A 57,671-nucleotide genomic window follows, 5' to 3' on the forward strand; every position below is an offset into this window, starting at 1 on the left:
GATCACCTACGTGCTGTGGGCGGTGGGAATCATGGTGGAGGCCGCGGCGCCGTTCGCCGCGACCCACTGGGGACCGGATGTTCCGCTGCACCTCGAGCATCTGCCGGAGAGGTTCGGGCTCTTCGTCATTCTCGTTCTCGGTGAGTCGATCTCGGCTGTGGTGCTCGGGATGCACGACACCCACTGGATGTTCTCGTCCGTCGCCGTCGCGGCACTCGGATTCACGATCGCTGCAGCCGTGTGGTGGATGTACTTCGACATCGGCGGCGCGGAGGCCAAGACGGAGATCCAGGACGACGAGCGGGTGGTGGGCAGTGGCCGTGCCGACGGGTACGTCTACGGGCACCTCCCTCTCACCCTGGGTGTCGCTCTCCTCGGCGTCGGGATCCAGCAGTACGTCCTGCATCCCGTCGGCGAACTGACCGATGCCGGGCGCTGGTCCCTGTCCGGTGGGGTGGCGCTGTTCGTCGTCGGGATCTGCGCCGTTCTCGGCTGGAGTTCCGGCGACTGGAGAACGGTGTTCCCGTGGCCGGCGCTGGCCATTCCCGTCGTCGTCGTGCTGGGTCTCGTCGACACCAGGCTCCCGTTCGCCTCGGCCATCGTCCTCGCTGTCGGCGCGATCACGGCCGTCGTCACCGGGGTGATCCGTCGGCGCCGCAGTTCGGTCGACACGACCGAGACCTGACGCCGGGGCTATCGGTCCCGGCCGGCGTGGTCGAGCAGCACGTCCGCCGCGTCTCCCGGGTGACTCCAGGGCCACCAGTGCTTCGCGTCGACCTCCAGGACGGTCAGGTCGGGGACCCAGCGGTCGACGTCCTGGACCAGATCGGGGGAGAGGAAGCGATCCTTCAGCGGAACCACGACGAGTGTGGGTACGTCGCACCGCGGTGGTGGCCCGGACAGCATGCGCCGAATGATGTTGGCGCGATAAAGCTCGACACCGCGCTGCATGTTCAGCGGATCCGCGGCGGGAGCGGGGTCCGCGGGACCGGACTGGACGAACAGAGTCGGAACGTACTTTCCCAGGACCGGCACGTGGAAGCCCCAGATGTACCACGACCGGGCGAGCTGACCGAGCACCGACGGCCACTGGGTGGGCCGCAGTCCGCGCCGACGCGACGTCTCGCGGAGGTGGTCGATGCTGGGACCGGAGACGGAGGTGAACGATCCGAACACCTCGGCGGCGCGGGGATCGCGCATCGGCTCCCACATCTGCACCGAACCCCAGTCGTGGGCGAAGGCGTGGACCGCTCCGCGGAGATCGGGGATCGACTCGACCACCGCATAGGTGTCGTCGGCCAGGCGTTCGATGGCGAACGACTCGGACCGTTCCGGGTGCTCGACGACGGTGCGGCCACCACCGCGCGTGTCGTAGGCGATGACGCGGGCGCGATCACCGATGGCGTCGATCATCGGGTGAAACATGGTGTGGTCGTCCGGATACCCGTGCACGAGCAGCACCGTCGTGTCCGACTCCGGATCGCCGTACTCGAACACGGCCAGTGCGGCACCCGTCGAGTGAGCGGTCCACCTGCTGTGCGGCTCGGTCATCCTGCCTCGCTCCTTCTGTACAGCGACTCTCCTCGGAGCAGTCGCGCGACGAGGTGCAGCCGCACCTCGTCCTGCTCGGGCTGCGGATGCACCACGGCGGAGAGGGCTTCCCCGTCGAGGAGGTGTACCACCGTGAAGAGCACCGTATCGAGTTCCGCCGCGGGAATCGTGCCCGCGATCGGCAGCGAGCGTCCGAGGTCGGTGATCTCCTGGTGGTAGCGCACGGTGAACGGAACGAGACGCTCCCGCAGTGCATCGTCACTCCGGGCGGCGATGAGCAGCTCGTACCAGGCACCGTTGATCGGCGCCCGGCACGCGGCGCGCAGCAACGTCAGGCAGTGCTCGACGGACGCCGAGCCGAAGCCGGACAGCCCGGCGCGGAACTCCTCGAACTGGCGCCTCCGGACCTCGTCCGCCGCGGCCACGACGAGATCGAGACGGGTGGCGAAGTGCCGGAAGAGCGCACCCGACGACACTCCCGCGCGGGTCACCACCTCGTTGACCGTCGTGGCGGCGTAACCCTTCTCGCACAGCGACGCGATGGTCGCGTCGAGGAGTCGCGCGATGGTGTCGGTGCGGCGCTCTTCCTGCGTTCGTCTCACACGGACACGGTAGTGGCCGCAGGTGTCCTCACCCCCGCTCGCAGGAATCGGCCCGCCCGCTCGGACACCCCGAACCAGGAGGCGAATCGGCCCTCGCGATACGCGACTCGTCCGCCGACGAGCGTCGCGGTGACCGCGGTGTCGTTACGGTTGACCATGCGGCTGAGACCCCCGAATTCCGGCATCGTCTCCTCGTTGTACGCGTCGACCTCGTCCGTCAGGCCGGCGGGATTCACCACGACGATGTCGGCGCGATCGCCGAGACGCAGGTGGCCGGCGTCGACGCCGTAGAAGTCGGCGAGCTCGCCGCTGAGCTTGTGAGCCGCCTGGCCGACCGTCAGGAACGACTCGCGGGCGTCGTTCACGCGCCGCAGCAGGCGGATGCCGAAGTTGTAGAACGCCATGTTGCGCAGGTGCGCCCCGGCATCGGAGAACCCCACCGTCACACCGGGCTTCGTGATCAGCTTGTCCATCTGCTTCTGGCGATGATTGGCGATGGTGGTGTGCCAGCGTAGTTTCCGGCCGTGCTGGACCACCAGGTCGAGGAAGGCGTCGACGACGTGGATCCCCTGCTCCCGTGCCAACTCTGCGATGTTCTTGCCGATGACGGACGAGTCGGGGCATTCGGTGATGATGACGTCGCCGAAGTCTCGGTGCCACACACGGGAGGAGAACTTCTTCTCGAAGTCGGCGCGGAACCAGCGTCGATACGCCTCGTCCTTCAGCAGTTCGTTACGGCCGAGCTCCTCACGAAGGTGCAGAGCTGCTCTGCCGGAACCGAATTCCTCGAAGACGACCAGGTCGATTCCGTCGGAGTAGACGTCGAACGTCGTGGGCAGGTGCTGCCAGCGGAACTGCCCCTTGCCCGGTCCGTTCACCGCAGCGGCCAGCGGACCGAAGATGTGGTGGATCCACGGCGAGGCCTTGGCGTCGGCGGCGGCCAGCAGCGAGACCTTCAGTGCGCGTCGGCCGATGCCCGTCGCGGCGCCGAGGAAGAACACCATGTCGTACTTGGTGTTCAGGTTCGGAATGCTCTGCAGCAGACGGCCGCGGCGACGCAGGATCTTGTGCAGACGCCGGAACTCCGACCACGACGCGTAGGACGACGGCAGCGAGCGCGAGCGGTATCGATCCCCGTCCAGCTTGTCCCAGGGATTGGTCATCGTGGACATGCCGAGCATGCCCGCGTCGAGTGCCTTCTCGAGAGCGTCCGCCATCTGCGCCGTCTCCTCGCGCGTCGGTCGCTGGGAGCGGTCGGTCGACCGGTCGAGTCCCATGACGTGGGCGCGCAGGTCCGAGTGCCCCACCAGCGCAGCGATGTTCGGTCCGAGCGGGAGGCGCTCGAGCGCGGCGATGTACTCCTCCGGGCCCGACCAGGTCTTGTGCGTGTCGACGGCCTTGAGCACGTGATCGCGGGGGAGGGCCTCGACGCGGCTGAACAGGTCGGCGATGTCGACGGGAGTGGAGTACAGGGTGGAGAGCGAACAGTTGCCGAGTAGCACCGTCGTCACGCCGTGGCGCACCGACTCGCTCAGGCCCGGCCCCACCAGGACCTCCGCGTCGTAATGAGTGTGCACGTCGACGAATCCCGGCATGACCCACTGGCCGGTGGCGTCGATGACCTCGGTGTCCGGTCCGATGTCGAGCGCGTCCGAGGACACGGCACGGACCACGCCGTCGACGATGCCGACATCGCGGCGAACTCCCGGCCCACCATCTCCGTCGAAGACGGTCCCGCCGCTGATCACCACATCGAAGTGCGACTCGTTCATGTGACCTCCATCACTGTGCGATGGGCTCACCGTAACTTAGAGAGTGATCACTCGCAATAGTGGGACTTCGTCCCCCGTGCGCCTTTTGCGCATCTCCGGATACGCAAAGGGCGCACGGGGCCGAAGGCCACTCAGAACGCGAGTGGACGGTGCGACTCGCGAACATAGGTCCAGGTCGAAGACGGACGCACCAGCCCCGCCGACTCGAGGTCCACACCGTCGTCGGTGATCGTCGAGGTCAGGAAGGTGCGGTCGGACTCCTCGAGGGCACGGGACTGCACCTCGGCGAACGCCTCGATCGCGATGCGGTGGTACTCGTCGAGCGGGTTCTGTCGGCCGAGTGCCCGGAGATGAATGCTCTCGCGGACATCGCCGAGGTGCGCCAGGTAGTCGGACCACGCGCGGTCGAGATGGTGGAGAACGATGCGCCGGGCGGCGCGTACGCGGGCGTCGGAGTCGACGGCCTCCAGTTCCGCGGCACGCTCGGGATTACGGGTGGCCAGCAGGTCCCACGCTTCGTCGGTGCCGAGCAGCGCGGCCCGACGCGTGTCGAGAATGTCGCGGTGCTGGGCGGTCAGCTGGTTGTACCGCCAGGTGGACGCGTGGGTGTCGAGCATCGCGCCCTCCGCGACGCGCTGCGCGTGGTCGATGCGCTTGGCCGCGACCTCCGTCTCGAGGAAACCCGTGTCGTCGGGGTGGCCGGGTCGGTCGCTCTTCTCGAGATAGCGCGTCACCAGCGAGTCGTCCCAACTGGCGAAGAACACGGAGCGGCCCGGATCACCCTGTCGCCCCGCGCGTCCCCGTAGTTGGTTGTCGAGGCGCTCGGTGACGTACCGCGCGGTGCCGATCACGAGTAGGCCGCCGAGGTCGGTCACGCCGTCCCCGAGCCTGATGTCGGTGCCGCGGCCGGCGATCTGCGTCGAGACGGTCACCGCATCGCGCAGTCCGGCCCGCGCGATGATCTCGGCCTCCTCCGCGTCGTTCTTCGCGTTGAGGGCGACCACCGGCACTCCGGCGTCCTCGAGCCGGGCGGCCAGCGATTCGGACTCCTCGACGTCGTGCGTCCCCACGAGCACGGGCTGCCCCGTGGCGTGGGCTTCCAACACCGCGGCGACGACGGCCGCGTTCTTCTCGGGAGCGGTGGCGTACACGCGGTCGACCTCGTCGACGCGGACAAGCGGCTCGTTCGGCTCGACCACCGACACCCCGAGGCCGTAGAACGTCCGAAGCTGTTCTCCTGCTGCGAGAGCCGTTCCGGTCATTCCGCACACGCGACGGTACCGACCCATGAGGGCCTGCACGGTGATGGTGTCCAGGACCTGCCCGGTCTCCGTGCGCGCCAGGCCTTCCTTCGCTTCGACCGCGGCCTGGAGACCGTCCGGCCAACGCTGCAGCTCCGCGACACGGCCGCGGGAGGCGTTGACCAGCTGTACCCGACCGTCCCGCACGATGTAGTCGACATCCCTGCGTACCAACACCTCTGCGTGCAGGGTGAGATTGACGCGCACCAACGTGGTGCCGACGTGCTCCTCGCTGTACAGATCGATCCCGCCCAGTGCGTCCTCGAGCTTCTCGGCCCCGGCATCGGTCAGGAACACGTTGCGACGCTCGGCGTCGACCTCCCAGTCGGTGTCCGCGTCGAGGGATCGCACGGCGTCGAGCACGTCGTCGGCCGACACGTCCTGATCGATCGAACCGGCGAGAACCAAGGGCACCAGAGCTTCGTCGACGAGCACCGAGTCGGCCTCGTCGACGACGGCGACGTCCGCGGTCGGGGAGACGAGCAATTCGACATCGTCCACCAGATGATCGCGCAGCACGTCGAAGCCCACCTCGTTGACCGAGGCGTAAGTGACATCGCACCCGTAGGCAGCGCGCCGCTCGTCCGCCGTCGACTCCGCCGTGATCCACCCGACCGTGACTCCGAGAGCGTCGTAGAACGGGCCCATCCACTCGGCGTCGCGTCGAGCGAGGAAGTCGTTGACCGACACCACGTGCACGTCCCTGCCCTGCAGCACGTAGGCGGCGGCCGCGACGGCGCCGGAGAGCGTCTTCCCCTCACCCGTCGCCATCTCGATCACGTCGCCCTCCAGCAGCCGTACGGCTCCGTAGAGCTGAGTGTCGAAGGGGCGCAGGGACAACGCGCGATCGGACGCCTCGCGGGCGAGCGCGAGGAACGCGGGCACGTCGAAGGAGCCGGCTCCGCGCAGACCGTCGGCCGCGGCACGCAGACCGTCCGCGTCGAGGTCGCGGTGGCGGTCCTCGAGCGCCCGGGCGGCATCCACGGCACCTCGCGACCGCGCATGCCCCTTCGCGACCGAACGACCGAGCAGGGACCAGAACCGTGACGCCATGTTCGCCAGGCTACCGACGGGCCCGTAGGTGCGGCCGCAAGCCGTGTGCACACCCCCAGCGGTGAGCGCACACGGTCTGCGGCCGGTGGATATGGGTGTGCGGTCACCGGAAGGGGTGCGCACACCCATTGTCGCCGCGCGTCCGACGCGGGAACCGCCTCACCTGAGACGGACGGCTTCGAGAGGACGACGTTCACCATGGTCACAGTGGGCATCGCATGGCTGCGCGACGTGCGTTGATCGAAGGTCCAGGCCACCGACGGGCCGTCATGCAGGAGTGATGCGCCGACTGGGGAGTGGGCTCGAGTACACGACGTTGGTGGTGATGGAGCCGAGGGTGGCGAGCCGGCCGGTGACGCGTTCGAGATCCCGCATCGAGCGGGCGAGGACCTTGATGATGAAGCAGTCGTCACCCGTGACGTGATGCGCCTCGATGATCTCCGGAGTGGATGCCACCAGCGCGTCGAACGGACCGTAGTTGCCCGACGGGTACGCCAGGCGCACGAACGCAGAGACCGTGTAGCCGAGCGCCTCGGTATCGACAGTGACGGAGTAGCCGGTGATCACGCCGATGTCGGTCAGGCGGCGGACGCGGTCGGCCGTCGCGCTCGACGACAGGTTCACCACTCGGGCCAGATGTGCAACGGTCGCGCGCCCGTCACTCTGCAGCTCGTCCAGCAGTCGCCGGTCGATCTCGTCGACTTCGGGGTGTGGATCACGCGGCACAATGGAAACGATACCGGCCGATCGATGCCGTTTAGTGCGATCAGCCGGTGATCGCCACTTCTCCCAGTCGCCCGAACAGGATTGGCTGAGGTCATGGAAAAGACACCGTCCGCCGCCGACTTCTTCGCCGCGAAACTGAGGTTCGAGACAGATCCCGCCGATCTTGCCGCCGAGCGATCCCGTGGTGCGGGGCCGCTGATCATCGACGTTCGTTCGGACGCGTCCTGGAGTGCGGGACGCATTCCCGGAACGGTGCACATCGTCGGGGCCGATCTGGGCACGCGCATCGCCGAGGTGGAGCCGGATCGCGACGCCGACATCGTCGTCTACTGCTGGGGACCGGGATGCAACGGCAGCACCCGAGCGGCCCTGGCGCTCAGTCGCCTCGGCTACTCCCGCGTGCGGGAACTGATCGGAGGATTCGAGTACTGGGCACGGGAAGGTTTCGCCGTCGTGTCCGACACCGGACGTACACGGCGAGCACCCGATCCGCTCACCGCTCCGACGACGTGACCTCACTCAGCCACCTGGACACGAGCTCGACGGCCTCCGGCGCGGCCACGGCCGTCGCGTGGTCGTACCCGCGGAGCTCCTCGTACTCGGCGCCGGCGATCAGCGATGCGGTGCGACGGGTGTCGTCGATACGCTGGACGTCGCGGGAGCCGACGTAGAACAGAGTCGGCGCCGTGGTGGCGCGGACGGCGTCGTCGGCGATACCGGGATCGTCGTCCGATGCCCGGAAGTAGGCGGCCAACGCTTCGGAGTCGTTGCGCAGGAACGCGGCTCGAGTGCCGGAGTCGACCGGGAAGCCGCGGCGGTTCGCCCACTCGTCGACGAACCCGTCCATTCCCCGTTCGGCGAGGACGTCGGCGCTGCCGTCGAAGAACAGGCTGTCCAGCGCGCCCTTCTGCGGCCCCGATCCGGCTCCGCCCACGACGAGTGATGCGACACGCTGGGGAGTGCGGGTGACCAGATTGAGGCCGGACCGCCCGCCGAACGAGTAGCCGACGTAGTGCGCGGCGGCCACGTCCGCCGCGTCCAGGACGGCGACCAGATCCTCGCTGACACGGTCCATCGAGTAGGCCTCGACGTCGCGAGGAGCCTCGCTCCGGCCATGTCCACGCTGGTCCACGAGGATCAGGCGGTACCGGTCGCGCAGCGCACGGACGTAGCCGAAGGTGCGCCAGATCTGGTGCGACAACAGGCTGCCGTGCACCAGCATCACCGGCGGGCCGGTGGGGTCACCCGTCACCGACCAGGCGATGCGGGTGCCGTCCACCGGGTTCGTCGCGAAGTCCACGGTGCCATGGTCGCAGGTGGGCGATCTCAGGTGGACGTCGAGGTGAGCCCGTCGGCGGTCAGATCGACCCGCCGCGTGATGCCCAGCGCATCGAGGAACGCCTCGTCGTGGCTGACCACGATCAGGGCTCCCTGATACGACGACAGCGCCGTGCTGAGGTGCGTCCTGGACGCGACGTCGAGATTGTTCGTGGGTTCGTCGAGAATCAGCAACTGCGGTGCCGGATCGGCCAGCAGCAGCATCGCGAGGGCCGCGCGCACCCGTTCCCCGCCCGACAGGGTGTGCACCACCGCGTCGGCCCGCCGACCGCGGAAGAGGAAGCGAGCGAGTCGAGTTCGGACGTCGGTGATCGACGTGTCCGGTGCCGCGAGGCGGACGTTCTCCACCACGGACGCGTCGTTGTCGAACACGTCGAGGGATTGCGGCAGCACCGCGGTCGGCACCGACGGCGCCAGAGATCGCAGGAGAGTCGTCTTGCCGACTCCGTTGTCCCCGACGAGCGCGATGCGTTCCGGGCCCATGATCGTGAGTTCGACCGTCCTGTCCGGGTACCGACCGTCCAGATCGAGCAGCATCTCGCCCGTCGACGCCACCGACTTCGACGCGTGCACCGCCGTCTCGGGCAGATCCACCACGATCTCGGTGTCGTCACGAATCATCTCGTGCGCCTCGTCGGCGCGGGCGCGGGCATCCGCCACGCGGTCCTCGTGTCCGATGCGGTACTTGGCAGCCGACTCCTGTGCGGCGCTGCGCCGGTTGTGGGCGACGATCTTCGGTACCCGCTTCTCGCGAGATGCCTTCTCTCCCATCCGTCGCCGGTGGGCCACGGTGGTCTGCGCCTCGACCAGATCCCGCTTCTGCCGGCGCAGATCCTGATCGGCCGACCGCGCCGCGGCCCGCGCCGCCTCCTGCTCGCCCTCCACGACGCTCCGGTAGTGCGTCCAGTTGCCGCCGAACATCCGGAGCGACGCGGGCGACGACCGTACCGAGTGGAGTTCGGCGATGTCGTCCATGGTGTCGAGCAGGCCCTGGTCGTGACTCGCGACGACGACGGCGCCGGAGAACTCGTCGAGTACTCGTCCCAGAGCGGAGCGAGCTCGTCGGTCCAGGTTGTTCGTCGGTTCGTCGAGAAGCAGGACGGAGGGCCGCCGGATCACCTGACCGACGAGTGTGACGAGCGTCGACTCGCCCCCCGACAGGGTTCTCATCGGTCGATCGAGATCTGCTGCCGTGCCCAGACTCTCGCCGAGGCCGGCCGAGTCGAGCAACGCGAGAGTGCGCTCCTCGACGTCCCAGTCCGTACCGACGACGGTGAAGTCGTCGGGATCGGTGCTGCCGTGCTCGATGCGTGCCAGGGCCCGTCGGACGTCTCCGATGCCGAGGAGATCGGCGACGGTGTCCGAGACGTTCGTGACCACCTGCTGGGGAAGATGGCCGACGGTGCCGGTGACGCGTACGGACCCGCGCTGCGGTCGATACCGCCCGGTGATCAGGTGCAGCAGAGTGGATTTGCCCGCTCCGTTGGTGCCGACGAGGCCGGTCCGGCGCGGCATGAACGATGCGTCCAGGCCGTCGAGGACAGGCCGGCCGTCGGGCCAGGAGAAGGTGAGATCGGAGAGAACGACGGAGGGTGATACTGACATGGAGCACCTCGAGAGGAGTGTCGTGCCACCGCGACGTGCGCGTCGGTGGGATCCGCACTACTTACGAGAGGAGCAACTGCCTGTCCGTTCGTCGGGGACGATGAGCTACCAACTCTAGGTCGGCAGCGCAGAACGGTCAACAGAGATGTCGAATACGGCTGTGAATCAGTCGGTCTCGTCGTCCTGAGGGTGAGTGTTCCGGACGTCGGGTCCCTGGGCCCGCAGGTCGTCCACCTTCGCCATGGCCTCGCGCAGTTCTGCGAGCCACGGGTCGATGTGGTCTCCGGTCAGGCGTACGGCCCAGGCGAGCGCGTCGGCGCGCGAGCGTGCGACGCCGGCGTCGACGAGGGTGTCGAGCACCTTGCGCTCCGGCTGACGCAGTCGAGTCATGACCGGCACCGCGAGGTGGGTGAAGAGGGTGGTGTCGCCGTCGATGGTGACACCCCAGGCGACTTTGCGGCCGTAGCGTGCCTCGGCCTCGTCGGCGATACGCATGCGATCGTCGCGGGTGGACTCACGGAATCGAGCGATGCGGCCCTCGACGCCGGCATCGGACTCGGGGGCGTTCAGCTCGCCGATCACGACGATCTCCTCGCGGTCGACCTCGACCGTGGCGGTGCCGTCGAACCAGTCGTCGGGCAAGCGGCCGAGGAACCACTGTTCCGCATCGCCTGCGTCGGGTACGTCTTTCTGCTGCCATCCGCCGGGCCGGCCGACGCGTTCGCCGCGCTTTGCGCCGCGACCGCGGCCGTGTCCGTGGGGTCCACCGCGCCGGGGTGCGTCACCTCGACCGAAGGGACTGGAGGGTCGTTCTCCGAAGGGGAAGGTGTCATGGGGATTCATGATGTTCTACTTTCGTCAGTGACGCGATTACTTGATTACAACGCCAGTGATTACAAGATTACATACGTCGCGCCGAGCGTCAAGAGTTCGTCGCGTCGTGTGACCGACGGATCGGTGGGGCACTATCAGTGCGTGCCTTCGCTGATGTCTCGACCGTCCCGCCGATTCGGCCCCTCCACCAGCAGCGGACTCCGTCTCGCCGCCGCGACCATCGCGGTCGCGCTCGCCGCCACCGCGTGCAGTGCCGACGAGCCCCCGGCGTCCCGTGTGACGGCCGATCGGTTCGCCGAAGCGCTGAGCACACAGAACGTGGGCGCCGCGGCAGAGTTGACCTCGGATCCGGCGGCAGCGACCGCGGTGCTCACCCAGATGTACGACGGACTCGGCGGTGGCGGAACAGTCACGGCGGCACCGCGGTTCACGGTGAGTCAGGCAGACGACGAGCAGCAGACGTTCACACTGTCCGCCTCCTGGTCCTTTGCACCGCCCGAGGATGCGGAGGCACCCGCGACCGGCACCGCATCCGCGACGGCGACCACCACGGCAGCTCCCACCACGTCGGCCCCGGCGGACGCGGAACGCGTCTGGACCTACACGACGACCGGATCCGTCGCCGACGGCGGACAGGGGCTGAAGGTCACCTGGAACCCGGGTGTCGTCGTACCGGGCCTGACTCCGGAGACGACGGTTCGGTACACGCCCGTCACCGCGTCGACCGCGCCTCGCGTCGTCGACACCTCGGGAGCGCCACTCATGTCGCAGCAGGTGGTGACGCTGGTGAATCTCGACCAGACCGCCGATCCCGGCGCCGTCGCGGCACTGGTGTCGCCGTTCGCGCCGACGGTCACGGCGGAATCCCTTCGTGACGCGCAGTCGAGCGCTCCGTCGGTGACGGCCGTGAGCCTGCGGCAGGAGGATCTCGCCCCCATCGAGTCTCTGCTCTCCGCCTTGCCCGGCGTCACTCTGGCGCCGCAGACGCGGCTCCTGACCGAGAATCGCGCACTCTCCTCTCCCGCGCTGAACGACGTGGCGCAGCTGTGGCAGGAGCAGCAGGACGCCACCGCCGGGTGGGCCGTGCAGTTGGTGGCCGCCGACGGTTCCGTCGCCCAGCGGGTGACCGGCGTCGAGGCGACCGTCGGCCCGGACATCCAGGTCACGCTCGACACACTGTTGCAGCTCAAGGCGGAGAACGCTCTCGCGTCGACAGCGAACGCCGCGGCCGTCGTGGCGATCCGGCCCTCCACCGGAGACGTCGTGGCCGTCGCGCAGAACTCGGCCGCGGACGCGCAGGGCCCGATCGCCCTCACGGGCCTGTACCCGCCGGGCTCCACCTTCAAGACCGTCACCACCTCGGCGGCACTGCAGGCGGGCACCGTCACCCCCACGACCGTGGTGCCGTGCCCCGGATCCGCGAACATCGAGGGCCGGACCATCCCCAACGACGACAACTTCGACCTCGGATCGGTTCCGCTCCAGACGGCGTTCGCGCGTTCGTGCAACACCACCATGGGTCAGCTGGCCGTCGATCTGCCCGACGACGCGCTGCAGCAGGCGGCCCTGCAGTTCGGGCTCGGCGTCGACTACCTGACACCCGGGCTCACCACCGTGACCGGCAGCGTTCCGCCCGCGACGACGTCGGCCGAGCGCGTCGAGAGCGCGATCGGGCAGGGCACCGTCACCGCGTCCCCGTTCGGCATGGCCCTGGTCGCGGCGTCCATCGCGGACGGATCCACCCCGTCGCCGACCATGATCACCGGACGACCCGGTACCGCGGATCGCACCGTCGCAGCCCCGCCGGCGGAGGTGACCGACCAGCTGCGCGCCATGATGCGGGAGACGGTCACCGCGGGTACGGCGACGCAGTTGCAGGACATCGACGGACTGCTCGGTAAGACCGGCACCGCCGAGGTGGCGAGCGGCCCGGCGCACGGCTGGTTCGTCGGCATCCGCGGTGACCTGGCGTTCGCCGTGTTCGTCGAGGGCGGCGACTCCTCCGCGCCGGCGCTGACGGTGGCGGGGTCCTTCCTGCGCTGAGTGGCCTTCGGCCCTGTGCGCCTTTTGCGCACCCCTGGATACGCACAAGGCGCACGGGGTGACCGGATCGTGACCGGTCCGAGTGCTCACCGTGCTGTGTTACTGGTGTGACTCATGTGATTATTGGGGCATGGTTCTGCGTTCCGGGTACGTCGTCGCGCTGCTCGCAGTGTTCGTGTCGCTCGCGACTGTCGCCTCGTTCGTGGTGAACAAGCCTCGCAGTGAGGCGGCGGTGCTGGTGGACCGGTTCGTCGCCGCCCTCGATCAACGTGACGTGGCCGCGGCCGCCGCGCTGACCTCCTACCCCAATGCCGCGGCCCAAACGATCGGCGCCATGTTCGACTCGATGGGGCCCGGAGTCTCGACGAGCCGCATGTCGCAGTACATCGGCCTGGACGACGAGTCCGGCTTCTTCACCGTCGACTCCACCTGGTCGTTCGGCGAACCCCGCGGCCAGGACTCGCGCGAGTGGCGCGTCACCACCCAGGGGTCGACGCGCAAGCTCGGCGTCGGCTGGCGCATCTCGTGGGATCCGTCGATCCTCGCCCCGGAACTGCGTGCCGGTGGGTCCGTCCGCTACGCCCGCACCGATGCACCCGCACCGCGCGTGCTCGACGCCTCGGGCGCCGTGATGATGGCGGAACAGAACGTCGCCTCCGTGCGGCTCGATCCCTCCGCGACCTCCGACCTGGCCGACACGACGTCCCGCCTCGCCGACGTCATCGACGTCGTGGCGCCGCTGATCACGTCCGAGTCGCTCCAGGCCGATGTCGCGGCGGACCCCGGTGCCGTGATCACCGCCGTGAACCTGCGTGCCGACGACTACGCCGTGCTGGAGGACGACCTGCGTGCGATCCCCGGTGTGGTCCTCTACGCGGAACCCAAGCTCATCGCCGGTGACCGGCGGCTGACGTCGCCGGTGCTGGACTCGCTGCGGACCGTGTGGCAGGACTCCCGCGACGCCACCGCGGGCTGGGCTGTCGAGGTCGCGGACACCGACGGCGAGACCACCCGCCTGGCAGGTTTCCAGGGTCCGGGATCACCCGACATCACGTCCACTCTCGACCCGGCCGTGCAGCTCGCTGCGGAGACCGCCGCCGTCAGCGTCGGGACCCCGGCCTCGATCGTGGTCATGAAGCCCTCCACCGGCGCCGTCGTCGCCACCGCGCAGAACAGTTACGCCAACGACGAGGGCACGCCGGCGTTCACGGGCCTCTACCCCGCCGGGACGCTCGTGGACGTGATCCAGGCGTCGGCCGATCGCCAGAAGATCGGATTCTCCGACGCCGCACGCCAGTTCGGCTTGGGCACCTCCTTCGACATCCCCGGTCTCGACGCCGTCACCGCCTCGCTCCCCGACGGCCAGTCGGCGGTGGACCAGTTCCGCGGTGTCAGCCGGACGTCGTCCGTGTCCGGCATGACGGTGACACCCTTCGGCCTCGCCGAGATGGCGGCGGCCGTCGCTCGCGGATCGGCACCGGCTCCGATGATCGTCGGCGGCGCACCGGCGACGGTGTCCGGTGCGGGCTCGCCCGTCGCCCCGGCCGTGCTGACCTCGCTGCGGAACACACTGCGTGACAACGCCCGCAGCGAAGGTGTCAGCGATCCGTCGGTCACCGGGCTCGCCGGGGACAACGGAGACGATCGCTGGTTCCTCGGCACCAAGGGCGATCTGGCCTTCGCGGTCTACATCGAGGACGCCGACGGAACCGATGCCGCGGCGCGCATGACGAACATGCTGATGCGCGAGATGGCCTCGCCGTCGGAGTGATCACCGGCTTGCTACGTTTCACCCCGTGACCGTCACCGAGTTCGTCCTGCTGATCGCGGCGGGCTTCGGTGCCGGAGTCATCGGCTACATCACCGGCCTGGCGTCGCTCGTGTCGTACCCCGCGCTGCTGGCGGTGGGGCTGCCACCGGTCGCGGCCAACGTGACCAACACCGTGGCGCTCGTCGGGGCCGGTGTGGGTGCCACCGCGTCGTCGGTCAAAGAGCTTGCCAAGAGCGGTCGTTCGCTGCTCTGGCTCACCCTGTGGGCCGCGCTGGGCGGCATCGCGGGAGCCGTCGTCCTGCTGCGCGCGCCGGGGGAGACGTTCGAGGCGGTCGTGCCGATCCTGGTCGTTCTCGCATCCGTCGCCATGCTGCTGCAGCCGCGGATCCGCGTCCTCGCCGGTGACCGGACGTTCCCGGTGCTGTATCCGAGCGCGATCTTCCTCGTCGCGATCTACGGCGGCTACTTCGGCGCGGGTGCGGGCGTCATCTTCATGGCCCTGACGCTGATCTGCACGGCCGAACCCGTCTGGCGCGCAACGCTCCTCAAGAGCTACCTGCTGGGTGTGGCCAACCTGGTCGCCGCGGTGATATTCGCGTTCTCCGGCCAGGTGAACTGGCTCGCCGCACTGGCGATGGGAATCGGCACCATCGCCGGGGGAACGCTCGGCCCGCGCATCGTGAGACACCTTCCGCCGAATCCGCTCCGGATCGCCGTGGTGCTGTGCGGGTTCGGCCTCGCAGCGTGGCTGTGGCTGGGCTGAGGAACTGTGTGGGTCAGGCGCGACGACGCTGCGCGAGGCGGGCGACGAGACGCCACCCGAGCAGGAACACCGCCAGCGTCACCGTCGCGACCACGATGAAGCTGAAGGCCGTTCCCTCGCCGGACACCTGCCGCAGCACCATGCCCACGACCACGGCGCCGATCCACGCGAGCACCCCGGTGGGGACCAGGGACACCGCGACGAACTTCTCGCGGTACAGCGCGTAGGTCACCGCCCATCCCACGGCGAGGCCGACGAGGAACGGCCAGGCCGTCGACAGAGTGCCCCCGACGGTCACGCCCTCCTCGTGGCTGCCTCGGCCGATGGCGCTGAAGACGAGGACGAGAACGACGTCGATCACCGCCGGCACTGCGAGGGCCGACAGGGAGGGAGTGCGGGTGCGCGCGGGCATGCCACCAGACTACGAGGCGCCGAGACGCGGAAAGACCCGCACCGGCGCCGGCTGTGCGTGCGTCGAGCGGGTCTTTCCGGGAGGAGGTCAGGCCTGGTGGCCGGCCTCGATCTCGAGCAGCAGGCCGATCTTGTCGCCGACGACGGCGCCGCCACCCTCGAGGGGCATGTCGATGCTGATGCCGAAGTCCTTGCGGTTGATCGTGGTGGTGGCCTCGAAGCCGGCGACCGGTCCGTTGCCCATGCCGGCGTTGACTCCGTTGAACTCGACGTTCAGATCGATGGACTTGGTCACGCCGTGCAGCGTGAAGTCACCGGTGAGCACGAAGTCGTCGCCCTTGGCCTTGACCGAGGTGGACCGGAAGGTGGCAGTGGGGAACTTCTCGACCTCGAAGAAGTCGGCGGTCTTGAGGTGGCCGTCGCGCTGCGCGTTGTCGGTGGTGATGGAGGCGACGTCGATCTCGGCGTCGATGGTGGGCGCGCCGTTCTCGTCGACCGCGATGGTGCCGGTGAAGGTCTGGAAACGGCCACGGACCTTGCTCACCATCAGGTGGCGGACGGTGAACCCGACGGTCGAGTGGGTGGCATCGATGGCCCACGTGCCGGCGGTGAGCTGGGGGACGGACACTGCTGCAGTCATGACGAACTCCTGTGTGGTTGAAGGTTCAAGCCTCACAGTACACAACCGGACCGCGGTCCGCATCTATTCCCGCGGAGGAGAATCCTTGCCGAGCGGGTGGGTGGCCGACGGCTGTTCCGTCCGCTCCCGAAGTTCCGTCCGCTCGCGCTGCTCGACGGCGAGATCGAAGTGCAGGTCCTCGTGCTGGTGCTTGCGGAACAGGATCAGGAAGACGACCCAGCCGACGAGCGCCACCAGGATGAAGCTGACCAGGCGATACACCAGTGCGGACGCGACCGCTTGTGACGCGCTGATGCTGGCCGCGGTGGTGAGGGTCGCGATGAGAGTGGCGTCCACGATGACCAGACCACCGGGCGCACCGGGGATGGATCCCACCGTCTTGCTGGCCGAGAAGGCGATGAGGAGCCCGTAGATCTTCGGATCCGCGCCGATGGCGTAGCAGGCGAACCCGAGGCACGCGACGTCCGCGAGGCGGTGCACCGCGGAGAAGCCGAGCGACACCGTGCCGTCGCGGGCACCGAGGCGTACCGACTTCACCTGCTCGACGATCTCGTCCAGCCGAGCCATGCCCGTGTCGGGATCGTTGTTGCGCAGCGAGTTGTACTTCGACAGCCCCCACCGGCCGATGCCCACGATCGACTGGGGGTGGGAGCGGACGTAGCGCACGCCGGCGATGAGGGCGATCACGCCGGCGACGGGGACGATCAGTGCGAGGGTGTTGGCGCTGCCGCCGACGAGGAAGGCTCCCGTCACGCCCAGGACCGCCAGCCCGAGCGCGGCGATGACGCCGGAGATGGCGAGCTGCCACGACGCGACCACCGGGCTCGCGCCCCAGCGGCGTGTCTCGCGGTACGTGAACGCTGTGGAGAAGACCTGGCCGGCCGGCAGTGTCAGCGCCATGGCGGTGCTGCCGTAGATGACTGAGAGCGAGCGTCGCTGCGATACGCGGACACCGCCCGCGCGCAGCAACTGCTTCTGGACACGCGCGAACGCGGACAGCGAGATCGCTTGCATCACGACGCAGGCCGCGGCCCATCCCCAGTGGATCTCGGTGAGGGCGCGCCACGACTCGTGCAGGCGCGGCCACAGGTAGACACCCTCACCGACCAGCAACGCCACGAGGGCGACCGCGGCCACCCAGCGCAGCCATCGCCATCTGCCACCGGCGCGGGGCGACCCAGCGGATCGGCCCTGCTCCGGAACTACCACGGCACCGAGAGTAACGAACGGTGCCGACGATCAGCGCGGATAGTCGACCGGGGAGGCCAGGTGCGTCGCGCGACGCCGTCCGCGCAGCTGCACCTTCTCGCCCAGTTCCCACTCGGACTGCTCGTCCTCGTCGGCGAAGTACAGTGCCGACGTCGACGCGAGAACCCGACTGGGAGTGAACTTCGCGAGTTCCGTCAGGCGCGACGCCTCGTTCACGGGATCACCGATGACGGTGTACTCGAAGCGTTCCTTGGCGCCGATGTTTCCCGCCACCGCCAGTCCGGCCGACACGCCGATGCCGATGTCGAGTCCGGCGATCTCGGTGAGCTCGCTGCGCAGTTCCCGCGCTGCGGACAGTGCCGCGGTGGGTGCGTCCGGGCGATCCAGGGGCGCGCCGAAGATGGCCAGCGCCGCGTCGCCCACGAACTTGTTGACGAAGCCGTGGTGCCGGTCGACCACGTCGACGACGACGCGGAAGAAGTCGTTGAGCAGGTCGACGACCTCGCCGGGCGGACGTTCGGAGGCGGCGGCCGTCGAGCCGACCATGTCGACGAACAGCACCGCGACGAATCGGGTCTCGCCGCCGAGCTCGGTGCCGAACTTGAGGGCGCGCCGCGCGACGTCCTCACCGACGTGCTGCCCGAACAGCTCGCGCAGGACTGCACGCTCCGACGCGTCGGCCATCATCCGGTTGAAGCCGACCTGCAGACGGCCGATCTCACTGCCGTCGAACACCTCGACCTGGACCTCGGTGTGGCCCTCCTGCACCTTCTCGATGGCGCGGCGCAGCTGACGGATGGGATCGGAGATCTGGCTGGCGGTGAGCATCGACAGACAGAACGCCTGAATGATCGCCAGCACGCAGAGCAGGCTGATGGCGATGGCCAGCGAGTCGGGGGAGAAGACCAGGTCGGTGGTCAGCTGGGTCGCGCACAGCAGCAGGATTCCGACGACGGGGATCAGTGTGCCCAGTCCCCACGTCATCGCCATGCGTGTACCCACACCGGGCGTCATCGTGCGGTCGAAACTGCCCTCGCTGAGCGCCTGCGCGGCGACGGGCCGGAGGATGCGTTCGCCCAGCATGTAGGTGAAGCCGAAGGTGATCGCCGCGGACATGGCGACCGTCACCGCGACGGCCACCGCGAGCGACGGCATCTCCGACGCGGTGAGCAGCATGAAGATGACGCCGCCCACGATCCAGAGCACCAGGTGCACGATGGCCTGGCGCAGCGGTGCGTGCAGGGCGGCCATCTGCTCGGATCGGCTGGGCGGTCCACCGCGGATCTGCCACCGCATGACACTGCGCAGCATGACGGCGGCGGTCGCGAGGCTGACGACGGCCGCGAAGAGCAGGTACGCCCCGAAGATGAAGACATTGCGCACCCGATCGACGACGATCGACTCGTTCTCGGGAATGGGCAGCCCGTACCGGACGAAGGCGAACACCAGGATCGCGCCGAGCAGATTGGCCAGGAGCATCGACGCGAGGTACAGCGGCCAGCGACTTCTCAGGGTCAACGAGACCGCACGTAGAAGCGTCAGCACGAGGTCAACTTACCGGGTGCTCGGTTAGGCTTCCTCGGTGACGGACGATCCGGCGGAGTCGGTACACCCTGTGGTACGTGTCGGAGCTGCGTGGACGTGGCGTCTGTTGGTGTTGTTCGCCGGTCTCGTGGTGATCGGCATGATCGTGCACCGGCTCGAGAGCGTCGTCGTCCCGGTGGCACTCGCCCTGCTGGCGTCGGCGCTGCTCTCCCCGCTCGTCGACTGGATGCAGCGGCGCGGCATCCCGCGCGTCGTCGCGGTCATCGTCTCGATCCTCAGCAGTCTCGGGCTGCTGGTGGGCATCCTGACGTTCGTCGTCGAGCAGTTCATCGAGGGCGTACCCGCCCTCACGGATCAGTTCACCGGCAGCGTCACCCAGATCCAGGACTGGCTGACGCAGGGGCCCCTGCACTTCAGCGAGGACCAGATCCGCAGTGCCGGCGACTCGGTGGTCCGGTCGGTGCAGTCGAATCAGGAAGCTCTCACCAGTGGCGCGTTGACCACCGCGGCGGTGATCGGCGAGATGCTCACCGGGGCTCTGCTCGTGCTCTTCACCCTCATCTTCTTCCTCTACGGCGGACAGCAGATCTGGGACTTCGTGTCCCGGATCGTCCCGACGCGGGCGCGCCGCCGGGTCCGGTTGGCAGGCAGCCAGGCGTTCGGCTCGCTGGTGGGGTACGTGCGCGCCACCGTCGCGGTCGCCGCCGTGGACGCCATCGGTATCGGCACAGGACTGGCGATCCTCGGTGTCCCGCTGGCTCTTCCGCTGGCGTCACTGGTGTTCATCGGAGCGTTCATTCCCATCGTGGGTGCGGTGCTCACCGGCTTCGTCGCGGTGCTCGTCGCCCTGGTGACCAAGGGATTCATCACGGCGCTCATCGCACTCGCGATCGTCATCGCCGTGATGCAGGTCGAAGGCCATGTGCTGCAACCACTCCTGCTCGGTCGCGCAGTCCGTGTGCATCCCCTGGCCGTGGTGCTCGCCATCGCCACCGGCATCGTCATGGCGGGCATCATCGGTGGCCTGCTCTCGGTGCCGCTCGTCGCGATGGCCAATACCGCTATCCGCTCACTGCTCGCCGACGATCCCGAGGAGGCGTACGAGGAGATCGCCGACACGGATCCGTCGGAACCGATGTTCCCGGCCGCGCCGAACAGTCCGCACCCCGAGAACCAGAAGCTGAGCCGTGGCGAGGTCGACGGTCCCGCGAGCTGACGCCACCGGTGTCGCGGAGGCACCGCTGTGGCGCGCCGCGGCAGCGTTCCGACTGGTCACCGTCCTGTACGTGGTCGGGTTCCAGTTGGTCGTCCAGGACCGGTACGACGCACCGCGCCTGAGCTGGCTGTTCGTCGTCGTCACCGTCATCTGGTCCGGAATCGCGGCCGTCTCGACCCTGACGACGCCCGCGCGGCGCCCCGTCGTCGTCGCCGACCAGATGATGACGCCGGCATTGATCTGCAGCACGCTGCTGGTGGCGAGTCCGGCATGGCGCCAGGACCACCAGGTGCTCCCGACGACGATCTGGGTGGCCAACGCCGTGATCGGTGCCGCCGTCCTGGGAGGCCCCCGAGCGGGGCTCGCCTCGGCGGCAGTGATGACCGCCGCCATCGCCGTGGTGCGCGGCACCGTCGACGGCGAGTTGTGGCGCGACTCGACCGGGCCCGTGCTGTTGTCCGTCGGTCTGGCACTGGGGCTCGCGGCGCGGACGGCGCGCCTCGCACGCAGCCGCCTGGACGAGGCGGTGGCCCTGGCCGCGGCGACCGCGGAACGCGAGCGCCTGGCCCGCGAGGTGCACGACGGTGTGCTGCAGGTGCTGGCCATGGTCAGTCGTCGCGGCCACGAGATCGGAGGCGCAGCAGCAGAACTGGCAGATCTCGCCGGCAGCCAGGAGGCTGCGCTCCGCGCCCTGCTGTCCGGGTCGGCCACCGGGCGTACCGACGGCACTGCCGACCTGGCCGCGCTGGTGCGCGCTGCGGTGGGCACGCGCGCCGTGGTCTCGGCGCCGTCCGAGGCCGTCGTTCTCCGGGCGTCGGCCGCGTCGGAGCTCGCGGCCGCGACGCTCGCCGCCGTCGACAACGCGCATCGACACGGCGGGTCCGACGTCCACGTGTTCGTGCTGGTGGAGGACTTGGGGGACGAGGTGATGGTGACGGTGCGCGACGACGGAGCAGGAATGGCACCCGGCCGTCTCGACGAGGCGCGTGCGGAGGGACGGCTCGGCGTCTCCGGCTCGATCGTGGGCCGGACGGCAGCCATCGGTGGGCGTGCGAGGGTGGACAGCAGGCCAGGAGAGGGAACGGAATGGGAACTGACGCTGCCACGGACAGCGCCGACGCCTCGGTGACGGTGATGGTCGTCGACGACCACCCGATGTGGCGTGACGGAGTGGCGCGGGACCTCGACGCGCGGGGCTTCCGTGTGGTGGCCACCGCCGACGGAGTCCGCTCGGCCACCGCGCGTGCGCGGGCGACGTCGCCGCAGGTGGTCGTCATGGACATGGACCTCGGAGACGGAACCGGAGCCGAGGGCACCGCGTCGGTGCTGGCGGTCTCGCCCGACAGTCGGGTACTGGTGCTCTCCGCGTCCGCCGAACGGGACGACGTGCTCGGCGCGGTCAAGGCTGGGGCGACCGGCTACCTCGTGAAGAGCGCCTCCATCGACGATCTGGTGTCCGCCGTACAGGCGACGAGTCGCGGCGATGCGGTGTTCACGCCCGGACTGGCCGGGCTGGTGCTCGGGGAGTACCGGCGCATGGCAGCCGCCCCCACGGCTGCGGAACCGCCTCCCGTGCTGACCGAGCGCGAGACGGAGGTGTTGCGCATGGTCGCGAAAGGGTTGAGCGCCAAGCAGATCGGCGTTCGGCTCGGTATCAGTCACCGCACAGTCGAGAACCACGTGCAGGCGACCCTGCGCAAGCTGCACCTCGCGAATCGTGTCGAACTCACCCGGTGGGCGCTCGAGCAGGGGCTGCAGTGACGGCGTCGTGTTCACTACTCTGGTCGCCATGACCGGAGACGGCACCGACCCCAGGAACATGCGCGTGAGCGACGCCGAACGAGAGCACGTGGGCGGCCTGCTCCAACGCGCCGTCGGACAGGGGATGCTGTCGCTCGGCGAGTTCACCGAGCGGATGGACTCGGTACTGGCGGCCAAGACGCGCGGTGAGCTCAACGCGGTGCTGGTCGACCTGCCGGGCATGACACTGCAGGGCGGCCCACCCCAGCAGGCCGGACCGCTCGCCGTGGTCCCGAGCGACGCGCTGACGTCGGCACCCGGTCACCCGGCCACCGACGGTGCACCCGTGGACATCCGAGCCACGATGTCGACGGTCACCCGTTCCGGTACCTGGACCGCGCCGTCGGCCATCCGGGTCGCGTCGAAGATGGCCACGGTGACCCTCGACTTCAGTTCCGCGGTTCTGACCTCGCGCGAGGTGCGGATCGACGTGGACGACTACTGCAGCACCATCACCGTCGTGGTGCCCGAGGGTGCGTCGGTGGATCTCGACGGCGTCGACACCATGGGCGGCAGTGCGACCAACAAGGTGCGCAGCCGGCCTGTCGAAGGGGGACTGCACGTCGTCGTGCGAGGACGCATCCGCTTCGGATCCGTCACGGCCAAGCACCCGTTCGGGACGTCCATCAAGCGCATGTTCGGGTAGGAACTGCACCCTCGGCTGAGTAGAACGGCGTCGGACTCGAGTAGTTTCCCGTGTTCCCCCGGTCCGCCCCGGCCAGCACGATCGAGGTATGACCACTCCCTCGATAGATCCGCGACTCGTGCACGTGCTGTCCGGTGAGGTCGCCTCCCTGCAGCAGCATCTCGCCCGCGTCGGCCACGACCTGGGTCTCCTCCGACAGCAGCTCGACGGTCCGCCGATGCAGGCCCCGCTGCAGGTGCCCCCGCAGCAGCACCCCGTCTCGAGGCCACAGGTGCAGAGTCCTCCGGTGTCGACTCCCCCGGTACGGCCGATCCCGCGCCCGATGCCCACGCCTCCCCGTGACACCACCCCGTGGTGGCAACGCGACGGTGTCGTCAGTCGTGTGCTCGCCGCCGCGGGCGCTGCGGTGACCGTCATCGGTGTCGTGATGCTGGTGGTGCTCGCGGCGCAGTCGGGCTGGTTCGGGCCCGGTCCTCGTGTCGCCGCGGGTGCGCTGCTGTCCGGAGCGCTCGTCGCCGCCGCGCACCGTGTGGTCGCCCGACCCGGTGGCCGCGTCGGCGCCGTCGCACTCGCCGCGACGGGATTCGCCGGGCTGTATCTCGACCTCGCCGCCGTCACCGCGCTGTACGGGTGGGTGCATCCCGTCGTCGGGCTCGTGGTGGGACTCGGTGTCGCCGCGCTCGGCGTCGCGGTCGCACTGCGCTGGTCGTCGCAGTCACTCGCGGTGATGGTCGTGGCCGGCATCGCGACACTGGCACCCGTCGTCACGGGCGGCATCACGCCGGCACTCCTCGCATTCCTGGTGGTCGTGCAGATCGCCGCCTCGCCGGTCGACGTCCGCGAACAGTGGGTCTGGTTGCGCGTCGTCCGCACCGTCCCGGTCGTCGGAGCGGTGCTGCTCGCCGGGCTGCTCGCCCACGTGGAGACGGTCCCGACCGCCGATCTGCTGCCGCTGCTCGTCGTCGCGGGACTGTCCTTCGGCACTTCTGTCGTCGCCTGGTGGACCACCCTCGCCCACCGCGCCGTGGACCCGGCGTCGCTCGCCTCGATCGCGGCCACCGCCGCCGCGGTCCTCGTCACCGCGACGCTGTTCTCTCGCCCCGTCGCCGGCGGCATCGACGCTGCGGTCGCGCTCGCCCTGGTGGCGATCCTGGTCGCTCGACGCGAGCTGGTCACCACGGTTCGTCTGGTGCTCACAGCGACGGCTTCGGTGGCGGTGGCGTCGGCGCTGGTGACGGGCACGGCCGATCAGGTCCGCATTCTCGCCCTGCTGCTGGTCGCCACCACGGCGCTTCTCGTCGGCGCCCGGACCCGCTCGGGTGTGTCGGCCGCAGCCGGCGCGTTCTTCGCCCTCCTCGGAACCAGCGCACACTCGCAGATCACCTCGGTCGACTCGCTGAGCAGCCCCGTTCGCGCGCTCGACTCCGGCTGGGCCTCGGTGCCCGCGTCGGTCGCCATGATCGCGATGGCTGTGGCGGGAGTGCTCGCGGCACTGCGCACCATCGGGGACGCGACTCTCCGAACCCTCGCCGCCGGCCTGGCGGGAGTCGCCGGCCTCTTCGGTGCGACGGCGGTGTGCGTCATCACCGGCATCGAGATCGGCGGCCGCACCGGGTTCCTCGTCGGCCACGGCGCAGCGACCATCGTGTGGATGACCGTCGCCGTCGCACTGCTGATGCGTGGTCTGTCCGACGCCACCGGTACCCGCGCGGTCCTCGCCGCTGGTCTGACCGTGGCGGCCTCGGCCATCGCCAAGCTGTTCCTGTTCGACCTCAGCGCACTCGGTGGACTGCCCCGCGCCGCAGCGTTCCTGGTGGTGGGAGTGATGCTGCTCGGTATCGGCACCCGCTACGCGAGGTCGTTCGCGGACCGCGCCGTCACTGCCGACGCTGGCGGGCCAGCAACTCGCTCACACTGATGGCACCGGACTGACCGTGGTGACGACCGCCCGACTCGTCGTCCCCGTCCCGAGCCCGCCGGCGACCCGATGTGGTCGTCGGCGGTGTCTCGTCGGGCTCGGGGACCTCGGGCGTGGAGGGGTTGTGGGTCTCGGGCTCGGGTGCCGGCCGATCCTCGCGCTCGGGCATGCGCAGACCGGCGATCCAGGAATCGACCTCGGCGCTGGTGCGCGAGCCGTTCCCGTGGGGCCCTCCGTTCCCGTTGCTGTGACCGTTCCCGTTCCCGTTCCCGGTGCCGTTCCCGTTGCCGTTGGAGTGGCCGTTCCCGTTGCTGTCGCCGTTGCGGGGCCGATCGACATCGATGCCGTCGCCCGAGACCGAGCCGTACCGGAACGACGTGGTCTCGTGCCCGTTCGAGCCGTTCGAGCCGTTCGAGCCGTTCGAACGCTGAGCGACCGACGGCGCGCGGAGTTCGGCGAGCCAGCTCTCGATGGGGCGCGGGGCGGGTGCGCCGTTCCGCGGTGCCGGCTCGGCCGACGTCGGCTCGGGACCGGCCGTCGGACGACTCTGCTGATCGTCGGAGGCCCGGGCGGGTCGGGTCTCTGCCGGGCGGGCGACCCGAATCTCCTCCGCGGGCGCGGGTGCGACGGGAGGTGCCGTGGGTTCGACGGCGCGCGGTGCGACGGGCTCCGGCGCGGCGGGCTGCTGCACCGGGGGTTCCTGCACAGCGGGCTTCTGCACGCGCTCGGGAGCCGGACGCGGGGCGACCGGCCGGGGACGATCGGGTGCGACGCGCTCGGGCATTGCACGAGCGGCCGACGGGCCGCTCTGCATGACCCGCGGAATCGGCTGGGTGAGCGGTTCCCGCGTCCGCGCCGGGAGCGGTGCAGACCCGATCGCGACGAGCTCGGGGACATCGGTGGGCATCATCTCGGCGTCGAGGATCGGCTCGCCGAGCCCCAGCTTCTGCTGGATGCGCTTCATCCACTGCGGCGCCCACCAGCAGTCGTCGCCGAGCAGCTTCATCGTCGCCGGGACCAGGAACATGCGGATCAACGTCGCGTCGATGATGAGCGCGGCGATCATGCCGTAGGCGATGTACTTCATCATCACCAGCTCGGAGAAGGCGAAGGCGCCCGTGACGACGATGAGGATCAGTGCGGCCGCGGTGATGATGCGACCGGTGTGCGAGGTACCGACGCGAATGGCCTCGGTCGTACTGGCTCCGCGGGCTCGTGCCTCCACCATGCGGGAGAGCAGGAACACCTCGTAGTCCGTCGACAACCCGAAGATGATCGCGATGATCAGCACCAGGACCGGGGCCATGATCGGCCCGGGAGTGAAGTTCAGCAGACCCGCGCCGTTGCCGTCGACGAAGATGAACGTGAGGATGCCGAGCGTCGCGCCGAGGCCCAGCGTGGTCATCAGGATTGCCTTGAGAGGGAGCACCAGCGACCCGAACGTGAGGAACATCAGCAGCGTCGTGACCAGCACGACGAGCGTCGCCATGAGGGGTAGTCGGTCCACGAGCGCCGCGATCGAGTCCTGCTCGATGGCGGGCGTGCCGCCGACCGACAGGGTCACCCCGTCGGGAACGTCGATGGAGCGGATGTAGTCGATGGCCGGCGACGACACGTTGCGGTCGACCAGGCCCGCCTTGAGCACGGCGACACCGTTCTCGTTGCGCTCGATGGAGAACCGTTCGACGAGCCCGGGAGCGTTGGACGCCTCGCGCAGGACCGTGCCCAACTGCGGACCCTCCGCGTTCTCGAGCACGATCTTGAGCGGCTCGGTGCGGTAGGACGGGAAGTTCTCGTCGAACACGTTCTGTGCGACACGGGTGGGGTTGTCCGGCGGCAGGTACGTCTCGTTGATGCCGCCGAACTTGATGGCACCGACCGGCAGCGTGAGGATCAGCAGGCCCAGGACGATGGGCACGCACACCTTGAGCGGGTTCCGCATGACCCAGCGCGTGAGCTTGCCCCACGGCCCGGACTCGATCTCCTCGGTCGTCTTGGTCTTGCGCATGCTCTTCAGTCCGAGAGCGTCGATGCGCGGGCCGAGGATCGACAGGATCGCCGGGAGAATGGTGATGGCGGTCAGGGCCGCCAGAGCGACGGTGGCGATCGCACCGAACGCGACGGACTTGAGGAAGCCCTGCGGGAAGAGCAGCAGACCGCCGAGGCTCGCGACGATCATCGTCGCCGAGAAGACGACCGTGCGGCCCGCGGTCATGACGGAGCGTTGCACGGCCTGCTGTGTCGTGCGGCCGTCGGCCAGTTCCTCTCGGAACCGGCTGACGATGAACAGCGCGTAGTCGATGGCCAACCCGAGACCGATGAGCGAGACGACGGGCGCGACGAAGCTGTTGACCTCGACGAAATTGGTGAACAGCCGGACCATGCCGTTGGCCGCGACCACGGTGAGACCACCGATGATCAGTGGCAACGCCGCAGCCACGACGCCGCCGAACACGAAGAACAGGAGCACGCCCACCACGGGGATGGCGAGGATCTCCATGCGCTTGATGTCGCCGGCCATGGTGTCGTTCAGCGCGTTCGCGATGGGCTGGAGGCCGGCGAGCTGCACGTCGACGCCGTCGATGGCGAACGCGTCCTTCACGTCACGGAAGTTGTTGGTCAGTTCCGTGTCGTTCGCGCCGGCGATCGCGAACGTGGCGATCGCCTTCGTCTTGTCGGGCGAGGCCAGCGCGGGGAGCCGCTGCTGGAAGTAGTTGATGTTGATCTTCGAGATCTTGTCCGAGTGCGCCGCCATCATGGCGTCCTGACCAGCGGTGACGGTCTGCTGGAACGCCGGGTCGTCGACCGTCGATCCCTCGGGTGCGGTGTAGAGGGCGACGACGTCGCCGGTGCTGTCGCGACCGAAGGTGCCGTCCGCGGTGACGGCGGCGTGCACCGACTCCGAGTTCGGGTCGTCCCAGCCGCTCTGACTCAGGTGATCGTTGAGGCTGAGTCCGTACGCGGCGAGGCCCAGCAGGAACGCGACCATCACACCGATGACGGTGAACCGTGATCGGTGAACCAGATCTCCCCAGCGAGAAAACACTCAGGACACTCCTTGACGCCCGACGAGCAGGGCGGACAGCGGACGGAACGGCTGCAGCCAGGCGCCCTCGTCCGGAAGGGACTCGAGGCTGACCCGCGGCAGTGGTTCGCGGAACACACCGGGGATGTCCTCGAGATCCAGGAACTCGAGAGTCTCCGACGTGACGGCCCAACTGGCGTGTTCACGGAACCCGAGGATCTGAACGGGCACACCCGTCGCCGCGATGGCTTCGAGTGGGAGCCGGAAGGCCTGGCCGTCCGCGGACGCGACCACCACTCCCGCGAGACCGTGGTCCCGTGAGCGGAGCTCGATGTGATCGAGCATGTCGGAGTCGACGTCGCTGTCCTCGTCGATCTTCGGCTTGGCGAAGACCGCGAAGCCCACGTTACGCAAGGCCTCGACCCAGGGACGAACGACGTCGGCGCTGCCCTGGGCGATGTTCGTGAAGACCGTGGCCTCGGGTTCGAGGCTCGCGGTCTGGTGCGCGGAGAGCTGGGCGGTGCGGCCGAGCAGCCATCGGCCCAGCGCATCGAAGCGCGGGCGGTAGGCGGCGGTGGGTCGTCCGCCCAGGATGGCGCCGAGGCCCATGTCCAGATTGGGCGCGTCCCAGACGAGCAGGACCTTCTTGGTATGGCGAGAATCACCGGCGCCGTCGAGCAAGGCCGTGTCCGTGTTCTGTTCGTCCACGCTCATCGGAGTGGGTTCTCGCTCTCTCGTCGCGTGATCGTCGCCGCAGCGACGTCGGTCGCTCCGGTGGATGGCCTGCCCCAGACGAACTCGCTCGTCGGCCTGCCGACCTGCTGGGCCTTGCCCTCGAACTTCGTCACCGGACGGTCGACGGACAGGGAGGACCCCTCGACGGTACGTCGTTCGGCATCGAACGGCAGCCGCGTCAGAGCGGGCTCCGCGTCACCGACCTCCTCGATCCACTCCGCGTAGTCGGCGTGGTCGGTGGCGACGTGGAGAATGCCGCCGGGCTCGAGACGGTCCGCCACCAGGGCGAATGTGGCGGCCTTCAGCAGTCGGCGCTTGTGGTGCCGGGCCTTGGGCCAGGGGTCGGGGAAGAAGACTCGGACGCCGGCGAGCGAGCCGGGAGCGACCATGTTCTCGAGCACGTCGGCAGCGTCGCCCCGCAGAATGCGCAGGTTGGAGAGACCTTCTCGCTCGATCCCCTGGACCGTCTGCGCGATTCCCGGTCGGTAGACCTCGACGGCGACGAGGTTCACGTGCGGTTCGGCGGCCGCCATCGCGAGCGCGGCGGTGCCGGTCCCGGAGCCGATCTCGAGAACCACCGGGGCGGTCCGGCCGAACCACGACGCGGCGTCGAGCGGCTCGTCGGCCACCTCGCGGCCGATGCCGGGCCACATCCGGTCCCACGAGGCCTGCTGCGGTTCGGTGAGCGCGCCGCGTCGGGACCGGAAACTGGTCACCCGGGGATACAGCCGGGAACCGCCGGACCGGCTCTCGTCGGCACCGTCGGACAGGCCGTTCTCGGGCGCTGCGTCCACGGCACGGGGGTCGGTCATCCTGTCATTGTCTCCCATGGACGCATTTCGTGACAGCAGGGTCTCGACTTCAGGTCGAGACTCTGGCCTACCGACACCGGGATCGGCGTGTGAGAATCGCCCCGTCGCATCTGCAGAATCGGGGGATCACGGATGCCGGGGACCGAGTCGAGCGCGCTGCACCGCGCGGTGACCGAGCTGGAACGCAGCGTCGACGACGCCGCTCTGCGGGCGGTGATCGAGCGATGGCGTTCCCCGGTGCGTCTCGCCGTCGCGGGACGCCCCGGTGCGGGCAAGTCCCGCGTCGTCACGGCGCTGGTCCTTCCCGAGGCGGCCGAGGTGCACGGGGTGGACGCCCCCGACCTTCCTCCTCCCGTCCTGGACCACGACGTTCTCGCGCTCGTCGTCGCTCGGACCGTGAGCGCCGCGGACCTCGAGGTGGTGGCGGCACGGCCCGGTGGTGACACCCTCGTGGTCCTCGGGCGCACCGACCTCCCGATCGACGCGGACGCCGTCGCCGCGGTGCTGCCGGCCGGGATGCCCGTGATCGGCGTGGACGACGTCGACACGCTCACCCGTGCCTGGGCGACGGCGGTGTCGCGCGCGGCGAGGTGCCGCGACATCGCCCTGCTCGCCGCGGTCGAGACGGTGGCCGCTCGGAGTGCGCTCGGAAGGTCGTCGATCGAGACGTTTCTGCGCGCCCCCGAGGTGGCTCACGTCCGGAGCGGTGCACGCGCGTGAGTCTCGACCTGCCCGCCGACGCGGCCCGAGTGGTGCGGACGTGGAGTCCCGACTCCCTGAGTCGGCTGGGGCGAGGACCCGCACCGGCGCGCACCGTCGCCGTTCTCGCGGCACCGGGTCTCGACCAGGAGGCGGTCGGTGCGGTGGTGACCTCCGCGGGATGGTCCGTCCGTCCCGTCTGCGCGGCCTCGGCCGTGCTCGTCCTGGTGGATCCCGCCCTGCCGCCGGGCGGTGCCCTCGTCCGGGCGGCGCGGTCGATCCCGGCCGATCTTCCGGTGGTGCTCCGGATCGCCGCCGGACCGGACGACGCGCGGCGCGTCCTCGCCCGATGGGCGGCGTCGGTCCCGCGCGCCGACGCGGTGGTGGTGTGCGGTCCCGACGACGATGCAATCGTGGACGCGCTCGCTCGGGCAGCGGACCGGGTGGACCCGGCAGAGGCGGGGCGGACGGCGGTGGACCGTGCGCTGGCCGAGGCCCGCACGGCACTGACAGCGGCGGCCCGACGCGACACGGGCAGCGCGGACCTCGCCGACGCGCGGGAACGCCGGCGCCGGGCCGCGTCGATCGCGACGGACGACGGACTGCTCCTCCGGCGGTCGACGGCCGAGCTGCGCCTCGATCTCGCCCACCGGGTCGGCGTGCATCGGCGGGAGACGGGCGCGCGGGTCGCCGCCGCCGTCGGGGACGCGAGCTTCGCCGACCTCCGACGCCTTCCGTCCGTGGTCGCCGCGGAGATCGATGCGGCGACGGGTCGGCTCGCGGACGAGGTGACCACCGCGCTGACCGCGGTCGGCGCCGTGGACTCCGCACCCCGGGTCGAACGCGCGTCGACGACCCACCAACCGCCCCCGTCGGCCGGGTGGGGAGTCGACGAGGTGGTGGCGGGTGTCGTCGGTGCCTCGGCGGGTGCCGGGGTGGGGCGGGTGGCGGTGTGGGCGGCCTCCCTCGGCGGCGCGTCGGCCGGGTTCGTGACCGTGCTCTGCGCCGCGATGATGGCCGCCGCGGTGGTGCGGACGAGGCTCCTCTCGACGCGCCGCGCGCGCCTGCGCCGATGGGCTGCGGACGTGGTGGCCGATGCCGCCTCCGGCTGGGAACGGGACACCGCGTCCCGTCTCGTGATCGCCGACTCGTGGCTGACCGCGAGACTGTCGGCGCAGGTCAGAGACGCCTCCGCCCGGCGGAACGCGCTGATCGCGGAGATCGACGGCGAGATCCGAGACATCACGTCCCGAGCTGCCTCGCGGGCGGCCGCTTATCAACGGGATCTCGACGTGCTGGACCGCGTCGCCCTCACTTTCGGGCGGCGGGGAACCGTCTCTTCGCTGGATGCGTCCAAGCACGAGGTGGGAACGACAGCGAGGAACACGGGGGACTGAGATGGCCGAGTGGTCGGGATCGTTCGACCCGGACGGGCCGGGTGTCGCGGACGACGGGTTCGACCCCGCCCTCGATCTCGACGGGGACGGCACCGCCGACACGGCGGTGTTGCACGGAGGTCTGTCCGACGTCCACGCGTCGGCATTCCATCGGAGTGCGACGGAGATGACGGTTCTCAGCGATCTCGACGGTGACGGCGACGTCGACCGTGCGACGGTCTTCGAGGCCGACGGCGGCTACACCGTGTGGGTGTCCTCCACCGACCTCGCGGACGGTCCCGACGCCGTCTGGCGTGCGTCCGAGCGCGGGTCGCTGTGACGCGATAGACACCAAATGTCCTGACATAGTGCGCTTTACGGCCAGGTCACTGAATCGGTTTTGTGACGGAACGGACATGCCCCGAGTGCCCTGGCCGTTCTTCACAGCGTTAACCTCTAGGTCCAGGACACTCGGGGCCCTGCGATCTGTCGATCGAAGGTCACGGGACTACCCCGCCCACTGGGAACCCATGGTTCGCTCACGCACTTCGGTTCGGCGCCGATCGACGGACCGAGGCGGTGACGGCCACACGTTCCTGCACCACCCCAGGAGACAAGATGACCGCGACCATTCCGGGTCTCAACGGAACCGACGGCACGCCGCCCACGACGCATGCAGGCCTGCTGGCCTGGGTACGTGACGTGGCCGAGCTGACCCAGCCCGACCGGATCGTCTTCGCCGACGGTTCGGACGAGGAGTGGAACCGCCTCACCGACCAATTGGTCGACGCGGGGACGTTCACTCGGCTGAACGCCGAGAAGAAGCCCAACTCGTTCCTGGGCAACTCCGACCCGTCCGACGTGGCGCGCGTCGAGTCGCGGACCTACATCTGCTCCACTCGGGAGATCGACGCCGGTCCCACCAACAACTGGATGGACCCGGAGGAGATGCGCGGCACGATGCGCGATCTCTACCGCGGATGCATGCGCGGTCGCACCATGTACGTCATCCCGTTCTGCATGGGCCCGCTCGAGGCCGACGACCCCAAGCTGGGTGTCGAGATCACCGACTCCGAGTACGTCGTCGTCTCCATGCGCGTCATGACGCGCATGGGCGCGAAGGTGCTCGAGAAGCTCGGGGACGACGGCTTCTTCGTCAAGGCTCTGCACTCGCTCGGAGCCCCGCTCGACGAGGGTCAGCAGGACGTCCCGTGGCCGTGCAACGACACCAAGTACATCTCGCACTTCCCCGAGGACCGCGAGATCTGGAGCTACGGCTCCGGCTACGGCGGCAACGCGCTGCTGGGCAAGAAGTGCTACTCGCTGCGTATCGCGTCGGCCATGGCCCACGACGAGGGCTGGCTGGCCGAGCACATGCTGATCCTCAAGCTCATCTCGCCGGAGGACAAGGCGTACTACATCGCCGCGGCGTTCCCGTCCGCCTGTGGCAAGACCAACCTCGCGATGATCCAGCCGACCATTCCGGGCTGGCGCGCCGAGACCATCGGTGACGACATCGCGTGGATGCGCTTCGGCAAGGACGGCCGGCTGTACGCGGTCAACCCGGAGTTCGGCTTCTTCGGTGTCGCGCCCGGTACCAACTGGGACTCGAACCCCAACGCGATGCGCACCATCGATCAGGGCAACGCCGTCTTCACCAACGTCGCGCAGACCGACGACGGCGACGTCTGGTGGGAGGGCCTCGAGGGCGACCCCCAGCACCTGATCGACTGGACCGGCAAGGACTGGACGCCGGACTCGGACAGCAATGCGGCGCACCCCAACTCGCGCTACTGCGTGCCGATGTCCCAGTGCCCGTCCATGGCGCCCGAGTGGGACGACCCGCAGGGTGTGCCGATCTCGGCGATCCTCTTCGGTGGCCGTCGCAAGACCACCGTTCCTCTGGTCACCGAGGCTCGCGACTGGCAGCACGGCGTGTTCATGGGCGCCACCGTCGGTTCCGAGCAGACAGCAGCGGCCGAGGGAACCGTCGGCACCATCCGCCGCGACCCGATGGCGATGCTGCCGTTCCTCGGATACAACGTCGGCGACTACTTCCAGCACTGGATCGACCTCGGCAAGAACGCCGACGAGTCCAAGCTCCCGAAGGTGTTCTACGTCAACTGGTTCCGCCGCGGCGACGACAAGCGCTTCCTGTGGCCCGGATTCGGTGAGAACTCCCGCGTGCTGAAGTGGATCGTCGAGCGCATCGAGCACAAGGCCGCCGGTGTCGACACGCCCATCGGTGTGGTGCCCACGGCCGACGCGCTCGACATCGACGGACTCGACGTCGCCACGGCCGATGTGGCCGAGGCGCTCGCGGTGAACGTCGACGAGTGGAAGAAGGAGATCCCGCTCATCGAGGAATGGTTCGACTTCGTCGGCGAGAAGCTCCCCACCGGCATCCAGGACGAGTTCGACGCTCTCAAGCAGCGCCTGAACTTCTGATCCACCACCACTGACGCCCGCTCCCGATCACGGGGGCGGGCGTCAGTGCTGTTTCGGGGTGACCAGTGCGGCCGCTCCTGTGAGAGTCCCGACGGCCCCGAGGGCAGCGGGGACCACCGTGAACGACTCGAGGAAGCCGAGCCGGGCGTGCAACGCGACGGTCTCGCGGATGGGGTTCCACAGCGCCGGGCCGGCCGCGCTGAAGCCACCGCCGAGGACGGCCGTCTCGATGTCGAGCAGCGCCGCGGCGGACGCGATCGCCTGTCCCAGCGCCACGCCGGCCCGCTGGAGGGCGGCGACCGCCACCGGGTCGGCGGCGCGGGCCGACTCGGCGAGGTCGATGCCGGTGGCACCATCCCAGCCGTTCTCGCGGGCCCAACGGACCGCGTTCGGGCCGCTGGCGACCGTCTCGACACAGCCGACCCCGCCGCAGGTGCAGGGTTCGATGGATCCGGGGACGACGATGTGTCCCACGTGCCCGGCGTTGCCGCTGTGGCCGCGAACGATCTCGCCGCTCAGGACCAGGCCGCCGCCGATGCCGGTCGACACCACCATGCCCAGCACGTTCTGCACGTGGCGGGCGGCCCCGAAACGATGCTCGGCCAGGGCCGCGCACGCACCGTCGAGTGCCAGGGTCACGGTGGCGTTCGGAACCACGCCGCGGACGGCCTCCACGAGCCCGAAGCCCTCGTACCACTCCGCGATGTTGATCGGCGCCACAGTGCCGGCAACGGTGTCCACGGGCCCGGCCGACGCGATACCGACGGCCTCGATGTCCTGGAACTCGACCCCTGCCGCGGACACCACCGAGAGGAGAAGCTCCTCGCACGCCGCCCAGACGTTCTCGGTGGGGGTCGGAACGACGACGGGGTCTTGCGGTCGTCCGTCGGCACCCACCACCGCGGCGGTGAACTTGGTGCCACCGATGTCGAGTGCGAGCGATGTTCTCTCGGTCGTCGTCATTCACGCCACCCTAACGGGAAGCCCGAGTCGCTCTGTATCACCGCAGGGCTGGCGTACTCCTGTGGAGTGTGACCACAATTCATGCCATGGACGGGGGTCCGGGGCCGAGAGGCGCCGTCCCGAGTGACGCACGCGCGCTCGGGACTCACTTCGGTCGGGCCCGTCGGGACCCGGCCGGTGATGCCGTGTGGGCGACCGCCGCCGACCACTTCCGGGCATGGCGGGACGACGGCGATCGAGCCCGCTTCGACGATCTCGTGCGGGTGCTGACGCCGCCTCTGTGGCACGTGGTGCGCGCGGCCGGCACCGACGAGGACCAGGCTTTCGACGTTATGCAGACGGTGTGGCTCGCGTTGGTCAAAGATCCGCACCGGGTGCGCGACAGCGATGCCGTCGGCAAGTGGTTGGTGGTCAGCGCGCGGCGGGAGTCGTGGCGCGTGGTGGGGCGCGATCGCCGGGTGACACCGCTCGACCCCGTCGAGGTCCCCGAGCTGGTCGCCGACGGAACCGCCGAGACCGAGGCGGTGGAGGCGTCGCATCGCGAGGTCCTGTGGCGACAGGTGGGAGCGCAGTCCGAGCGGTGTCAGCGATTGCTCCGCGTCGTCGCCTGTCTCGACACCACCGACTACCGCACTCTCGCAACCGATCTGGGACTCGCCGTCGGCAGTATCGGCGCCATCAGAAGGCGGTGCCTCGATGCGCTGCGCTCGTCGCTCGAGAAGGAGGGCTGGACCCGTGGGTGACGTCTGGTCTGCACGAGACAGGGATCTGCTCGAGGCACTGCAGGAGATGTGGTCTCATCGCGACCCGCCGCCCGCGGGACTCGCGGACGATCTGATCGCCGTGCTCGCCGGCGCCGGTCTCGAGGAGGACTGGGAACTGCTCAGACTCGTCGGCGGCGACCTGACGGGCATCCGGTCGTCGTCGGAGGTGTCGACGTTCGAGTTCGACCTCGGTTCGGTCTCGGTCGTGGTGCGCCTCGCTCCAGAGTCGCCGTCGAGCGGACGCCTCGACGGATGGCTCACCCGTGCCGGCGATCCGGGCGACGCCGAGTATCCACCGGGCCGTGTCGTCCTCGTGATCGACGACGCCGAACGTGTCGGCGTGATCGACGCGGAGGGTCGTTTCGAGTTCAGCGGCATCCGAGGCGACCACTGGCGACTCCGCTTTCTCGCGCCCGACGGCGCCCGCCGTTTCCAGACTCCCGACATGCCGCTCTGAGAGAGGAACCCCCATGACATCGTCCTTCGAGAACGAGCCGCGACCTTCAGAGAACGAGCGGTGGTCGCGAGTACCGGACATCGCTGTCGGAGTGCCCGGTGACCGCGGTCGCCAGCAGCCGACGGTGTACCTTCGGACGGCTCTCCTGGTGGACCGGTCGGCATCGCACCAGGACGATCCGCTCACCGACCTGCGTTCGGCGGCGGAGCGATTCGGGTGGGAGATCGACGCGGATCGCGGTGTGAACCGGGTGGTGCGGGTCCGCGATCGCACCCGCGACGACGAGGGAGTGGAACGGTCGATGCAGCGGGTGCTGCTCACAGCGACCCCGTCGTCCCCGACCCCCGACGTCGACGCCGTCGCGGTGCTCCGTGCGTTCCGTGGTGCGGACCGTGATCCGGACGTCACGGTGACCCTCGAACACGTCCTGGCGGCCGGACCCTTCATGAGCCCGTTCATGTCCCCTTTCATGTCGCCGTTCATGAGCCCATTCATGAGTCCGTTCATGTCCCCCTTCATGTCCGGGGGATCTTCCGCCGGGTCGTACGCCTACCCCGGCGCGGGTGGCCGACAGCCCGTGGCGTTCGTGGGCAGTCCCCCGGCGCGTACGCCCGACGACAGGATGACGAGCACCCGACCGCGCGTGGCGATACTCGACACCGGGTGCGGTGCCCACGACTGGCTGACGTTCGTCGAGCGCGGGGTGGACCAGAATCCTGTGATCGGGGTGCACGACCCGGCGACGGACCCGGAGGTCCACCCGGACGTGCTCGGTCCACTCGACGGGGCGATGGATCCGCTCGTGGGGCACGGCACGTTCATCGCCGGTCTGGTACACCAGGAGGCGCCCGACGCGGACATCCTCGCCGTTCGCGTACTGGAGAAGGACGGCATCGTCCACGAGTTCGATCTGATCGCAGCGCTGTCCGGTCTGGCGGACTGGATCGAGGCGGACGGTGCGCACCGCGTCGACGTCCTGAACCTCTCGCTCGGGTACTACCACGAGGACGTCGAGGACCCGATGTTCCCGTCATTGCTGCGCGACGTCCTCACCGATCTGCGGGTTCTCGGCGTCACGGTCGTCGCATCCGCTGGTAACGACGCGACGAGCCGTCCGTGTTACCCCGCGGCGTTCGCGGTGGACCCCGTCGTCGCGGGGGCCGCGCCGCTCGTCGCCGTCGCGGCCGACAATCCCAACGGAACGCCTGCGATGTTCAGCAACGCGGGAGCCTGGGTCACGACGTCGATGACAGGAGCGGCAGTGATGAGCACGATGCCTGACTTCGACGCCGGGTCGAGCCCACTCGCACGGTCCGCATCGACCTCGGGTGCCGCACGCGAGACCATCGACCCGGACGACTTCCTCGGCGGTTTCGGGGTGTGGAGTGGAACGTCGTTCGCTGCGCCGATCGTGGCCGGCCGCATCGCCGCCGCGCTGACAGGCGGAGCCGTGTCCGCGGCCGACGCGGTGGCGGTCGTGCTGGGTCGTATCTCCGAGGAACATGCTGCACTTCGCGCGAAAGCGGCTGCGCGCGTGAGGGGAAGCCGGTGATGCCCGCATCGTGACGGAATCCGCACGCGCGTTGTGCGACACCGCACTCGCGCTCATCAGCGCCGGGCGTCACGACGACGCCCGGCGACTGCTGGTGCGCGCGGAGAGCCTGCACCCGGACGGGGTCGTGCGTGCGGACTTCATTGCCGCCGCCACCTGGGTCATGGTCGAGACGGGCGAGTTGGCCGGTGCGCGGGAGCGGTGTCGCCGCGAACTGGGGGATCACGACGCCGGCCGGACCGACCTCGGTCCGGGCGGTCGGGCCGTGGTGCTGGCGCGGCTCGCGGCGATCGAGGTGCGGGCGGGGAACGACGACCTCGCATTGACACTGTTCGCCGGCGCTGTCGGCGATCTCGGTGACCTGCCCGCAGCGCGCGGTCGCACACTCATCAACCGGGCGTACGTGTTGCTGCGCCGTCGGGAACTGGTCGCGGCTGCCACCGACCTCGACCGGGCCGCCGACGCGTTCGCCGAGGTGGGCGATGATGTGGAACTGGCGAAGGTGACACACAACCGCGGGTACGTCGATCTGCTCGCCGGCGATCTCGCGGGCGCGCTGGATCGGATGACCACGGCCCGCCTGACGCTGCGTCACCTGTCGGCCGCGCATCGTGCGGTGTGCGATCTCGACCGCGCGGAGGTGCTCGAGGCAGCGGGGATGGTCGGGGACGCTGTCGACACTCTCACCGAGGTTCTGGCGCTGTTGGAGTCGACGTCGGAATGGCACACGCGGGCGGAGGCGGAACTCGCTCTCGCGCGGCTCGTCGCCGTCGACGATCCGGGGCGAGCCGCCCGCCTGGCGGACGATGCCGCTCGACATTTCCGCGACCATGGAAGCGAGGTCTCCGCCGTGCGTGCCGACGCGATCGGCATGCGCGTACGGCTGGTCGCGGGGACGGAGCCGGCGTCCGTGGCCGCGGCGGAGTCCCTCGCGTCACGTCTGGACGGTGAGCACCTGACGTCCGAGGCGGCGGACCTGAGAGTGCGGGTGGCGTTGCGACTGCTCGACACCGACGGGCCCGATGCGTCCGAGGACTACGCGCAGCGCATCGATGTTCGTCCCGATGCGCCGGTACCCACTCGGCTGCTCGATGCGCAATACCGCGCCGAGGTCGCGCGTCGCCGCGGTGACCCGCGGTCCGCGTTGCGCCGGGTCGCCGCCGTCATGGACGACTTCATCGACTGGCAGACGCATTTCGGCAGCCTCGGACTGCAGGTGGCGACGCAGCACCGGGTACGGGAAGTGTTGGTGCAGGGCATGACCTCCGCGTGGGAGACCGGAGACCCGCACGAGGTGTTGGCATGGTCGGAGCGGGCTCGCGGTGCGGCGGCGGCGTGGAACCCGGTCGGCGCGCCGCGTGATCCTCGCGTGAGCGTGGCGTTGGCGGAACTGCGGTCGCTGCGCGACTCGTCCGACCACGCGCGTGTCACGGAGCTGCACCGGTGGGTGCGCGATCTGGGATGGACGGGATCACGTCCGGGGCCGGTCGACCGTCCCGGGCTCGACGACGCCCGGTCCGCGCTGCAGAGTGCCGGAGCCGACCTGGTGACGTACCTGTGGCTGCGGGACCGCGTCGTCGCGTTGACGGTCACCGAGAGTGGTCCGAGACTGCACGATCTCGGCCCCTGGGCCGATCTGGACGCGGTCGTCGCCGGGTTGCCGGCCGACCTGGATCTCGCTGCGGCCGACCTCGGGGCGTCGCTCGCCGCGGGCGTGGCGACCTCGCTCCGACGCCGCCTGGCCCGGCTCGATGCGATGCTCGTCGAACCGCTCGACGAATTGGGTCGACGACGCGTACTGCTGACCGTGCCCGGTGTGCTCGGTGGTGTTCCGTGGGCGATGTTGCCGTCGTTCGCCGGGCGGTCGTTGTCGTCGGCGGTGTCGGTCGGGTGGTGGATGGGAAGTGCAGGGACACAAAGATGGTCGGGCCCGGCGGCGGTGATCTCGGGGCCTGGAACCGACCACGGTGAGCGTGAGGCGGCATCGGTCGCGGACGCGTGGTCGGGTACGTGCGTGGTCGGCGCGGAGGCGACGACGGAGCGGGCGTCGGCACTCGCGGCGGAGTCGGCCACGCTTCACGTGACGGCCCACGGCGGCCTCTCCCGCGAGCACCCGCTCTTCTCGTCGATGCGCCTCGCCGACGGCCCGTGGTTCGGGCACGACGTGTGCCAACTTCCGCAGGTGCCCTCCCTCGTGGTGGTGTCGGCGTGCGAGATGGGCCGTGCGGTAGGCGAATACGACACGTTGGGGATGGCGCGTGCGTGGCTGCACGCAGGTGCGCGGTGCGTCGTTGCGGCACCCGCCAACATCGACGACGCGCGCGCCGCGGACGTGCTGCCCCGGATCCATCGGCGTATCGCCGCGGGCGTGACGCCCGCAGATGCCCTCGTCCCGGAGTTCGCCGACGGATTGCACGGCAACGGAGTTCCGATTCTGTGTTACGGAAACGGATGGTAGGTGTATCTCCGCACGCGGTCCGCGCTCCTTCGGTTATGTGAGTGAGGCGACAAGCGCCGACTCTTCCAACCGACGGGGAGCCGTATCATGACCACGATCACACCACCCGGAACCACCGGATCCGACCGCACCGCATCGCCTTTCGAGGCCGCCAGAGCGACGGGTGTCCACGGCGCGTCCAGCATCCAGACCTTCATGCCGGGTGTGGGCGGGCTGTCGAGGACGCACGGAGACGCGGACGGGTTCGCCGCGTATCTGAACCGGTTCTCTCCCGGCAACTTTCGCTTTCGCGACTCCGGGGTGCAGTTCTGGCAGTACGCGGAGCCGTACGACGACTGGCAGGGTGTGTACGGCAGTGATGCCGTGTCGGTCTTCTACCACTCGGGTCACGGCACCATGGACGGTGCGGGTGTCTTCTACGCACCACTGGGGGCGGCGTGGGGCGGCAAGGACTGGATCAGGTCCGACGAGATCACCTGGGGCAACGAGCGTCTGCGCTACGCCTTCTGGTCGACGTGCCTGTCGCTGCGTGTGCACGGCGGACACAGCCCATGGCGCACGTGGGCGGCGCACGCGGCCGGCATGCGCATGCTGTTCGGGTGGGAGACGGTGAGCTGGGACGTCGACGTGTACGGCCGCAGGTTCTGGGACCACTGGAACACCGGACAGTCGTTCTCGGCGGCGTGGCTCAACTCGGGGTGGGACGGTGGTCGCGATCAGGCGCCGTCCGCGTGCGGTATGGGGGCCACGGAGGGCGAGGCGAAGGACAGGGTGTTCGCCGAGCGCACCATCATGACCGCGCCGGCGTCCTCGAACTGGTGGTGGTGGACGTACTACGATGCGGTACGCAGTGTCGGGGCCCCGACTGTGGGGGCGAACGAGTCTCCGGCCGAGGCGATGTCGGTGCAGTGGGACGACATGGTGTCGCTCACCGGTGCACTCGGCGAGATCGGGGCGACCACCGTGCACGGGAACCTCGCACGGGTCGCGTTGGCGCACGAACGTGATGCCGACCGTCGCGCATCGAGCGAACTCTCGGCGGCGGATGTCACGGTCTCCGCGCAGAGTGTGATGTCGGCGCTCGACCTTCCCGGGGTGGACACCGAGCCCCATCTGGTTCGCACCCAGCGCGCGGCGGGTGCCCGCGGGGACGGATCCGAGAATGTCGCTCCCCACGTTGCCGGGTACTCGGTCGAGTACCGCCAGATCGTCGAGGGATCTCGGGTCATCACACCCGAGTCGGGTTATGTCCGAGTGCATCTCGACGCAGCCGGACGTGCGCTGTCGGCAGACGTCGCCGTCCGTCCGGTCCGGTCCGTCCGGACGACGCCGCGTCTCGCGGTGCCCGTTGCGGGCGGAGGCGGTGTCGTCCCCACGGTCGGCGCACTTCTCGGTGCAGCGGCGTCGGAGCACCCCGACATCCCGTCGGACGCGGAACCGATTCCCGGCAGTCGCGAGGTGGGGCTGATCGACGACGGAAACATCGCCGTGCGCGGGGCGCACGAAGGGTATCTCGTGTCCGCCGGCCACGAGCTCGAGAAGAAAGTGCGGGTCTCCGTCCCGCTCGATCGCTAGGAGGATCACCATGACCACAACAACGACGTCCCGTACACCGTCGGCGGTGCGACGCTCGCGGTCGCGTGATCACGTCGGTCCGGACGAGAGAATCTTCAACCTGAATCCGTCGGTGGGGACCGAGAGGAACTGGTCGGTGGCGGATGTCGACGGCCGCGGACCCTTGGAGGCGCCGGTGCCACCGTCGAGTGTCGATCTGCGCGCCGACTGGTGGACGGTCGGGGACCAGGGGCGGACCGGATCGTGTGTCGGCTGGGCCGCGGCGGACGGAGTCGGGCGCCGCACGATGGTCGACGCCGGCCGCATCACGCAGGACTGCCGACTCTCACCGCGATTCACCTGGATGGGGTCGAAGGAGTCGGACGAGTTCGTCTCGCGACCGACGGGATTCGTCGAGGGTTCGGGAACGTCGCTCAAGGCTGCGATGGACGTGAGCCGCACGTTCGGGTTCGCGCTGGAGTCGGACCTGCCCTTCGACATCGACACGACGATGTTCCTCGGCAACGAGAACGCCTTCTACGCGGGGATCGCCCAGCGCCGCATCAGCTACGTCGATCTCGCGGCGGACCGGGTGCAGTGGCGACTGTGGCTGGCACGGGGCGGACCGATTCTCGCCGGATTCTCGGTCGACGATGCGTTCACGTCGGTCGGGTCGGACGGTCTGGTCGGCACGTTCGACCCTGCGACAGTGCGCGGCGGACACGCCGTGTGCATCGTCGGGTATCGCGAGGACGGCCGGTTCATCGTGCGCAACAGCTGGGGAACGGGTTGGGGTGACGCAGGTTTCGCGTATGTCACCGAGGAGTACCTCTCGGCCGCGTTCTATCCGGAGAGTTACGGCGCCGTCGTCTCCTGACCTCCGGCGCGCATCACCAGGACGAGATTGCTGACCGCGAGTTCACGGAAACCGGGGACGCGGACACACCACCACGCCCAGCGGGGGTGGTACCGAGGGAACGCTGCCAGCAGCGTTCCCTCGGTCGTGTCTGCAGCCCAGCGCAATCCGTGCGAGGCGCGGATCGGGAACAGCGACTCTCCGAAACGGTTCTTCGGTTCGGCGCCGTGCACGCGCGCGTAGCGGCGAGCGGCGCGCTCGCCGCCGAACACGTGCCACGGTCCGGTCTCGTGCCCGCCGAACGGGCCCCACCACATCGTGTAGGACAACACCACCAGTCCGCCGGGCCGCGTCACGCGCAGCATCTCCTCGGCCATGATCCACGGGTGGCGGACATGCTCCGCGACGTTGGAGGAGAGGCAGATGTCGACGCTGTCCGAGCGGACGGGCAGCGCGGTACCGGATCCTCGGACGGACCCGCGGGCGTCGAGCCCCGCGGCGTGCATCTCCGAGGCGTCCGGTTCCACGGAGACGTAGTGGGCACCCGAGTCCGCGAAGGCGTCGGCGAAGTAGCCGGGTCCGCCGCCGACGTCGAGCACCGTCAGTCCGTCGAGAGTCGTTCCGGTCGCCCCGGTCCACAGGTCGTCGATCAGCATCGCTGTGTCGCGAGCCAGCGCCCCGTAGAAGCGTGCGGGATCGGACTGCTCGAACCGGAAGTCCGACACGAGCGAGAGTGACCGTCGAAGGGTGGCCCGTCGAGCGAGTCCGGCGGTGACGGGAGACGAGGGCACGAGTGGAGACTGTAGAGCCTCTCCGATGTGATCGTGCGGCGGGACGACGGCATACTTGACGACGTCGAAGAACCGAGAACCGTCACGGGGGTGACAGCAGATGACCGAGTTACGTGAGGTGCTGCTGCTCTGTTGGCGTGACAGCGGTCATCCACAGGGTGGAGGTAGCGAGCGCTACCTCGAGCACGTGGGCGCAGGGCTGGCGTCGCAGGGCATCAAGGTCACCCTGCGCACGGCCGGCTACCCCGGCGCACCAGCGTCGGACACGATCGACGGTGTACGCATCAGCCGCGGCGGCGGACGCCTGACGGTCTACCCGCGAGCACTCGGAGCGCTCCTCGCCGGGCGGCTCGGATTCGGTCCCCTGGCGGGACTGAAGCCCGACGCGGTGATCGACACGCAGAACGGCATCCCGTTCTTCGCACGACTCGTGACGGCGGCTCCCGTCACCGTGCTGGTCCACCATTGTCACCGCGAACAATGGCCGGTGGCCGGTGCGGTCATGGCGCGGCTGGGATGGTGGATCGAGTCCAGGCTGTCGCCGCGGGTCCATCGACGCTCGCAGTACCTGACGGTGTCGCTTCCCTCGGCGGACGAGTTGATCGCCCTCGGCGTGGACCGCGAGAGGGTGGCCGTCGTCCGCAACGGTGTCGACGACATTCCCGGTTCCGTCACGGTGGGCGATCCGGACACGCGTGCGGACGCCCCGACGCTGGCCGTCCTGTCCCGTCTCGTCCCGCACAAGCAGATCGAGGACGCGATCGACGTCGTCGCCGCGCTGCGCGATGCGACGCCCGCCCTGCGCCTCGACGTCATCGGCGGTGGGTGGTGGGACGACAACCTGCGCGACCACGCCCGTGTGCGTGGCGTGGCCGACGCCGTGACCTTCCACGGTCACGTGTCCGAGACCCGTAAGCACCAGATCCTGTCCCAGTCGTGGATCCACGTGCTCCCGTCCCGGAAGGAGGGATGGGGACTCGCCGTCGTCGAGGCAGCTCAGCACGGTGTCCCCACCGTCGGCTACCGGCATTCTCGGGGGCTGACCGATTCCGTGGTGGACGGCGTCACCGGCGTCCTGGTGGGCGACGAGTGGCTCAGCCGCGACTCCGACGTCGACGAACTGACCGACGCGGTGCGGACCCTGTTGGACGACGGCGATCTCCGTCGGCAGCTCGGGGAGAAGGCGCGGCTGCGGACCCGAGAGTTCTCGTGGACGTGGTGCGCGCGAGCGGTGGAGTCGGTGCTGCGCGAGCGGGTACACGGCCGAGCGGTGTCCGGGCTGGTCGCGGGAAGGCCGGAGGCCGGTCGGTAGGTGGTCGCGGAAGGCCGGAGGGCGGTCGGTCCGGAATCAGCGAGTCCGGGTGCGACGCGCTCTCGTGACGGTGACGAACGCCGCGATCAGGACGGCGGCCGCCCACAGCAGATGAGCGACGATCGCCGGCAGGCGATCCGAGCGTGGACGAGGTGCCGGATCAGCGAGTGAGTACAGCGTGAGATGGGCGTCCGCGTACACGGGTTCCAGGCCCGCCAGGGTGCGTGCGGAGTTCCCGCTCTCGCCTGCCGACCTCTCGACCAGGATCCACCCGACTCCGAGTGCGGCGAGGTCGCTCGCCGGGGCACCGGCCAGGAGCAGGCCTTCGACTCGCCCCGCGACGGTGTTCTCTCCCCGGACGACCGTCCCGCCCACCGGGAGATCTCCGGTGCCGAGCACGTCGGCGTCCAGCAGCCTCGGAGCGGGATCGAGGACCGGTGCCTCGCCCGACCAGTCGAACCGGCGGAAGGTACCTGTCGGCAGGACGGCCACGAGAGCGTCGGACGGTCCGACACCGTCGATCACCGAGGACCACCCGGCGGGGTAGTCGACCGGACGCAGCGCGCCCTGCACCCCCCATGCCAGATCGGGCAGGACGACGAGCAGCGCGGCGACGGCGGACACGGCTGCGAGCCGGGGACGCGTCCCGCTGCGACCGGGTCGATCGACCGCGGCGCCTGCACTCAGGGCGAGTGCCGGCATCCACAGGGCGACCCATTTCTGACCGTCCCGGAACAGCCCGGCACCGGGTACCGACTCGGCGGCCCATCGGCCGACGTCGAGCCCGATCGGGGTGGCGGCGAGGGCGACGAGCACCACGGACACGGCGCCGGTGAGCAGGAGCGCCGCGACCACGGGCGATGCGGTCCGGCGCAGACGAGGGAGTCCGGCGGCGGCCAGGCCGAGCAGCACGGCGGTGCCGACGACGGCGAACAGGCTGGTTCGGCTGCCGGGAACCGCGTCGGCGTTCCAGATGCCGCCCAGACCGGCGAGCGCTCCGATCGTCCCGAGTCCGGGCTCGGCCCGCGCCGCGAAGGCCGCGACACCCGCCGGATCGGCGCCGGAACCGGCCCCGGACACGGCGGTGGCCACCAGCCAGGGCAGCGACACGATCACCGTGGTGACAGCCACGACGACGAGCCGCCGTACGCGGCGTGCCCCTCCCGGTGCGGCCAGGACCACCACGGCGAGAACGGCGCAGAGCAGCACGCCTGTCGGGGTCAGCCCGGCGATGCCGAGACACAGCACGAGGGGCGCAGCGGACCGCAGGTCACCGCGGTCGCGGAGCGTCATGGTCGCGACGACCGTCCAGGGGAGAGCCGCGTAGCCGACGAGCAGGCTCCAGTGCCCCTGCAGCAGACGTTCGGCGACATAGGGGTTCCACACGGCCACCGTGGCTGCCACCAGACGCGGGCCGGTCGAGGCGCCGCCGAGCACCCGCGCCGTCATCTGCGCGGCGCCCCACCCGGCGGCGATCAGAGCGAGAGAGAGCAGTCCGACGACCAGTACACCGCCGTCGACGACCGTGGTGGCGACCGCGACGACGGTGTCCTGGGGAACCGCACGCGCCGCCGAGTCGGACAGGCCCAGGGCCGAGTCGGTGAGATACGACCGGGGCGTCGACACCGCGTCACGCAGCAGTAGGTGGCCGCCACCCGGAAGCAGCACACGCAGGAGCGGGCCGAGGACGACACCGGTGAGCACGACGGACAAGGCGAGGGACCACGCCCCGGCTGTCCTGCTCGACCCTGCGATCATGAGGGCATGATCCCTGCGCGCACCTCCACCGTGGTGGCCGGGGTGAGCATCGTGACGGCGGGGTCGATGGCGGCGAACATCGCCTCGTATCTGCTGCACCTCCCGGCCGGGCGTGTGCTCGGGCCGCAGGGCTACGGGGTCTTCGCGTCGCTGCTCGCCGCCCAGCTGGTACTCGCGGTGCCGGCGCTGGCGTTGCAGACCGTCGTGGCGCGTGACCGGGTGCGCGGTCGTTCGGTGGCTGCCTCCCGCAGGCTCGGACACCTGTACGCCGTGGTCGTCGCCGGTCTCGCCGTCGTCGCGACTCCCGTCGTGGCGGCTCTGCTCCACACCGACGTCGTGACCACGGGGGCGGCCGTCGTGACGGCGCCGTTCCTCGTGCTGCTGGCCACGGAACAGGGCCTGTTGCAGGGAGACTCGCGCTTCGGTGCCCTCGGCGGTGTGCTCGCGGCGAGCGGCCTGGCGAAGGTGGCGCCCGCCGTGACCGCCCTGGTGCTGGGCGGAGGTGTGGGACCAGCCCTGGTCGCCGGTGCGGTGGGGACCGCGGTCATGGCGCTGGCCGCGCGCATCGTCGTCGACCGCGCCGAGCAGACGGACGAGCACGACCGGCACGCCGCGGCCGGGACCTGGCGTGACGTGCTGGCCGCATCGCAGGTCCAACTCGTGATCGTCGCGTTGTCCTCGGTCGACCTCCTGCTCGCCCGACGCGTCCTCGACCCGGAGGCCGCGGGTGTCTACGCGCTCGGCGCCGTCGCCGCGAAGGCCGCCTTCTGGCTCCCGCAGTCGGTCGGCGTGGTGCTGTACCCGAGGATGGCGGATCCGCGTCGGTCGGCGTCGGCGGTCCGCACCGCCCTGCTGGTGCTGCTCGGCGTCGGATCCGTCGTGGTGGTGGGTGCCGCGATCGTCGGGCCGATCGTTCCGCTGGTGATGGGCGCGGACTACGCGCCGGTGCAGTACCTGCTGTGGCTGTTCGCCGCGCAGGGCGCGCTGTTGGCCGTGGTGCAGTGCGGTCTCCTGGCGGCCGTGGCCCGCGGCGACACGCGCTCGGCGCTGGCGGCGTGGACCGTGCTGCTGGTCGAGGCCGTCCTGGTGCTCACGATCGTCGACAGCGCGACCGAGCTCGTCGTCGTGGCCGCGGCATGTGCTGCGGTGGCATCTGTTGTGGTTTCGACCAGCGCGCTCGGGCGTGTCCGTGTGCTTGGATCGGTGGATGACCGAATCCGGGGGGTGGGTCCGTGAGGCTGCGTAGGGGCATGACGGGGATCGACGTGCTGCACGAGACCACGGGAACGTGGGTCGATCTGAGAGCTGCTGGTGGAGAGGAACTTCCGAGCGGAATCGTCGAGTTCCTCGGTGCCGGTGAGCGTGCTCGCGACGTGGCGCGCGATCTCGTGGACCGGGCCGTCACCGCCGGGACCGCCACTGCGTCGACGTCCTTCGCCTCCCTGCCGTTCGAGCCGCGATCGCTTCGCTGCTTCGCGGGGTGGGACCAGCACTGGCACCAGGCGGCCGAGCAGATGGTGCGGCGCAACCTGCCCGCCGTCGTGCCACTGGCGAAGGCGTTCCAGGCGATCGCGCGGAAGCCGTTCCCGCCTCTACGGCCGGGAGCCGCGGCAGTCGAGCACCCGATCTACTACACGGGCAATCACCTCTCCGTCGTCGGCGACGGCGACCCCATGTCGTGGCCCGCGTACACCGAGCTGTTGGACTTCGAACTCGAGTTCGGCGCCCTGGTGGTCCGGCCCGTCGTCAGCGCCTCGACGGCCGAAGCGGAAGCGGCGATCGGCGGCTTCGTGGTGTTCAACGACTTCAGCGCGCGCGACGTGCAGTGGGACGAGCAGCGCAACGGCCCCTTCGGACCCGTCGTGAAGACCAAGACGTTCGGGAGTTCCATGAGTGCCGAGGTGGTCACCGCGGACGAGGTCCTGCCGCACCTGACCGATCTGCGCGGCACCGTCACCGTCAACGGCGAGGTGTGGTCGGAGACGTCGACACGAGGCGGCCGGTGGTCGCTGGTGGACGGACTCGCCTACGCCAGCAGGTCCGAGAGCATCGGCCCCGGCGAGCTGCTGACCTCGGGGACCTTGCCGTCGGGGTGCGGGATGGAACTCGACCGCTGGGTGCGGCCGGGCGACGTGGTGCGCCTCGACGTCGAGCGCATCGGGTCGGTGACCAACACGGTGGCGGAGCCTGCCTAGCTGGGTAGCGGGCAGGCCGGAGGCCGGTCGTTCGACAGTAGTGTCGGTGCATGCGTGCACTGGTGATCGAGGAGTTCGGCCGACCGGGAACCGTGCGGGAGATCGACCGTCCCGACGCGGCTCCCGACGGTGCGGTGATCCGGGTGGCCGCCACCGGGGTGTGCCGGAGTGACTGGCATGCCTGGCAGGGACACGACGGGGACGTGCGACTGCCGTTCGTTCCGGGCCACGAGTTCGCGGGAACGGTCGTCGCCGTGGGTGCGGACGTCGACCGCGACTGGATCGGTCGTCGCGTCACCACCCCCTTCGTGTGTGCGTGTGGGTCGTGTCCGACGTGCGCTGCCGGCGACCACCAGGTGTGTCCCCGTCAGGAACAGCCCGGGTTCACCCACGACGGGTCGTACGCCGAGTTCGTCGCCGTCCGGTATGCCTCGACCAACCTGATCGCGTTGCCGGACGAGGTGTCGTTCGACGTGGCAGCCACTCTGGGATGCCGGTACGCGACCGCATGGCGGGCGGTTCATCGCCGCGCCCGCGTGGTGGCAGGCGAGCGCGTCGCCGTCTACGGGTGCGGTGGGCTCGGCCTGTCCGCGGTGATCATCGCGTCCGGGGCCGGCGCGGAGGTGACGGCAGTGGATCGCTCCACCTCGGCGCTGGACCTGGCGCGCCGACTGGGAGCCGCTCGGGCGGTGCAGACGCCGGTCGACGACATGCACGTCGCGCTGGAGTGCTCCGGGCATGCCGGGTTGGCGGACGAGGCGATCCGGGGTCTGCGACGGCGCGGTCGGCACGTGCAGATCGGGTTGCTTCCGGGCGGCGGGCACGTGTCGATGGACGTGGTGATCGCGCGAGAGATCGACGTGCTCGGCAGCCACGGGCTGGCCGCCCACGAGTACCCCGAACTGTTGCGCACCCTCCCGCACGCCGCCGTGGAATCGATGATCGGAGGTCGCAGACGACTCGAGGACGCCCAGCTCGCGCTGGACGCCCTCGGTCAGTCTGCAGGAGTGACGCTGCTACTTCCCTGACGGGAAGGCCGGAGGCCGGCCGATTCATGACCTGAAGGCCGGAGGCGTCAGTCCTTGCGGAGGTTGGTGCGGGGGATCTCCTCGGTACGGTCCGTCGTCCAGTCGTGGTCCGGTGCGGGTGAACCGGCGCCGGAGGTACGAGGTCCGGTCGTGGGTCCGTCGGCCACCGGACGTGTTCCGCGGGTGGTGCGGCCGCCGCGCAGGAGCAGCACGATGCCGACTGCCAGGAGGATGACGCCCAGAACGCCGGCGACGATCGGCACGGTGCGGCCGATCAGGGCGATCTGGTCCTTGCCGTCCTGTGCGCGACCGAGCTGGTAGGTGACGGTGTTGTCGTCGAAGCCGATGACGGCCTTGACGACGTCCACCTCGGGAGTTCCGGCGCGGCGTGCGTAGTACTGGTGCACGTCCTCCTGGCCCTTGACGATGACGCCGGTGACGGGCTCGACGTAGATGTCCCGGGTGTTCTCGTAGTACCGCGTCATCGTGATCGGCGTGGCGCCGCCGTCGACGCCCCACGTGCTCGCGGGGAGAGCGAGCTTGTTGGCCGGCGAGGGGACGACGGCTGACAGGTCCACCGCGGGGATGGTCTGCGTGTAGTGGTAGACCGTGACGCCCTCGATCTGCGTCTCCTCGACGAAGGTCATGTCGTAGCTCTCGCGGGCCACGGTGTCGAAGAAGGGGTAGGTCTGCTTCTGCGAGTCGAACGGGAACTTGTACTGCAGTCCGGTGTGCGGCACTTCCTCGGCCGGCTTGTCGGCCTGGCTCTGGATGGATCCGACCGGGTCGACCGGCATGGAGGACACGCGGTCCAGGCTCACGCGGTCGACGGTCGCGGTGAGCAGACCGGTGTCACCCTGTCGATCGGTGCGTCGCAGCGACGAGCCGGCCTGCACGGTGATGACGTCGGAGTTCGACGGCTCCTCCGTGGTGACGAAGCGCTGGGAGATCAGGGGGACGTTCTGATCCACGACGGCGGAACCCGCTGTGAGCGAACGCGAATCGAGCACCGACCCGGTGCCGGTGGACACGCTGGTGATCTCGAGGTCCAGCGGCGTCTTCTCGAGGCGCCCGACCGTGTACAGCGGGATCAGGATCGCGATGACCAGGAAGAAAGCTCCGAGCCCGATGAGGATCGGCGGGATCACACGCGTCGGTGTGGATCTGTTCGCCATACTGGAGGTCCCCTTTGTGCATGTGCACTTGTCAGTGCATACCGGCCGTGATGGGTCGAACACTAACGTATTGAGCCGCTCCGAGTTCGGGTGCGATGCGGCAGACTCTCCTGACGATGACCACTGCAGAGAAGGCCCGCGTCGATCCGCGCATCGGCGGATTCGTGCCCGCGCTCGAGGGGATGCGCGGTCTCGCGGCCGTCGGCGTGCTGCTGACCCACGTCGCGTTCCAGACGGGATCGACGGGCACACCCCTCGTGGGCCCGCTGCTCGGCCGTCTCGATCTCGCGGTGGCCGTGTTCTTCGCGCTCTCGGGGTTCCTGCTGTGGCGACCCCACGCGGCCGCCGCGCACGGCTCGCGGCCGAGGCCGTCCGTCCGTACCTATCTGGTGCACCGCGCGGCACGCATCCTGCCCGCGTACTGGCTCGTGGTCGTCGTCGTGCTGGCCCTGCTGCCGGGTGCGGGTGGTGGCGTCCGGGTGTGGATCGCCAACCTGACCCTCGTGCAGGTGTTCGTCCCGTTGACGTTGACGCAGGGCATGACCCAGATGTGGTCGCTGTCCGTCGAGGTGGCGTTCTATCTGCTGCTCCCGTTCATCGGGGTCGCCATGGCCGCGCTCCGCGGACCTCGAGCCCGTCTGCGCACGCCGGTGCTGGTCGGGGTGTCCGCCCTGTCGCTCGGGTGGACCTTTCTCCCGATCTCCACCGCGGACGGCGTGAACATCGAGAACTGGCTGCCCGGCTACCTGGCGTGGTTCGCGGCCGGGATGGTGGTGGCCGAGGCTGCTGCCGAGCTGGCACTACGCGAGACCCGATCAGACTCCGACCTGCCCGCTCAGTCCCGACCGGTCTCCGACCTGCCCGCTGTCCCGCTGGTCGTCCGGATCGCGAGCCGACGATGGTTGCTCACCGGCATCGCGGCGGCGGCCTTCGCGGCGTCGTCGACACCGATCGCGGGCGCACAGGACCTCACGACGCCGGCGGCATGGCAGTTCGCGGTCAAGGTGGCCTTGGGCGCCGTCGTCGCGTTCTGTCTCATCGCGCCCCTGGCCGTCGGAACGGGTGTCCGTACCCGGTGGCTGTCGGGTCCGTTCGCGCTGATGATCGGCCGGTGGTCCTACGGCATCTTCATCTGGCACCTCGCGGTGCTGGCCGTGGTGTTCCCCGTGCTGGGGGTGTCCCCGTTCGGCGGGCAGTTCCTCCTCGTCGCCGGTGCGACGGTCGTGTTGACGCTGCCGGTCGCCGCGGCGAGCTACGCGCTGGTGGAGGAGCCGGTCCGTGTCGCACTGCGTCGGCGGGAGGCGCGCAGGGCCGACCGGATCCGGGCGAACGAGGGAAGCGCCGCGAGCGCCACGGCGCCGACGGATGCCAGCGCTGCGAGCTGAATGACGGCCGAGTGGCCGACGTACCCGTCGGGATCACGCCAGGGGCCGGTCGACAGCATCGCCCCGGCGACACTGAGTCCGAGCCCCGCGATCGCGACGAGCACACGACCGCGGACACGGGCTCCCCAGCGATGGTCGACGGCGGCGACCGCGACGGTGAGAACCGCCAGCCAGCCGAGTGCGGCGAGCCCACCGATGACCCACACGGCGGCGAACAGTCCCGCGTGGCCGACGAGGGCGGGTCGCCAGGTGGGTGTCGGTGCCGTCGCGGGGTCCGACGGGCGGCGCCGCATCGTCATCACGGCCAGAGCCGCGAGAAGCGCCAGGCCCGCGACGATCGCCGTGCGGTACCAGGTGTCGGCGGGGAACGTCAGGGTCACCTCGCCCGAGAGGCCGGCGGGGAGAATCCACCCCTGCTGCCACCCGTTCACGATCACCGGGGCGAGCACCTCTCCGTCCGGGCGCGTGGCCACCCATCCCGGGTTGGTGCTCTCGGGCACCACGAGAATGCGCTGAGTCGAGGACCCGGTCACGACGACGCGGCGGGAGTCGGCGGTCCACTCGTCCGCGGTGACCGCCACGGGCGTGGGGCCGGCGCCCGGGAACGCAGCGAGTGGTGCCGTGCGCAGCACGACGCTGTCGACGACGAAGGCGTCGCCCGGGTCCACCGACACGGACTGCGAACCCGAGGGCAGCGGAACAGGATTGGAGACATTCGCCGCGACGGGGACATCGCCCTCGCAGAGAGACGCACGTATCGGTGCGCCGGTGGCCAACGCCCCGGCCGTCGTCGAGACGGCGGTGCGGACGAGCTGATCCGCGATGGTCAGGGTGGGGCCGGTCGCGCACGACGTCACGATCGGGCGGTCGGGATCGAACGCCGCCCCCGCGGACGCGGTACCGGATTCGGATTCGGATCCGGATCCGGATCCGGATCCGGATCCGGATCCGGAGAGCACCGTGATCTCGGCCAGACCGGGAGGCCGTACCTGGTCGAATCCCAGTGCCGTGCGGTCGAGTACGTCGTCCCATTCGAGCAGCGAGACGGTGATCCGGTCGGTCACCGCCGGTTCGAGGGACACTCTGGTGTCGCCGTCCGCGTCCGCGTCGACGTCGCGGACCTGGGGGCCGGTCCCGAGGTTCACGGCGATCCTGGTCGGATGAGACGGCAGTGCGCCGAGGCTCTGAGCGATGTCGAGACCGTCGACCGAAACGGGTTGCGGCAGTTCGAGAGTGACGGTGGGATACGTTCCGGCCCGGCCCTCGATCGAGTCCTGGCTCGCGGTCCAGGACGTGCGGTCGTCGCCGTCCGTGAGGGCGAAGGTCGACCCCCGGACGTCGGTGACCTCGGCCGCACCCCGAGCCCGCGGACGTGTGGCGTCCTGCAGGAGATCCTCCAGCGCGGACGACTGACGCGAGCGCAGCCAGAGTTCGGGGGTCACCGCCGTGCCACTGGGAACCGAGAGCGTGCGCTGGAAACTGTCGAGTTCCTCGGGTTCGACGGCTACGCCACCCGCGCAGCGCACTCGATCGGGTGTGTCGACGCATCCTGTCCGGCCCGGAAGCTCCTGTGCCAGACTCCATCCCGTCACCGTGACGCCGTCGGCCGGAGCCGGCATCTCCGTGAGGTGCCGGACGACCACCGGGGTCGGTGCATCGGGATCCGTGTAATCGGTGAGGCGAAGGTCGCTGACGCCGAACTGTGCTCCGACCGAACCGTTCTCGGTCTCGGTGGCTGTCACCCGGATCCGCGTCGTCGTGCCGGCGGGCAGTGAGACGGTCACCGGATCGCCCGGTTCGGTGATGCGTGCGGCTGCGGTCCCGTTGTCCGTCTCGATCTCGACCCATTTCACCGGTGACCCCAGAGCGCCGGGGCTGGTGCGGAAGTCGAGCAGGCCGGACTGCACCGGGCGATCGAGGTCGAGCTGGATCCACTGACCGACCGAGCTCTCGAGGCCGTTGCTCACCCAACTCGTCGCGGCGTCGCCGTCGACGGCCGCCGCCGGACCGTTGCCGGGCGAGGCGCCGCCGAACTGGGTGGCGTCCGATGCCGAGGAGGAGACGGACACCCGGGCACCGGACCACGCGCCCTCGACCAGCGGCGCACCGTCGACCGGATAGTCGGGCACGAGATTGAGTGTGCGGCGGGGATCGTCGGGTGTGCGCAGGGCGCTGCTGTGATCGTCGACCGAGCCGAAGTCCACCTCGCGGTTCATCGGGGTGTCCGTCACCAGGACGTCGTCGACCGTGAGCCCGGCGGCCCGGGCGTCGCCGTCGAGAAGTACCGGTCCCGCCGGAGTCGGGTCCAGGCCGCCGCGCTCGCGGTGCTCGTTCAGGCGAGCGAGGACCTCTGGCCCGCCCTGCACTCGGGGCACGTCGTCGGCCACCACCGTGTACGGGCCGGCGACGGCGGGGGTGCCGGGTGTCGCCTCGAAGATCTCGATCGCGGGGTAGGTGGGCCTCAGGTCGGAGTCGGCGACGATGCCGTCCACCCGTCCGGGCCCGATGTCGTCGCCGAAGGTCGCGACCCGCTCGAGCCCGAGCGAGTTCTCGATGCTCTGATGCGCCAGCGAGGTCCGGGTCGAACGCGACGTCTCGGGGTCGAGATCGTTGCGCATCACTAGGTAGCGGACGTTCATCGATGCCAGCGTGTCGGCGAGCCCGTCGGACGGTCTGCCGTCCGCGAGAAGCCGCTGCACCGAGTCGAGGGCGCGGATCGCGCCGGGCGGCACCAACGGGACCGCGTCACGGACGGCCCACGGCGAGGCCGCCAACGCCTGCAACGGTTCGTCCCGCGTCAGCCCCCACAGCTGAGCGGCCAGGGGCGCACCGGGAACGACGAGCGCGCGGGACTCCTCGGCTCCGGTGCCCGCGCGGTCGGCCAACCAGCCCGCCGCGTCGGACCATTCGGCCGGAACGGCCTCGTACGCGCCCCGCGGCGCGAGCCGCCCGGTCCAGGCCAGCGAGGTCGAGACGGTGAGTGCCACCAGGACGAGTGCGGCGAAAGCGACGAGGGGCTCCCGTTCCGGGTGCGACGCCGCGCGACGCCAGCGAGGCGACGGCACCGAACCCGGCAGCGGCACCTGCGCCAGCAACTGTGCGAGGCCCAGCGCCAACGGCAGTCGGATCACCGGTTCCAGCTTGTGGATGTTGCGCAGCGGCGCACCGGAGGTGTCGAGGAACAGTCGCACCTGCTCGGAGACGGGGGAGGCCAGTCCGCCGACGTACCCGGCGGTCATGCCCACGAGCCCGATCAGCAGCACCAGGGTCAGCCGACCGCGTGCCGGCATCGACCGCATGCAGAGCCCGGCCATGCCCGCCGCGGCCACGACGGCAGAGGCGATCACCGCGGCGGGTTGTGTCACCACCACAGCGCCGGCGATGCGTTCCGGCGAGACGAACGGTGTCCAGCTGCTCGTGCCGCGCAGGACCTCCACCAGCGAGGCCCACTGCGTCGTCGTGCCGGCCGACTCGATGTAGTCGAGGAACGGTGGACTGACGCCGCGCAGGATGAAGAGGGGAACCAGCCACCACGTCGTCGCGGCGACGAGACACCCGATCCACCACAGCGAGAACCGGCGCCACCGGGCGTCCGGCCTGTGCGCGAGCCACCACACGACCGCCACGAGGGTGGCTGCCGCCGTCGCCACAGCGTTCACGGCACCCATCGCCGCGACGGCCAGCGCCGAACACGCGGCGGCGCGCGGAATGCTCACGGAGCGGCCGGAGAAGACGCGGACCAGGGGGATCAGTACCCATGGCGCCAGCATCATCGGCAGTGACTCGGAACTGATCGACCCCAGGGTGGTGATCACCCGCGGAGCGAGGACGAACGCGAGCGCACCCACCACCCGCGACCCGCGGCTCCCGACCCCGAGGGCCTCGCACAACCGCAGGACACCCCAGAACCCGAGAAAGATCAACACCGCCCACCACAGGCGCTGCGTCACCCACCCGGGCAGCCCCAGCACGTCACCGAGGGCGAAGAACGACCCGTGCGGGAAGAAGTAGCCGTACGCCTGGTTCTGTACCTGGCCGAAGGTGGCGTCGGACGTCCACAGGTGGGACGCACGCGAGAGGAACCCCAGCGGGTTCTGCGTCAGGTCGTACTTGGTGTCGGCGACGGTCAGGCCGGGAGCCTGCAGGAACGCCAGGATCAGCGCACCGACCGCGGAGAAGAAACGCCACCGGGCCCCTACGGGCGCGGTGACGGGAGCATCGGACGTCAGCGGCTGCCGTACTCGACCTGGTTGAGGAGGGAGGACTCGGCGTTACCGGAACGATCGACCTCGGGGCGGGTGTCGGACGAGGCGGCGGCAGTGGCGCCGAACACCACGGCCACTCCCAGCACGACGCCGATGACGGCACTGATCGCTGCGGATTTCACGAGCAGAACCTATCACTTCGACCGGCCTCCGGCCTGCCCGTTCACCTCGACCGGCCTCCGGCCTGCCCGTCACTCATCTGCCGGGCGGCACGATCAGTACAGGGCGATGGCTGTGCTTGAGCACGAGATCGGCACAGGACGACTGCAGCAGCGACCGCAGACCGGTCCGGCCGCGTGTCCCGGTGACGATGATGTCGGCGTTCACCTCGTCCGCCGTCTCGACGATGGTGGTCCAGATGGCGGAGTGCGACTCCTCGCAGCGCCCGTCGGCGTTGATGCCGGCGCGGACGGCCAGCTCGAGGCCCTCGCTGTTGGTGACCTTCGCGTCGGCGAGTGCGATGTCCTCGGTCTGCTCGTCCGGCAGCCACTCCGGCGCCATCACTCCGGACAGGCCGGACATGCGGGCCGCCTGTCGCACCATCGGTTCCCACGCGGTGAGCACGATGGCGCGTTTCGCCTGGAGGAATCTGCCGGCGTAGTCCACCGCCCTGCGCGCATTGTCCGAACCGTCGTACGCGATCAACATGACGTCACACGACATGAGAGCCTCCAGGCTTGTGGCGGTGGCTGACGATCTTACCGTCGCGGTCGGGTTGCGGGGAGGCTCACGCGATAACGTTTCGGGTATGTACCTGCGCCGAGTTCTGACCCTGGTCGCGACGTGCGCGATCGCCACGACGGCGTGCGGGACGGGGGACGCGGCGGCTCCCGCACCCACGACCACCGGCGCGGCCACGGCATCGCCCTCGGCTCCCTCGGCGGTCGTGTCGACGTCCGAGATGCCTGCGGCCACACCCGATGCGTGCGCCACCGCCATCGACGCCATGACGCTGCGGCAGCGGCTCGCCCAGCTGTTGACGGTCGGGGTCACCGGGACCGACGACGCCGTGGCGGTGGTGGGCGCCGAGCAGGTGGGTGGTGTGTTCGTGGGTAGCTGGACCGACAAGACGATGCTCACCGGCGGCGGTGTCGATCGCATGCAGTCGGCCGCCACCGTGCCCGTCATGGTGACGATCGACGAGGAGGGCGGCCGGGTGTCGCGGGCAGCCGACCTGCTCGGTTCGGTGCCCTCGGCACGCGAGACCGCCGCCACGATGACCCCCGAGCAGACGTACGAGATGTGGCTCGAGCGCGGACGTGGACTGAAGGATCTCGGCATCACCGTCGACTTCGCTCCCGACGTGGACGTCAGCAGCC

47 protein-coding genes and 1 pseudogene (2 of these 48 cut by a window edge) are annotated in these 57,671 nt (G+C 69.8%); 26 read left to right on the forward strand and 22 right to left on the reverse strand.

Annotated features, from left to right (window positions below):
* A protein-coding gene (locus tag ASG69_RS05935; RefSeq protein ID WP_056441175.1) for a low temperature requirement protein A crosses the window boundary here: on the forward strand, positions 1-685 show its 3' portion. The gene continues 530 nt to the left of window position 1, outside the view; 685 of the gene's 1,215 nt are visible here — the last part of the coding sequence; the start codon falls outside the window, past its left edge; the stop codon is at positions 683-685.
* Between the two features lie 8 nt (positions 686-693).
* Here the strand turns inward: ASG69_RS05935 and ASG69_RS05940 are convergent, their stop codons facing one another.
* The 5 genes from ASG69_RS05940 to ASG69_RS05960 all read right to left on the reverse strand — a co-directional run bounded on the left by ASG69_RS05940 (position 694) and on the right by ASG69_RS05960 (position 7,005).
* Positions 694-1,551 (reverse strand): alpha/beta fold hydrolase, encoded by an 858-nt coding sequence (locus ASG69_RS05940; protein ID WP_056441179.1) that lies wholly within the window; start codon positions 1,549-1,551, stop codon positions 694-696.
* Positions 1,548-2,153 carry a TetR/AcrR family transcriptional regulator gene (locus ASG69_RS05945; RefSeq protein WP_027506160.1) on the reverse strand — a complete coding sequence of 202 codons (606 nt, stop codon included), beginning with the start codon at positions 2,151-2,153 and terminating at the stop codon, positions 1,548-1,550. Before ASG69_RS05945 ends, ASG69_RS05940 begins: the two co-directional genes overlap by 4 nt.
* The gene (locus tag ASG69_RS05950; protein WP_056441181.1) at positions 2,150-3,925 is read right to left on the reverse strand and encodes an N-acyl-D-amino-acid deacylase family protein; all 1,776 of its coding nucleotides are present in this window, start codon (positions 3,923-3,925) and stop codon (positions 2,150-2,152) included. Before ASG69_RS05950 ends, ASG69_RS05945 begins: the two co-directional genes overlap by 4 nt.
* A gap of 131 nt (positions 3,926-4,056) precedes the next feature.
* Positions 4,057-6,279 (reverse strand): accessory Sec system translocase SecA2, encoded by a 2,223-nt coding sequence (gene secA2, locus ASG69_RS05955; RefSeq protein WP_056441185.1) that lies wholly within the window; start codon positions 6,277-6,279, stop codon positions 4,057-4,059.
* A 267-nt stretch (positions 6,280-6,546) separates the two neighbouring features.
* Complete coding sequence (locus ASG69_RS05960) at positions 6,547-7,005, reverse strand: Lrp/AsnC family transcriptional regulator (protein WP_056441188.1); 459 nt, start codon at positions 7,003-7,005, stop codon at positions 6,547-6,549.
* A 93-nt stretch (positions 7,006-7,098) separates the two neighbouring features.
* Here ASG69_RS05960 and ASG69_RS05965 point away from each other — a divergent pair, with 93 nt between their 5' ends.
* On the forward strand, positions 7,099-7,518 hold the full coding sequence (locus tag ASG69_RS05965) for a rhodanese-like domain-containing protein (protein ID WP_056441192.1): 420 nt from the start codon (positions 7,099-7,101) through the stop codon (positions 7,516-7,518).
* On the opposite strand, the gene ASG69_RS05970 is transcribed toward ASG69_RS05965, so the two are convergent.
* The 3 genes from ASG69_RS05970 to ASG69_RS05980 all read right to left on the reverse strand — a co-directional run bounded on the left by ASG69_RS05970 (position 7,499) and on the right by ASG69_RS05980 (position 10,791).
* Positions 7,499-8,305 (reverse strand): alpha/beta fold hydrolase, encoded by an 807-nt coding sequence (locus ASG69_RS05970; RefSeq protein ID WP_056441194.1) that lies wholly within the window; start codon positions 8,303-8,305, stop codon positions 7,499-7,501. The two genes, ASG69_RS05965 and ASG69_RS05970, sit on opposite strands and share 20 nt — an antisense overlap.
* Positions 8,306-8,331: 26 nt before the next feature.
* A complete protein-coding gene (locus ASG69_RS05975) occupies positions 8,332-9,948 on the reverse strand; it encodes an ABC-F family ATP-binding cassette domain-containing protein (protein WP_056441197.1) in 1,617 nt (538 codons plus the stop codon).
* Positions 9,949-10,113: 165 nt separating this feature from the next.
* Positions 10,114-10,791, reverse strand: a complete 678-nt coding sequence (locus tag ASG69_RS05980) for a hypothetical protein (protein WP_235578865.1) — start codon at positions 10,789-10,791, stop codon at positions 10,114-10,116.
* Positions 10,792-10,923: 132 nt separating this feature from the next.
* On the opposite strand from ASG69_RS05980, the gene ASG69_RS05985 reads away from it, so the two are divergent.
* From ASG69_RS05985 to ASG69_RS05995, 3 genes are all read left to right on the forward strand, one after another.
* Entirely contained in the window at positions 10,924-12,825 is a 1,902-nt protein-coding gene (locus tag ASG69_RS05985) for a penicillin-binding transpeptidase domain-containing protein (RefSeq protein WP_235578866.1), read from the forward strand.
* Between the two features lie 130 nt (positions 12,826-12,955).
* On the forward strand, positions 12,956-14,596 hold the full coding sequence (locus tag ASG69_RS05990; RefSeq protein ID WP_056441199.1) for a hypothetical protein: 1,641 nt from the start codon (positions 12,956-12,958) through the stop codon (positions 14,594-14,596).
* A gap of 25 nt (positions 14,597-14,621) precedes the next feature.
* Positions 14,622-15,359 (forward strand): sulfite exporter TauE/SafE family protein, encoded by a 738-nt coding sequence (locus ASG69_RS05995; RefSeq protein ID WP_056441202.1) that lies wholly within the window; start codon positions 14,622-14,624, stop codon positions 15,357-15,359.
* 13 nt (positions 15,360-15,372) lie between these two features.
* Here ASG69_RS05995 and ASG69_RS06000 read toward each other — a convergent pair whose 3' ends face one another.
* The 4 genes from ASG69_RS06000 to ASG69_RS06015 form a co-directional block, all read right to left on the reverse strand.
* The gene (locus ASG69_RS06000) at positions 15,373-15,771 is read right to left on the reverse strand and encodes a DUF3054 domain-containing protein (RefSeq protein ID WP_056441205.1); all 399 of its coding nucleotides are present in this window, start codon (positions 15,769-15,771) and stop codon (positions 15,373-15,375) included.
* An 87-nt stretch (positions 15,772-15,858) separates the two neighbouring features.
* Positions 15,859-16,410, reverse strand: coding sequence for a YceI family protein (locus tag ASG69_RS06005; RefSeq protein WP_056441207.1), 552 nt, complete (start codon positions 16,408-16,410; stop codon positions 15,859-15,861).
* Positions 16,411-16,473: 63 nt separating this feature from the next.
* Complete coding sequence (locus tag ASG69_RS06010) at positions 16,474-17,619, reverse strand: lysylphosphatidylglycerol synthase transmembrane domain-containing protein (protein WP_051613437.1); 1,146 nt, start codon at positions 17,617-17,619, stop codon at positions 16,474-16,476.
* Between the two features lie 30 nt (positions 17,620-17,649).
* Positions 17,650-19,098 (reverse strand): adenylate/guanylate cyclase domain-containing protein, encoded by a 1,449-nt coding sequence (locus ASG69_RS06015; protein ID WP_037186160.1) that lies wholly within the window; start codon positions 19,096-19,098, stop codon positions 17,650-17,652.
* Between the two features lie 103 nt (positions 19,099-19,201).
* Between ASG69_RS06015 and ASG69_RS06020 the strand changes: the two genes are divergently transcribed.
* The 5 genes from ASG69_RS06020 (at position 19,202) to ASG69_RS06040 (ending at position 24,744) form a co-directional block, all read left to right on the forward strand.
* Positions 19,202-20,380 carry an AI-2E family transporter gene (locus ASG69_RS06020; RefSeq protein ID WP_056441209.1) on the forward strand — a complete coding sequence of 393 codons (1,179 nt, stop codon included), beginning with the start codon at positions 19,202-19,204 and terminating at the stop codon, positions 20,378-20,380.
* Complete coding sequence (gene macS, locus ASG69_RS06025) at positions 20,352-21,509, forward strand: MacS family sensor histidine kinase (RefSeq protein ID WP_056441211.1); 1,158 nt, start codon at positions 20,352-20,354, stop codon at positions 21,507-21,509. Before ASG69_RS06020 ends, macS begins: the two co-directional genes overlap by 29 nt.
* The gene (locus tag ASG69_RS06030) at positions 21,467-22,141 is read left to right on the forward strand and encodes a response regulator (protein WP_027506351.1); all 675 of its coding nucleotides are present in this window, start codon (positions 21,467-21,469) and stop codon (positions 22,139-22,141) included. The genes macS and ASG69_RS06030 overlap by 43 nt, the downstream gene beginning before the upstream one ends.
* A gap of 28 nt (positions 22,142-22,169) precedes the next feature.
* On the forward strand, positions 22,170-22,826 hold the full coding sequence (locus ASG69_RS06035) for a DUF1707 SHOCT-like domain-containing protein (RefSeq protein ID WP_037186162.1): 657 nt from the start codon (positions 22,170-22,172) through the stop codon (positions 22,824-22,826).
* Between the two features lie 88 nt (positions 22,827-22,914).
* On the forward strand, positions 22,915-24,744 hold the full coding sequence (locus ASG69_RS06040; RefSeq protein WP_056441214.1) for a DUF2339 domain-containing protein: 1,830 nt from the start codon (positions 22,915-22,917) through the stop codon (positions 24,742-24,744).
* Here ASG69_RS06040 and ASG69_RS06045 read toward each other — a convergent pair.
* From ASG69_RS06045 to trmB, 3 genes are read right to left on the reverse strand one after another with little or no spacing between them, the layout of a single operon-like run.
* A complete protein-coding gene (locus ASG69_RS06045) occupies positions 24,704-27,790 on the reverse strand; it encodes an MMPL family transporter (RefSeq protein WP_082544282.1) in 3,087 nt (1,028 codons plus the stop codon). The two genes, ASG69_RS06040 and ASG69_RS06045, sit on opposite strands and share 41 nt — an antisense overlap.
* Entirely contained in the window at positions 27,791-28,483 is a 693-nt protein-coding gene (locus ASG69_RS06050; protein ID WP_056441216.1) for an NYN domain-containing protein, read from the reverse strand.
* Positions 28,480-29,316, reverse strand: a complete 837-nt coding sequence (gene trmB, locus ASG69_RS06055; RefSeq protein ID WP_231476385.1) for a tRNA (guanosine(46)-N7)-methyltransferase TrmB — start codon at positions 29,314-29,316, stop codon at positions 28,480-28,482. The genes ASG69_RS06050 and trmB overlap by 4 nt, the downstream gene beginning before the upstream one ends.
* Positions 29,317-29,448: 132 nt before the next feature.
* Here trmB and ASG69_RS06060 point away from each other — a divergent pair, with 132 nt between their 5' ends.
* The 4 genes from ASG69_RS06060 (at position 29,449) to ASG69_RS06075 (ending at position 33,839) form a co-directional block, all read left to right on the forward strand.
* The gene (locus ASG69_RS06060; protein WP_027506177.1) at positions 29,449-30,036 is read left to right on the forward strand and encodes a hypothetical protein; all 588 of its coding nucleotides are present in this window, start codon (positions 29,449-29,451) and stop codon (positions 30,034-30,036) included.
* A complete protein-coding gene (locus ASG69_RS06065) occupies positions 30,033-31,412 on the forward strand; it encodes a hypothetical protein (protein ID WP_056441219.1) in 1,380 nt (459 codons plus the stop codon). Before ASG69_RS06060 ends, ASG69_RS06065 begins: the two co-directional genes overlap by 4 nt.
* Before the next feature lies 1 nt (position 31,413).
* A complete protein-coding gene (locus tag ASG69_RS06070) occupies positions 31,414-31,731 on the forward strand; it encodes a DUF6802 family protein (RefSeq protein WP_056441223.1) in 318 nt (105 codons plus the stop codon).
* Positions 31,732-32,009: 278 nt separating this feature from the next.
* The gene (locus ASG69_RS06075) at positions 32,010-33,839 is read left to right on the forward strand and encodes a phosphoenolpyruvate carboxykinase (GTP) (RefSeq protein WP_056442205.1); all 1,830 of its coding nucleotides are present in this window, start codon (positions 32,010-32,012) and stop codon (positions 33,837-33,839) included.
* Positions 33,840-33,881: 42 nt separating this feature from the next.
* Here ASG69_RS06075 and ASG69_RS06080 read toward each other — a convergent pair whose 3' ends face one another.
* Positions 33,882-34,802, reverse strand: a complete 921-nt coding sequence (locus ASG69_RS06080) for an ROK family protein (protein ID WP_056441224.1) — start codon at positions 34,800-34,802, stop codon at positions 33,882-33,884.
* Positions 34,803-34,888: 86 nt separating this feature from the next.
* Here ASG69_RS06080 and ASG69_RS06085 point away from each other — a divergent pair, with 86 nt between their 5' ends.
* From ASG69_RS06085 to ASG69_RS06110, 6 genes are all read left to right on the forward strand, one after another.
* Entirely contained in the window at positions 34,889-35,545 is a 657-nt protein-coding gene (locus ASG69_RS06085) for an RNA polymerase sigma factor (protein WP_156380441.1), read from the forward strand.
* Entirely contained in the window at positions 35,538-36,023 is a 486-nt protein-coding gene (locus ASG69_RS06090) for a hypothetical protein (protein ID WP_056441230.1), read from the forward strand. Before ASG69_RS06085 ends, ASG69_RS06090 begins: the two co-directional genes overlap by 8 nt.
* A gap of 13 nt (positions 36,024-36,036) precedes the next feature.
* On the forward strand, positions 36,037-37,575 hold the full coding sequence (locus ASG69_RS06095; protein WP_056441233.1) for a S8 family peptidase: 1,539 nt from the start codon (positions 36,037-36,039) through the stop codon (positions 37,573-37,575).
* Positions 37,576-37,585: 10 nt separating this feature from the next.
* A complete protein-coding gene (locus tag ASG69_RS06100) occupies positions 37,586-40,033 on the forward strand; it encodes a CHAT domain-containing protein (RefSeq protein WP_056441237.1) in 2,448 nt (815 codons plus the stop codon).
* A gap of 87 nt (positions 40,034-40,120) precedes the next feature.
* Positions 40,121-41,608: a DUF6345 domain-containing protein gene (locus ASG69_RS06105; protein ID WP_056441240.1), complete on the forward strand. Its 1,488-nt coding sequence runs from the start codon at positions 40,121-40,123 to the stop codon at positions 41,606-41,608.
* A 10-nt stretch (positions 41,609-41,618) separates the two neighbouring features.
* The gene (locus tag ASG69_RS06110) at positions 41,619-42,464 is read left to right on the forward strand and encodes a C1 family peptidase (protein WP_082544283.1); all 846 of its coding nucleotides are present in this window, start codon (positions 41,619-41,621) and stop codon (positions 42,462-42,464) included.
* Here ASG69_RS06110 and ASG69_RS06115 read toward each other — a convergent pair.
* The gene (locus tag ASG69_RS06115) at positions 42,443-43,234 is read right to left on the reverse strand and encodes a class I SAM-dependent methyltransferase (RefSeq protein WP_056441243.1); all 792 of its coding nucleotides are present in this window, start codon (positions 43,232-43,234) and stop codon (positions 42,443-42,445) included. The genes ASG69_RS06110 and ASG69_RS06115 overlap by 22 nt on opposite strands.
* A 100-nt stretch (positions 43,235-43,334) precedes the next feature.
* Here ASG69_RS06115 and ASG69_RS06120 point away from each other — a divergent pair, with 100 nt between their 5' ends.
* Complete coding sequence (locus tag ASG69_RS06120; RefSeq protein WP_056441246.1) at positions 43,335-44,546, forward strand: glycosyltransferase family 4 protein; 1,212 nt, start codon at positions 43,335-43,337, stop codon at positions 44,544-44,546.
* A 36-nt stretch (positions 44,547-44,582) separates the two neighbouring features.
* Here the strand turns inward: ASG69_RS06120 and ASG69_RS06125 are convergent, their stop codons facing one another.
* Entirely contained in the window at positions 44,583-46,304 is a 1,722-nt protein-coding gene (locus ASG69_RS06125; protein WP_056441248.1) for a hypothetical protein, read from the reverse strand.
* Positions 46,305-46,310: 6 nt separating this feature from the next.
* Between ASG69_RS06125 and ASG69_RS06130 the strand changes: the two genes are divergently transcribed.
* Genes ASG69_RS06130 through ASG69_RS06140 form a run of 3 tightly spaced genes read left to right on the forward strand, consistent with a single transcriptional unit; the run spans position 46,311 to position 49,527 of the window.
* Positions 46,311-47,540: a polysaccharide biosynthesis protein gene (locus ASG69_RS06130; protein WP_056441250.1), complete on the forward strand. Its 1,230-nt coding sequence runs from the start codon at positions 46,311-46,313 to the stop codon at positions 47,538-47,540.
* Entirely contained in the window at positions 47,537-48,499 is a 963-nt protein-coding gene (locus ASG69_RS06135; RefSeq protein ID WP_156380442.1) for a fumarylacetoacetate hydrolase family protein, read from the forward strand. The genes ASG69_RS06130 and ASG69_RS06135 overlap by 4 nt, the downstream gene beginning before the upstream one ends.
* 50 nt (positions 48,500-48,549) lie before the next feature.
* Positions 48,550-49,527, forward strand: a complete 978-nt coding sequence (locus tag ASG69_RS06140; RefSeq protein ID WP_056441254.1) for an alcohol dehydrogenase catalytic domain-containing protein — start codon at positions 48,550-48,552, stop codon at positions 49,525-49,527.
* A gap of 47 nt (positions 49,528-49,574) precedes the next feature.
* Here the strand turns inward: ASG69_RS06140 and ASG69_RS06145 are convergent, their stop codons facing one another.
* Positions 49,575-50,702 carry a DUF3068 domain-containing protein gene (locus ASG69_RS06145; RefSeq protein WP_056441268.1) on the reverse strand — a complete coding sequence of 376 codons (1,128 nt, stop codon included), beginning with the start codon at positions 50,700-50,702 and terminating at the stop codon, positions 49,575-49,577.
* A gap of 116 nt (positions 50,703-50,818) precedes the next feature.
* Here ASG69_RS06145 and ASG69_RS22070 point away from each other — a divergent pair.
* Positions 50,819-51,937: pseudogene (locus tag ASG69_RS22070) on the forward strand (acyltransferase family protein); the annotation flags it as partial.
* A 17-nt stretch (positions 51,938-51,954) separates the two neighbouring features.
* Here the strand turns inward: ASG69_RS22070 and ASG69_RS23310 are convergent.
* The 3 genes from ASG69_RS23310 to ASG69_RS06155 all read right to left on the reverse strand — a co-directional run bounded on the left by ASG69_RS23310 (position 51,955) and on the right by ASG69_RS06155 (position 57,015).
* The gene (locus tag ASG69_RS23310; protein WP_056441270.1) at positions 51,955-56,316 is read right to left on the reverse strand and encodes an alpha-(1->3)-arabinofuranosyltransferase; all 4,362 of its coding nucleotides are present in this window, start codon (positions 56,314-56,316) and stop codon (positions 51,955-51,957) included.
* On the reverse strand, positions 56,313-56,474 hold the full coding sequence (locus ASG69_RS22075) for a DUF2613 domain-containing protein (RefSeq protein WP_231476388.1): 162 nt from the start codon (positions 56,472-56,474) through the stop codon (positions 56,313-56,315). The genes ASG69_RS23310 and ASG69_RS22075 overlap by 4 nt, the downstream gene beginning before the upstream one ends.
* A gap of 73 nt (positions 56,475-56,547) precedes the next feature.
* On the reverse strand, positions 56,548-57,015 hold the full coding sequence (locus tag ASG69_RS06155) for a universal stress protein (protein WP_027506188.1): 468 nt from the start codon (positions 57,013-57,015) through the stop codon (positions 56,548-56,550).
* Between the two features lie 85 nt (positions 57,016-57,100).
* Here ASG69_RS06155 and ASG69_RS06160 point away from each other — a divergent pair, with 85 nt between their 5' ends.
* Positions 57,101-57,671, forward strand: the start of a protein-coding gene (locus ASG69_RS06160; RefSeq protein ID WP_056441275.1) for a glycoside hydrolase family 3 N-terminal domain-containing protein. The gene runs 611 nt beyond the window's last position; 571 of the gene's 1,182 nt are visible here — the first part of the coding sequence; the start codon lies at positions 57,101-57,103; its stop codon lies beyond the right edge, outside the window.

It is taken from the genome of Rhodococcus sp. Leaf225, assembly GCF_001426145.1.
Classification (GTDB): Bacteria; Actinomycetota; Actinomycetes; order Mycobacteriales; family Mycobacteriaceae; genus Rhodococcoides.

Excerpts from the sequence above, each read along its gene's own strand:
- ASG69_RS05940 (WP_056441179.1), bottom strand. The coding sequence starts at position 1,551 with ATGACCGAGCCGCACAGCAGGTGGACCGCTCACTCGACGGGTGCCGCA.
- ASG69_RS05950 (WP_056441181.1), bottom strand. The coding sequence starts at position 3,925 with ATGAACGAGTCGCACTTCGATGTGGTGATCAGCGGCGGGACCGTCTTC.
- secA2 (WP_056441185.1), bottom strand. The coding sequence starts at position 6,279 with ATGGCGTCACGGTTCTGGTCCCTGCTCGGTCGTTCGGTCGCGAAGGGG.
- ASG69_RS05965 (WP_056441192.1), top strand. The coding sequence starts at position 7,099 with ATGGAAAAGACACCGTCCGCCGCCGACTTCTTCGCCGCGAAACTGAGG.
- ASG69_RS05975 (WP_056441197.1), bottom strand. The coding sequence starts at position 9,948 with ATGTCAGTATCACCCTCCGTCGTTCTCTCCGATCTCACCTTCTCCTGG.
- ASG69_RS05980 (WP_235578865.1), bottom strand. The coding sequence starts at position 10,791 with ATGAATCCCCATGACACCTTCCCCTTCGGAGAACGACCCTCCAGTCCC.
- ASG69_RS05990 (WP_056441199.1), top strand. The coding sequence starts at position 12,956 with ATGGTTCTGCGTTCCGGGTACGTCGTCGCGCTGCTCGCAGTGTTCGTG.
- ASG69_RS06000 (WP_056441205.1), bottom strand. The coding sequence starts at position 15,771 with ATGCCCGCGCGCACCCGCACTCCCTCCCTGTCGGCCCTCGCAGTGCCG.
- ASG69_RS06005 (WP_056441207.1), bottom strand. The coding sequence starts at position 16,410 with ATGACTGCAGCAGTGTCCGTCCCCCAGCTCACCGCCGGCACGTGGGCC.
- ASG69_RS06015 (WP_037186160.1), bottom strand. The coding sequence starts at position 19,098 with ATGCTCCTGGCCAATCTGCTCGGCGCGATCCTGGTGTTCGCCTTCGTC.
- ASG69_RS06030 (WP_027506351.1), top strand. The coding sequence starts at position 21,467 with ATGGGAACTGACGCTGCCACGGACAGCGCCGACGCCTCGGTGACGGTG.
- ASG69_RS06035 (WP_037186162.1), top strand. The coding sequence starts at position 22,170 with ATGACCGGAGACGGCACCGACCCCAGGAACATGCGCGTGAGCGACGCC.
- ASG69_RS06040 (WP_056441214.1), top strand. The coding sequence starts at position 22,915 with ATGACCACTCCCTCGATAGATCCGCGACTCGTGCACGTGCTGTCCGGT.
- ASG69_RS06050 (WP_056441216.1), bottom strand. The coding sequence starts at position 28,483 with ATGAGCGTGGACGAACAGAACACGGACACGGCCTTGCTCGACGGCGCC.
- trmB (WP_231476385.1), bottom strand. The coding sequence starts at position 29,316 with ATGACCGACCCCCGTGCCGTGGACGCAGCGCCCGAGAACGGCCTGTCC.
- ASG69_RS06060 (WP_027506177.1), top strand. The coding sequence starts at position 29,449 with ATGCCGGGGACCGAGTCGAGCGCGCTGCACCGCGCGGTGACCGAGCTG.
- ASG69_RS06070 (WP_056441223.1), top strand. The coding sequence starts at position 31,414 with ATGGCCGAGTGGTCGGGATCGTTCGACCCGGACGGGCCGGGTGTCGCG.
- ASG69_RS06075 (WP_056442205.1), top strand. The coding sequence starts at position 32,010 with ATGACCGCGACCATTCCGGGTCTCAACGGAACCGACGGCACGCCGCCC.
- ASG69_RS06080 (WP_056441224.1), bottom strand. The coding sequence starts at position 34,802 with ATGACGACGACCGAGAGAACATCGCTCGCACTCGACATCGGTGGCACC.
- ASG69_RS06085 (WP_156380441.1), top strand. The coding sequence starts at position 34,889 with ATGGACGGGGGTCCGGGGCCGAGAGGCGCCGTCCCGAGTGACGCACGC.
- ASG69_RS06095 (WP_056441233.1), top strand. The coding sequence starts at position 36,037 with ATGACATCGTCCTTCGAGAACGAGCCGCGACCTTCAGAGAACGAGCGG.
- ASG69_RS06105 (WP_056441240.1), top strand. The coding sequence starts at position 40,121 with ATGACCACGATCACACCACCCGGAACCACCGGATCCGACCGCACCGCA.
- ASG69_RS06110 (WP_082544283.1), top strand. The coding sequence starts at position 41,619 with ATGACCACAACAACGACGTCCCGTACACCGTCGGCGGTGCGACGCTCG.
- ASG69_RS06120 (WP_056441246.1), top strand. The coding sequence starts at position 43,335 with ATGACCGAGTTACGTGAGGTGCTGCTGCTCTGTTGGCGTGACAGCGGT.
- ASG69_RS06125 (WP_056441248.1), bottom strand. The coding sequence starts at position 46,304 with ATGATCGCAGGGTCGAGCAGGACAGCCGGGGCGTGGTCCCTCGCCTTG.
- ASG69_RS06130 (WP_056441250.1), top strand. The coding sequence starts at position 46,311 with ATGATCCCTGCGCGCACCTCCACCGTGGTGGCCGGGGTGAGCATCGTG.
- ASG69_RS06140 (WP_056441254.1), top strand. The coding sequence starts at position 48,550 with ATGCGTGCACTGGTGATCGAGGAGTTCGGCCGACCGGGAACCGTGCGG.
- ASG69_RS06145 (WP_056441268.1), bottom strand. The coding sequence starts at position 50,702 with ATGGCGAACAGATCCACACCGACGCGTGTGATCCCGCCGATCCTCATC.
- ASG69_RS06155 (WP_027506188.1), bottom strand. The coding sequence starts at position 57,015 with ATGTCGTGTGACGTCATGTTGATCGCGTACGACGGTTCGGACAATGCG.